The 54,069-nt window shown below is 55.9% G+C and carries 63 protein-coding genes and 2 riboswitches (2 of these 65 only partly in view); of the genes, 44 read left to right on the forward strand and 19 right to left on the reverse strand.

The features are described from left to right. A protein-coding gene (cax, locus tag ACTHO6_RS02090) for a calcium/proton exchanger (protein WP_440238814.1) crosses the window boundary here: on the reverse strand, positions 1–819 show its 5' portion. Its footprint begins 225 nt before the window's first position; only the first 819 of its 1,044 coding nucleotides appear in the window; its start codon is at positions 817–819; its stop codon lies off the left edge, out of view. Between the two features lie 171 nt (positions 820–990). Here cax and ACTHO6_RS02095 point away from each other — a divergent pair, with 171 nt between their 5' ends. After that, positions 991–1,251 (forward strand): hypothetical protein, encoded by a 261-nt coding sequence (locus ACTHO6_RS02095; RefSeq protein ID WP_440238816.1) that lies wholly within the window; start codon positions 991–993, stop codon positions 1,249–1,251. A 59-nt stretch (positions 1,252–1,310) separates the two neighbouring features. On the opposite strand, the gene sleB is transcribed toward ACTHO6_RS02095, so the two are convergent. Continuing rightward, positions 1,311–2,075: a spore cortex-lytic enzyme gene (sleB, locus tag ACTHO6_RS02100; protein ID WP_440238818.1), complete on the reverse strand. Its 765-nt coding sequence runs from the start codon at positions 2,073–2,075 to the stop codon at positions 1,311–1,313. Positions 2,076–2,221: 146 nt separating this feature from the next. On the opposite strand from sleB, the gene ACTHO6_RS02105 reads away from it, so the two are divergent. Beyond that, the gene (locus tag ACTHO6_RS02105) at positions 2,222–3,850 is read left to right on the forward strand and encodes a thiamine pyrophosphate-binding protein (protein ID WP_440238820.1); all 1,629 of its coding nucleotides are present in this window, start codon (positions 2,222–2,224) and stop codon (positions 3,848–3,850) included. A gap of 71 nt (positions 3,851–3,921) precedes the next feature. Then, the gene (locus ACTHO6_RS02110) at positions 3,922–4,257 is read left to right on the forward strand and encodes an Asp23/Gls24 family envelope stress response protein (RefSeq protein WP_440238822.1); all 336 of its coding nucleotides are present in this window, start codon (positions 3,922–3,924) and stop codon (positions 4,255–4,257) included. Between the two features lie 56 nt (positions 4,258–4,313). Here ACTHO6_RS02110 and ftsW read toward each other — a convergent pair whose 3' ends face one another. Together ftsW and ACTHO6_RS02120 are read right to left on the reverse strand one after the other, a co-directional pair. Continuing rightward, positions 4,314–5,486, reverse strand: a complete 1,173-nt coding sequence (gene ftsW, locus ACTHO6_RS02115; protein ID WP_440238824.1) for a putative lipid II flippase FtsW — start codon at positions 5,484–5,486, stop codon at positions 4,314–4,316. A gap of 70 nt (positions 5,487–5,556) precedes the next feature. Then, a complete protein-coding gene (locus ACTHO6_RS02120; protein ID WP_440238826.1) occupies positions 5,557–5,901 on the reverse strand; it encodes a YugN family protein in 345 nt (114 codons plus the stop codon). A gap of 177 nt (positions 5,902–6,078) precedes the next feature. On the opposite strand from ACTHO6_RS02120, the gene ACTHO6_RS02125 reads away from it, so the two are divergent. The 7 genes from ACTHO6_RS02125 to ACTHO6_RS02155 all read left to right on the forward strand — a co-directional run bounded on the left by ACTHO6_RS02125 (position 6,079) and on the right by ACTHO6_RS02155 (position 10,600). Then, positions 6,079–6,519 (forward strand): CBS domain-containing protein, encoded by a 441-nt coding sequence (locus ACTHO6_RS02125; protein WP_440238828.1) that lies wholly within the window; start codon positions 6,079–6,081, stop codon positions 6,517–6,519. A gap of 151 nt (positions 6,520–6,670) precedes the next feature. After that, on the forward strand, positions 6,671–7,720 hold the full coding sequence (locus ACTHO6_RS02130; protein WP_440238830.1) for a MerR family transcriptional regulator: 1,050 nt from the start codon (positions 6,671–6,673) through the stop codon (positions 7,718–7,720). Positions 7,721–8,046: 326 nt separating this feature from the next. Further along, complete coding sequence (locus ACTHO6_RS02135; protein ID WP_440238832.1) at positions 8,047–8,769, forward strand: thermonuclease family protein; 723 nt, start codon at positions 8,047–8,049, stop codon at positions 8,767–8,769. A gap of 169 nt (positions 8,770–8,938) precedes the next feature. Further along, entirely contained in the window at positions 8,939–9,175 is a 237-nt protein-coding gene (locus ACTHO6_RS02140; protein ID WP_440238834.1) for a spore coat associated protein CotJA, read from the forward strand. After that, positions 9,165–9,434: a spore coat protein CotJB gene (locus ACTHO6_RS02145; RefSeq protein ID WP_440238836.1), complete on the forward strand. Its 270-nt coding sequence runs from the start codon at positions 9,165–9,167 to the stop codon at positions 9,432–9,434. Before ACTHO6_RS02140 ends, ACTHO6_RS02145 begins: the two co-directional genes overlap by 11 nt. 20 nt (positions 9,435–9,454) lie before the next feature. Continuing rightward, complete coding sequence (locus tag ACTHO6_RS02150) at positions 9,455–10,024, forward strand: manganese catalase family protein (protein ID WP_440238838.1); 570 nt, start codon at positions 9,455–9,457, stop codon at positions 10,022–10,024. 156 nt (positions 10,025–10,180) lie between these two features. Next, positions 10,181–10,600, forward strand: coding sequence for a hypothetical protein (locus ACTHO6_RS02155; RefSeq protein ID WP_440238840.1), 420 nt, complete (start codon positions 10,181–10,183; stop codon positions 10,598–10,600). Positions 10,601–10,692: 92 nt separating this feature from the next. Here the strand turns inward: ACTHO6_RS02155 and ACTHO6_RS02160 are convergent, their stop codons facing one another. Beyond that, positions 10,693–11,139 (reverse strand): protease complex subunit PrcB family protein, encoded by a 447-nt coding sequence (locus ACTHO6_RS02160; RefSeq protein WP_440238842.1) that lies wholly within the window; start codon positions 11,137–11,139, stop codon positions 10,693–10,695. Positions 11,140–11,179: 40 nt separating this feature from the next. Here ACTHO6_RS02160 and ACTHO6_RS02165 point away from each other — a divergent pair, with 40 nt between their 5' ends. Both ACTHO6_RS02165 and ACTHO6_RS02170 read left to right on the forward strand, forming a co-directional pair. Beyond that, positions 11,180–13,123: a hypothetical protein gene (locus ACTHO6_RS02165; RefSeq protein ID WP_440238844.1), complete on the forward strand. Its 1,944-nt coding sequence runs from the start codon at positions 11,180–11,182 to the stop codon at positions 13,121–13,123. A 57-nt stretch (positions 13,124–13,180) separates the two neighbouring features. Further along, the gene (locus ACTHO6_RS02170; RefSeq protein WP_440238846.1) at positions 13,181–13,636 is read left to right on the forward strand and encodes a YlbF family regulator; all 456 of its coding nucleotides are present in this window, start codon (positions 13,181–13,183) and stop codon (positions 13,634–13,636) included. 11 nt (positions 13,637–13,647) lie between these two features. Here ACTHO6_RS02170 and ACTHO6_RS02175 read toward each other — a convergent pair whose 3' ends face one another. After that, entirely contained in the window at positions 13,648–13,980 is a 333-nt protein-coding gene (locus ACTHO6_RS02175; protein ID WP_440238848.1) for a hypothetical protein, read from the reverse strand. 73 nt (positions 13,981–14,053) lie between these two features. Between ACTHO6_RS02175 and ACTHO6_RS02180 the strand changes: the two genes are divergently transcribed. Both ACTHO6_RS02180 and ACTHO6_RS02185 read left to right on the forward strand, forming a co-directional pair. Further along, positions 14,054–14,398, forward strand: a complete 345-nt coding sequence (locus ACTHO6_RS02180) for a YlbG family protein (protein WP_440238850.1) — start codon at positions 14,054–14,056, stop codon at positions 14,396–14,398. A gap of 157 nt (positions 14,399–14,555) precedes the next feature. Then, on the forward strand, positions 14,556–15,320 hold the full coding sequence (locus ACTHO6_RS02185) for a LamB/YcsF family protein (protein WP_440238852.1): 765 nt from the start codon (positions 14,556–14,558) through the stop codon (positions 15,318–15,320). A gap of 63 nt (positions 15,321–15,383) precedes the next feature. Here the strand turns inward: ACTHO6_RS02185 and ACTHO6_RS02190 are convergent, their stop codons facing one another. Genes ACTHO6_RS02190 through modA form a run of 3 tightly spaced genes read right to left on the reverse strand, consistent with a single transcriptional unit; the run spans position 15,384 to position 17,559 of the window. Beyond that, on the reverse strand, positions 15,384–16,046 hold the full coding sequence (locus ACTHO6_RS02190; RefSeq protein WP_440238854.1) for an ATP-binding cassette domain-containing protein: 663 nt from the start codon (positions 16,044–16,046) through the stop codon (positions 15,384–15,386). 15 nt (positions 16,047–16,061) lie between these two features. Then, entirely contained in the window at positions 16,062–16,745 is a 684-nt protein-coding gene (gene modB, locus ACTHO6_RS02195; protein WP_440238856.1) for a molybdate ABC transporter permease subunit, read from the reverse strand. 22 nt (positions 16,746–16,767) lie between these two features. Continuing rightward, positions 16,768–17,559 (reverse strand): molybdate ABC transporter substrate-binding protein, encoded by a 792-nt coding sequence (gene modA / locus ACTHO6_RS02200; RefSeq protein WP_440238858.1) that lies wholly within the window; start codon positions 17,557–17,559, stop codon positions 16,768–16,770. A gap of 145 nt (positions 17,560–17,704) precedes the next feature. Between modA and ACTHO6_RS02205 the strand changes: the two genes are divergently transcribed. The 5 genes from ACTHO6_RS02205 to ACTHO6_RS02225 all read left to right on the forward strand — a co-directional run bounded on the left by ACTHO6_RS02205 (position 17,705) and on the right by ACTHO6_RS02225 (position 21,738). Further along, positions 17,705–18,679 carry a substrate-binding domain-containing protein gene (locus tag ACTHO6_RS02205; protein WP_440238860.1) on the forward strand — a complete coding sequence of 325 codons (975 nt, stop codon included), beginning with the start codon at positions 17,705–17,707 and terminating at the stop codon, positions 18,677–18,679. Between the two features lie 155 nt (positions 18,680–18,834). Beyond that, positions 18,835–20,703 (forward strand): stalk domain-containing protein, encoded by a 1,869-nt coding sequence (locus ACTHO6_RS02210; protein WP_440238862.1) that lies wholly within the window; start codon positions 18,835–18,837, stop codon positions 20,701–20,703. Beyond that, positions 20,700–21,221, forward strand: a complete 522-nt coding sequence (locus tag ACTHO6_RS02215; protein WP_440238864.1) for a shikimate kinase — start codon at positions 20,700–20,702, stop codon at positions 21,219–21,221. The genes ACTHO6_RS02210 and ACTHO6_RS02215 overlap by 4 nt, the downstream gene beginning before the upstream one ends. A 64-nt stretch (positions 21,222–21,285) precedes the next feature. After that, positions 21,286–21,447: a YqzE family protein gene (locus ACTHO6_RS02220; RefSeq protein ID WP_440238866.1), complete on the forward strand. Its 162-nt coding sequence runs from the start codon at positions 21,286–21,288 to the stop codon at positions 21,445–21,447. 36 nt (positions 21,448–21,483) lie between these two features. After that, positions 21,484–21,738 carry a YkuS family protein gene (locus ACTHO6_RS02225; protein WP_440238868.1) on the forward strand — a complete coding sequence of 85 codons (255 nt, stop codon included), beginning with the start codon at positions 21,484–21,486 and terminating at the stop codon, positions 21,736–21,738. A 112-nt stretch (positions 21,739–21,850) separates the two neighbouring features. On the opposite strand, the gene ACTHO6_RS02230 is transcribed toward ACTHO6_RS02225, so the two are convergent. From ACTHO6_RS02230 to ACTHO6_RS02240, 3 genes are all read right to left on the reverse strand, one after another. After that, the gene (locus tag ACTHO6_RS02230; protein WP_440238870.1) at positions 21,851–22,699 is read right to left on the reverse strand and encodes a hypothetical protein; all 849 of its coding nucleotides are present in this window, start codon (positions 22,697–22,699) and stop codon (positions 21,851–21,853) included. 110 nt (positions 22,700–22,809) lie between these two features. Next, the gene (locus ACTHO6_RS02235) at positions 22,810–23,931 is read right to left on the reverse strand and encodes a YqhG family protein (RefSeq protein ID WP_440238872.1); all 1,122 of its coding nucleotides are present in this window, start codon (positions 23,929–23,931) and stop codon (positions 22,810–22,812) included. 31 nt (positions 23,932–23,962) lie between these two features. Then, the gene (locus tag ACTHO6_RS02240; protein ID WP_440238874.1) at positions 23,963–25,663 is read right to left on the reverse strand and encodes a DEAD/DEAH box helicase; all 1,701 of its coding nucleotides are present in this window, start codon (positions 25,661–25,663) and stop codon (positions 23,963–23,965) included. Positions 25,664–25,883: 220 nt separating this feature from the next. Then, positions 25,884–25,980: riboswitch (glycine riboswitch) on the forward strand. Further along, a riboswitch (glycine riboswitch) is annotated at positions 25,981–26,097 on the forward strand. It abuts the riboswitch before it with no gap. Positions 26,098–26,188: 91 nt separating this feature from the next. On the opposite strand from ACTHO6_RS02240, the gene gcvT reads away from it, so the two are divergent. From gcvT to ACTHO6_RS02260, 4 genes are all read left to right on the forward strand, one after another. Then, a complete protein-coding gene (gene gcvT / locus ACTHO6_RS02245; protein ID WP_440238876.1) occupies positions 26,189–27,292 on the forward strand; it encodes a glycine cleavage system aminomethyltransferase GcvT in 1,104 nt (367 codons plus the stop codon). A gap of 43 nt (positions 27,293–27,335) precedes the next feature. Continuing rightward, entirely contained in the window at positions 27,336–28,688 is a 1,353-nt protein-coding gene (gene gcvPA / locus ACTHO6_RS02250; RefSeq protein WP_440238878.1) for an aminomethyl-transferring glycine dehydrogenase subunit GcvPA, read from the forward strand. Further along, on the forward strand, positions 28,681–30,153 hold the full coding sequence (gene gcvPB / locus ACTHO6_RS02255) for an aminomethyl-transferring glycine dehydrogenase subunit GcvPB (protein WP_440238880.1): 1,473 nt from the start codon (positions 28,681–28,683) through the stop codon (positions 30,151–30,153). The genes gcvPA and gcvPB overlap by 8 nt, the downstream gene beginning before the upstream one ends. Positions 30,154–30,362: 209 nt before the next feature. After that, the gene (locus tag ACTHO6_RS02260) at positions 30,363–31,193 is read left to right on the forward strand and encodes a lipoate--protein ligase family protein (RefSeq protein ID WP_440238882.1); all 831 of its coding nucleotides are present in this window, start codon (positions 30,363–30,365) and stop codon (positions 31,191–31,193) included. An 87-nt stretch (positions 31,194–31,280) separates the two neighbouring features. Here the strand turns inward: ACTHO6_RS02260 and dat are convergent, their stop codons facing one another. After that, positions 31,281–32,132 (reverse strand): D-amino-acid transaminase, encoded by an 852-nt coding sequence (gene dat, locus ACTHO6_RS02265; RefSeq protein WP_440238884.1) that lies wholly within the window; start codon positions 32,130–32,132, stop codon positions 31,281–31,283. A gap of 360 nt (positions 32,133–32,492) precedes the next feature. Between dat and ACTHO6_RS02270 the strand changes: the two genes are divergently transcribed. After that, complete coding sequence (locus ACTHO6_RS02270) at positions 32,493–33,833, forward strand: M28 family peptidase (RefSeq protein ID WP_440238886.1); 1,341 nt, start codon at positions 32,493–32,495, stop codon at positions 33,831–33,833. Between the two features lie 269 nt (positions 33,834–34,102). Continuing rightward, entirely contained in the window at positions 34,103–35,791 is a 1,689-nt protein-coding gene (locus ACTHO6_RS02275) for a PAS domain-containing sensor histidine kinase (RefSeq protein ID WP_440238888.1), read from the forward strand. On the opposite strand, the gene ACTHO6_RS02280 is transcribed toward ACTHO6_RS02275, so the two are convergent. Next, positions 35,782–36,792 carry a hypothetical protein gene (locus ACTHO6_RS02280; RefSeq protein ID WP_440238890.1) on the reverse strand — a complete coding sequence of 337 codons (1,011 nt, stop codon included), beginning with the start codon at positions 36,790–36,792 and terminating at the stop codon, positions 35,782–35,784. The genes ACTHO6_RS02275 and ACTHO6_RS02280 overlap by 10 nt on opposite strands. Positions 36,793–36,951: 159 nt before the next feature. Here ACTHO6_RS02280 and ACTHO6_RS02285 point away from each other — a divergent pair, with 159 nt between their 5' ends. From ACTHO6_RS02285 to ACTHO6_RS02295, 3 genes are all read left to right on the forward strand, one after another. Continuing rightward, positions 36,952–37,515 (forward strand): NADPH-dependent FMN reductase, encoded by a 564-nt coding sequence (locus tag ACTHO6_RS02285; protein ID WP_440238892.1) that lies wholly within the window; start codon positions 36,952–36,954, stop codon positions 37,513–37,515. Between the two features lie 96 nt (positions 37,516–37,611). Further along, positions 37,612–38,040, forward strand: a complete 429-nt coding sequence (gene mntR, locus ACTHO6_RS02290; RefSeq protein WP_440238894.1) for a transcriptional regulator MntR — start codon at positions 37,612–37,614, stop codon at positions 38,038–38,040. A 144-nt stretch (positions 38,041–38,184) separates the two neighbouring features. Then, entirely contained in the window at positions 38,185–39,114 is a 930-nt protein-coding gene (locus tag ACTHO6_RS02295) for a patatin-like phospholipase family protein (RefSeq protein WP_440238896.1), read from the forward strand. 51 nt (positions 39,115–39,165) lie between these two features. Here ACTHO6_RS02295 and ACTHO6_RS02300 read toward each other — a convergent pair whose 3' ends face one another. Both ACTHO6_RS02300 and ACTHO6_RS02305 read right to left on the reverse strand, forming a co-directional pair. Beyond that, complete coding sequence (locus tag ACTHO6_RS02300; protein WP_440238898.1) at positions 39,166–39,519, reverse strand: hypothetical protein; 354 nt, start codon at positions 39,517–39,519, stop codon at positions 39,166–39,168. 35 nt (positions 39,520–39,554) lie between these two features. Continuing rightward, complete coding sequence (locus tag ACTHO6_RS02305) at positions 39,555–40,490, reverse strand: DUF1385 domain-containing protein (protein WP_440239406.1); 936 nt, start codon at positions 40,488–40,490, stop codon at positions 39,555–39,557. Positions 40,491–40,626: 136 nt separating this feature from the next. Here ACTHO6_RS02305 and ACTHO6_RS02310 point away from each other — a divergent pair, with 136 nt between their 5' ends. The 4 genes from ACTHO6_RS02310 (at position 40,627) to efp (ending at position 43,432) form a co-directional block, all read left to right on the forward strand. After that, positions 40,627–41,136 carry a YqhR family membrane protein gene (locus tag ACTHO6_RS02310; protein ID WP_440238900.1) on the forward strand — a complete coding sequence of 170 codons (510 nt, stop codon included), beginning with the start codon at positions 40,627–40,629 and terminating at the stop codon, positions 41,134–41,136. 150 nt (positions 41,137–41,286) lie between these two features. Then, positions 41,287–41,727: a type II 3-dehydroquinate dehydratase gene (aroQ, locus tag ACTHO6_RS02315; protein ID WP_440238902.1), complete on the forward strand. Its 441-nt coding sequence runs from the start codon at positions 41,287–41,289 to the stop codon at positions 41,725–41,727. A gap of 34 nt (positions 41,728–41,761) precedes the next feature. Further along, a complete protein-coding gene (locus ACTHO6_RS02320; protein WP_440238904.1) occupies positions 41,762–42,832 on the forward strand; it encodes a M24 family metallopeptidase in 1,071 nt (356 codons plus the stop codon). Between the two features lie 42 nt (positions 42,833–42,874). Continuing rightward, entirely contained in the window at positions 42,875–43,432 is a 558-nt protein-coding gene (efp, locus tag ACTHO6_RS02325) for an elongation factor P (RefSeq protein WP_440238906.1), read from the forward strand. 105 nt (positions 43,433–43,537) lie between these two features. Here the strand turns inward: efp and ACTHO6_RS02330 are convergent, their stop codons facing one another. Genes ACTHO6_RS02330 through ACTHO6_RS02340 form a run of 3 tightly spaced genes read right to left on the reverse strand, consistent with a single transcriptional unit; the run spans position 43,538 to position 45,575 of the window. Then, positions 43,538–44,008, reverse strand: a complete 471-nt coding sequence (locus ACTHO6_RS02330) for a DUF441 domain-containing protein (RefSeq protein WP_440239408.1) — start codon at positions 44,006–44,008, stop codon at positions 43,538–43,540. A gap of 39 nt (positions 44,009–44,047) precedes the next feature. Beyond that, positions 44,048–44,764, reverse strand: a complete 717-nt coding sequence (locus ACTHO6_RS02335; protein WP_440238908.1) for a 2-phosphosulfolactate phosphatase — start codon at positions 44,762–44,764, stop codon at positions 44,048–44,050. Next, positions 44,721–45,575: a phosphosulfolactate synthase gene (locus ACTHO6_RS02340; RefSeq protein WP_440238910.1), complete on the reverse strand. Its 855-nt coding sequence runs from the start codon at positions 45,573–45,575 to the stop codon at positions 44,721–44,723. The genes ACTHO6_RS02335 and ACTHO6_RS02340 overlap by 44 nt, the downstream gene beginning before the upstream one ends. A 151-nt stretch (positions 45,576–45,726) precedes the next feature. Between ACTHO6_RS02340 and ACTHO6_RS02345 the strand changes: the two genes are divergently transcribed. The 12 genes from ACTHO6_RS02345 to accC all read left to right on the forward strand — a co-directional run. Beyond that, entirely contained in the window at positions 45,727–45,990 is a 264-nt protein-coding gene (locus tag ACTHO6_RS02345; protein WP_440238912.1) for a YqhV family protein, read from the forward strand. 76 nt (positions 45,991–46,066) lie between these two features. Next, positions 46,067–46,555, forward strand: a complete 489-nt coding sequence (locus ACTHO6_RS02350) for a CD1247 N-terminal domain-containing protein (protein ID WP_440238914.1) — start codon at positions 46,067–46,069, stop codon at positions 46,553–46,555. 138 nt (positions 46,556–46,693) lie between these two features. Continuing rightward, positions 46,694–47,656: a stage III sporulation protein AA gene (gene spoIIIAA, locus ACTHO6_RS02355; protein ID WP_440238916.1), complete on the forward strand. Its 963-nt coding sequence runs from the start codon at positions 46,694–46,696 to the stop codon at positions 47,654–47,656. After that, on the forward strand, positions 47,644–48,162 hold the full coding sequence (gene spoIIIAB, locus ACTHO6_RS02360) for a stage III sporulation protein SpoIIIAB (RefSeq protein WP_440238918.1): 519 nt from the start codon (positions 47,644–47,646) through the stop codon (positions 48,160–48,162). The genes spoIIIAA and spoIIIAB overlap by 13 nt, the downstream gene beginning before the upstream one ends. A 16-nt stretch (positions 48,163–48,178) precedes the next feature. After that, the gene (gene spoIIIAC, locus ACTHO6_RS02365; protein WP_005827263.1) at positions 48,179–48,382 is read left to right on the forward strand and encodes a stage III sporulation protein AC; all 204 of its coding nucleotides are present in this window, start codon (positions 48,179–48,181) and stop codon (positions 48,380–48,382) included. Between the two features lie 13 nt (positions 48,383–48,395). Beyond that, positions 48,396–48,785, forward strand: a complete 390-nt coding sequence (spoIIIAD, locus tag ACTHO6_RS02370; protein ID WP_005827266.1) for a stage III sporulation protein AD — start codon at positions 48,396–48,398, stop codon at positions 48,783–48,785. Positions 48,786–48,801: 16 nt separating this feature from the next. Beyond that, complete coding sequence (gene spoIIIAE / locus ACTHO6_RS02375; protein ID WP_440239410.1) at positions 48,802–49,989, forward strand: stage III sporulation protein AE; 1,188 nt, start codon at positions 48,802–48,804, stop codon at positions 49,987–49,989. A gap of 8 nt (positions 49,990–49,997) precedes the next feature. After that, positions 49,998–50,675, forward strand: a complete 678-nt coding sequence (gene spoIIIAF, locus ACTHO6_RS02380; RefSeq protein ID WP_440238922.1) for a stage III sporulation protein AF — start codon at positions 49,998–50,000, stop codon at positions 50,673–50,675. Between the two features lie 31 nt (positions 50,676–50,706). Continuing rightward, complete coding sequence (gene spoIIIAG / locus ACTHO6_RS02385) at positions 50,707–51,345, forward strand: stage III sporulation protein AG (protein WP_440238924.1); 639 nt, start codon at positions 50,707–50,709, stop codon at positions 51,343–51,345. A gap of 13 nt (positions 51,346–51,358) precedes the next feature. Next, positions 51,359–52,021: a SpoIIIAH-like family protein gene (locus tag ACTHO6_RS02390; RefSeq protein WP_440238927.1), complete on the forward strand. Its 663-nt coding sequence runs from the start codon at positions 51,359–51,361 to the stop codon at positions 52,019–52,021. A 211-nt stretch (positions 52,022–52,232) separates the two neighbouring features. After that, positions 52,233–52,745: an acetyl-CoA carboxylase biotin carboxyl carrier protein gene (gene accB, locus ACTHO6_RS02395; RefSeq protein ID WP_440238929.1), complete on the forward strand. Its 513-nt coding sequence runs from the start codon at positions 52,233–52,235 to the stop codon at positions 52,743–52,745. 16 nt (positions 52,746–52,761) lie between these two features. Beyond that, on the forward strand, positions 52,762–54,069 hold the 5' portion of the coding sequence (gene accC, locus ACTHO6_RS02400; RefSeq protein WP_440238931.1) for an acetyl-CoA carboxylase biotin carboxylase subunit. The gene runs 48 nt beyond the window's last position; only the first 1,308 of its 1,356 coding nucleotides appear in the window; it begins with the start codon at positions 52,762–52,764; its stop codon lies beyond the right edge, outside the window.

Genomic DNA, 54,069 nt, shown 5'->3' on the forward strand with positions numbered 1-54,069 from the left:
TCCGATGGCGATTTCGACGGCGGCCCCGATGCGTCCTTTCATGGCGAGCAGAAGGGCTGCGCTGTGTTCGGCGGCATTCCCGATGATGGCGATCACGAATGCACCGACGAACAGCTCCGACCAGCCGAGCGAGTGCGACACGTGCTGGACGCCGTGAACGAGCCATTCCGAGACAATCGCCACAAACACGGTGGAGACGGCGAGCATCAGGATCGAGACGCCCTTGGACCAGGCCGCTTCGCTTTCGTGCGGCTCGATGTCGGACAAAAAGTCGCTGTGCGTAATCATGGAGAAAATCAGCCAGAGAATGTAGGCGACGATCAGCAAAATCGCAATGACAATGCTGAGCGTCTCAATTTTCACCGGCGGCAGCTCCCGAATGAAGACAGCCGGAATAAACAGGGCGACGATGGCGAGTGTCATCAGCGAGGCATTGTGGCCAGCCAGTCGGCTGTTGAAGGTTTGCTCCTTGTACTTCAGGCCGCCCAAGAGCACGCTTAGCCCGAGCACAAGGAGCATATTGCCGATAATCGCCCCGGTGATCGACGCTTTGACCATGTCGAACAAGCCTTCCTTGACAAGAAAAAACGCGATAATCAGCTCGGCGGCGTTGCCGAAGGTGGCATTTAAAAAGCCGCCGATCCGGTCGCCCGCATAGTGCGCCACGCTTTCTGTCGATTTGCCGAGCCAGGCTGCAAGAAAGATGATGGCCAGCGCAGAGGTGGCAAATTGGAAAAATTGGTTATCTGTCAAGTAGTGCGCAAAAGCCGCCAGGAGCAAGGAACCCCCGACGAGAGAAAAAAAGATTCGTGTGTTCATGCGATCACCTCAGCCGTAAATCTCTCATTACTTACCTACCTATTGAATCATACCAGTAATGCTTTCCTTTTTGTACCAAAAAGTTGACGTTCTTCGAGAAAACCGGAGGACAGGTATAGAGTTCCTCATCTGGAAGAAACTAAACGATGAAAAAGACAGGGAGGTGCTACGATGACCAAGCCTTTGTTGTGTCCTACATGCAAGTCCAACCGGATGCGTTTTACCCTCATCGAACAAGTTCCGCGCTATATCCGGCTTGATCCGCAAACGGGAGAAGTTGTCCAGCAACTGCAAAGCGAAGAGCTGGATTTGTTTCACAAGCCGTACAAGGGCGAGTCCTACATGATTCAATGCGGGGTGTGCGGCACGACCGAATCGGAAGAGCGATTCGTCAAGATGGCGCAGCACATGCAGGCCCAGCGCTCCACCTGACGGGAAAACGTAAACAGGCACGCAGTCCGTTTTGACTGTTGTGCCTGTTCTTTTGTAGGCTATCGGCAAAAGATATGCCGGCCGATCTTTTTGATTTGCGGACGGCTCCAAATCCAGCCGGATGTAGCCGTATCCGGGTTGAAGTAGTAGATCGCCCCTCCAGACGGGTCCCAGCCTTTCAAGGCATCGTTGACCGCCCGTTTGGCCTGTTCGTTTGGCGTCAGCCAGATTTGTCCGTCTGCTACAGCCGTGAAAGCGCGCGGCTCGAAGATGACCCCGGCAGGTGTGTTGGGAAAAGCGGGGTTTTTCGTTCGGTTCAAAATGACCGCCGCAACCGCTACCTGTCCGATGTACGGCTCCCCACGCGCTTCGCCGTATACGGCGTTCGCCATTAGTCTCAAATCGTTCGCCGAGATGTTGGCGGCGCGGTACGTCTCTTTTTTGGGATTGCTCGGTGCCGGGGCGCTGGACTTTGCAGGCGCGACGCCGAGATCGGCGGCGGTCGGCTTGTAGTTTTTCGTAGCATTGTACAGCTTCACTTTGGTTTTCGCTCCCAGAACGCCGTCAACAGGCAGCCCGAACTCGTACTGGAAGTTGCGCAGCGCCCAGTACGAGCGCCAGCCGAACACGCCGTCTACCGTTCCGGTATAAAAGCCAAGGTGCTTTAAGCGATACTGCATTTCGCGGACGTCGCTCCCCTCTGCGCCCACCTTGACGATCTGCTGGCTGAATGCATCGGAGCGCATAGGGGAAATCATGATCGCGGTAGTGACAACGAGCGCTATGGCTGTCAGTGCTATCAGCCATTTCACAGGCTGCTTCATTTTTGCTCCTCCTTTGGGAATGTGCTAATCAGCTGATGATAATTGTTAGGTTCTCCAACTTTCTACACAACGCCCTAGTAAAATATTGGAGAATGCGTACACTACCAATGACTTTTTCATGCCGATGGATGAATGGAGGCGTACAGATGAATGTAGCGCAATACGTGACGAAGCAACTGGCAGCGTGGGGAGTCAAACGCGTCTATGGCGTGGCGGGGGATGGGATTTTCGCCTGGCTGGATGCGCTGGGGAAACAGACGGAGGTTCAGTACATTTCGTGCAGGCACGAGTCTGCGGCGGCCATGATGGCGAGCGCCGAGGCGAAGCTGACGGGCGAGCCGACCGTGTGCGCAGCGACGATGGGTCCGGGCTTTGTCAACCTGCTGAACGGGCTGGCGGATGCGCATACAGACCGCGCTCCCGTCATCGCAATCACCGGACAGGTCGAGACGTACAAGCTGGGCGGCGGCTACAAGCAGTTTATCGCCCAGGAGGACATGATCCGTCCGATCAGCGTCTACCAGACGACCGTAAGCCACCCGGATGCCGTGGGTGAAGCGTTGCATCGCGCTTTTGTGTCGGTTGCGGAGCAAAAAGGCGTGGCGCACCTGGCCATTTGCAAGGATGTGTTTGCGCAAAAAACAAAAGCGGTCGTGCTTCCGCCGCTGCCGCACATCCCGCGCGTTCTCGGCGACCGGGTGGAGATCGAATCCGCCGCAGAGCGGCTCATGCGTGCAAAAGCTCCGCTTCTCCTGCTCGGTGCGGGAGCGCGTCCGGCGGCAGGGTTGTGTGTGCAGCTCGCGGAGCAGCTGGGCGCGGGCATGCTGCTGTCGCTCGGGGCAAAAGGAGCCATCGACGAGTCGCATCGGCTGGTACTCGGCGGCTTGGGCGAAGGCGGCAGCGAGGCGGCTCTGCATGCGCTGAACAAGGCCGATTTGCTCGTTATTTTAGGCGCGAGCTGGTTCCCGAAGGCGTTTATTCCGAAACAACTCTCGATCATCCAGGTCGATCATGCGGCACGGTCGATGCACGCCCATGCGCAGCTTTTGCCTGTCACGGCCGATCTGTTGGACGTCTTGCCGATGTGGTGTCGCCGTTTAAAAACGCGCCCGGCAGGCGATGCTTGGGAGAAGAGGATAGAGAACTGGCATGCGCAGTTTTGGGCAGAAAACGGGGAGGGCAGCCAGGCGCAGCCGCCCGATGAAGCCGTGAGGCCGGAAGGAGTGATGCACGCATTGGCCCAGGTGGTGGCAGACGATGCGATCATGGCGCTCGATACAGGCGAGCATACGGTCTGGTTCAATCGCGCCTTTCGCGCAAGCAGACAGCTGCCGCTCTTTTCCGGGAAGTGGCGCACGATGGGCTTCGGCTTGCCAGCCGCGATTGCGGCCAAGCTCGCCTTTCCCGAGCGACAGGTTGTCTGCATCACCGGAGACGGCGGCCTGCAAATGAGTCTGGCGGAATTGATGACGGCAGCCGAACAGCAGGTTGCGATCACGGTAGTGGTCATGAACAACCGGACGCTCGGCTTGGAAGAGCTGAAAATGAAGCAGGAAGGATTTCGCCCGTTTGGCGTACAGCTATCCAATCCGGATTTTGGTCTGTGGGCCAGGGCGTGCGGGGTGGACTCCCAGACGGTGCGCACGGGTTCGGCTTTGGAGCCTGCTTTGCGGCAAGCCATTGCAGATCAGCGATTGACAGTGCTGGATGTCCATTGCACAGCTCCGACGCTGCCCGCGAGAAAAAAACAAATTCCCTTCCAGGCCCAAGCATGAGTTATATATAATGAAAGAAAACTCAGACAATGTAGGGGGACCTATCATTTGGTCGAAGAGGAGGTATCCTGATGGCGGAGAGGCTTGGCGAAATTAAAGTGGCCGATCAAGTAATCGCGATCATTGCTGCCGTAGCGGTCGAGGAAGTGCTGGAGGCGACGGTGCGGTCGGGCGGGCTGTATCAGGACTTGGCGAAAAAGTTGAATGGCGGAGCAAAAGGAATCGCCGTCGCGGTCACGGAAGACAAAGTCATCATCGACATGCGTGTGTCCGTCCGGTATGGAGCGCCCATTCATCAGGTGTGCCACACGCTGCAAAAAAAGGTGAAAGAAGCCGTGGAGAGCCTGACCGGGTTGTTTGTAGAGGCAGTCAATGTGCGTGTGGAAACCATCGATCTCAGCAAATGAAAACGACCTGCGCATCGGCAGGCCGTTTTTCTTTTTTCGCGTGCAAAGACGAAACCCTACATGGAATACCCCTGCTGCTTTTTGAGCTGCTCCTCCAGCTTTTGGCGGCTGACCTCGCGCGATACGCTCAGCAAAAAGCCTGTCGAGATCAGACAAACCAGCAGGGAAGACCCCCCGTAGCTGATGAAGGGCAGCGGGACGCCGGTCAACGGAATCAGTCCCGTTACGCCGCCGATGTTCAGGATCGCTTGCAGGGCAATCATGCTGACGACGCCGATGCCGGCCAGGCTGGCAAAGGTGTCTTTGACGCGCAGGCATATATGGATGCCGCGCAACAGGAACAGCAGGTAGACCAACAGGAACAGGGAGGCACCGATGAATCCCAACTCCTCCGTAATAATGGAGAAAATAAAGTCGGTATGCATCTCGGGCAGGTACAGGTACTTTTGGATGCTCTTCCCAAAGCCCGTACCGGACAGCCCTCCGTGAGCGATCGCAATCCACGACTGAATGATGTTGTACCCGGTTCCGCTCGGATCGTTCCACGGATTGAAGTAGGAGTTCATGCGATCCAGGGCATGCGGCTTCAACGCGATATAACCAAGGAAAGCCACGGTCACCACCGGACCGCCGAGGCCAATCAGGTGACGGAGTCTGGCTCCGCCGCAAATCATCACGATCAAGGCGCTCCCCAAAAGAATGGCGGCCGACCCGAGATCGGGCTGTACGACAATCAGGAGAAAGAACAAACCGGTAACCATGAGCGGGGGAAGCAAGCCTGACTGGAGCTTCCGTACCCCCTCGCCTTTTTTCGCGAGAATCGCCGCCAAATACAAGATCAGCCCAAGCTTGGCAAACTCCGCCGGTTGCAGACTGGACGAACCGATCCTGAACCACGAACGCGCTCCTTTCACGCTCTCGCCGATACCCGGAATCAACACGAGCACCAGCATAAAAAAGCTTGCGAGGGCAATCAGCAGGAAATTGCGTTTGTAAAAGGAAAAGGGAATGTTCATGGCGATCAGCATGCCGACGATCCCGATCAGCAGAAAGCGGATTTGCCGCTTCACGAAATACAGCTCGTCCCCGTTGCAATAAGAGCAACCATTGCTGGTGAAGCTGGTCAGGGCGAAAATGGAGCTGGCACTGAGCACCATGGTGATACCAAACCCGACAATCAGGGCGGTTAAAAACAGGAGCAGGAAGTCAGGTACGCCCCTCGTCTTCACGGGAATCCCCCCCTTTACGTGAAACAGAGAGGGGATACCTCTCTGTACCGCCGTGCATTTTCATGTGGTTTTAGTGAGAGGAAAGCTTTTCACCCAGCATTTGCAGCTTGAGCTTTGCCGTTTTGACAACCGATTCCGGGATCGGATAGTCGTAATCCAGTCCGTGCGGGAAAAGGTGTTTGCCCATGTACGGATCTTCCAGCTTCAGGACAGCATGGGTATCTTCGAGCTTGCCTTCGATCACGTTTGCCTCGATGCGCAGGTAGAAAACATTTCCTTTATCTTGGATTTTATAATCGTATGTAGCATGCTTGTAATCCCAGGCGCCGCGAACGAAGCCGAGATCGCTCATGTAATGCTCCAGATCGGCGAAAAAGACCTCTTTCGTGCTAAGCCCAGTGTCCTTGATAACCATTCTTTTTCCTCCTACAAATGGTGAGATTTTCACTTATTAATGATAGTCTGTTTTTGGAAGAAGCGCAATGCATAACTCCCATTTCGGCCGCGATCCTAGTATGCCCTGCCTCGCGCATGAAAGGAGGGCGGAGCGGACACACTACAACCGTTCATTAGCAAAAAGGAGGAGAAGAAAATGGCCAAAGTGGAAAATCGTACCCTGCGTGAAATCATGACCAAAGATGTCGCAACGGTGACGCTTAAGGATAATGTGTACGAAGTCGCATGCAAAATGCGTGACTGGAACGTAGGCGTTATTCCTGTTGTCGATGAAAAGAACGATGTCATCGGCATCATCACCGACCGCGATATTGTCATTCGCGGACTCGCGGAAAAGCACGAGGGCTCGACTGCGACAGAGGTGGTCATGACCAAGGACATCATTCTCGGTAAGCCGGACATGACAGTGGATGAAGCGGCGAAGATCATGGCTCAGCACCAAATCCGCCGCCTGCCTGTCGTGGACAATGGCAAGCTCGTAGGAATTGTCGCCCTCGCAGACATGGCGGTGCGGCAAGTGCACCACGACGAGGCGAGCGATGCGCTTCAAGGGATTTCCGAGCCGGCAGGTCACTAAATTCCCGGACTGTCTGCGTGAATCGAATATCGAATATGGAAAAGCTGCCAGAAAGCATCGTCGGGCAGCTTTTTTGTTTTTTTCGCTGGACATGGACGCAACGGAAAGGTATATGATACCGATGAAGAAGCGTACAGGGAGAGACATGTATATGCTGATGAAGGAGATCGCCAGACGGCTGCAAATCACGCCGAGAGCCATTCGCTATTATGAAGAAAAAGGGCTGATCCAGCCGAAGAAGGCAGACGAGTCCGGGTATCGCCATTTTACGGAAGAAGACGTCTGGCGGTTGCAGACAATCGTTACGTTGCGCGAGGTCGGCATGCCGATTGACGATATTCGCGAATTGCTGGCGCACATGAAGGAAAGCGCAGGAACGCTGCGGCATTACTTGGAGCTACAGCGCTCCTTCATGTACACGAGATGGGTGGAGCTGGCCAAAGTCATCCAGACGACGGAGGCAATGATCGAGCGCATCGGCAACAGCCAGACGATCGACCCGGGCGAGCTGTACGAGCTGGCAGAGGCGAACAAGCGGCTGCGGCAAACGCGCGACAACTGGGTGGACCGCTGGAATTTCAACCAGATGGCGGAAGGCTACGACGAGTGGGTGCAGCAAGAGTCGCAAAGCGCCAACGCCCATCAGTCGTATGAGTGGGTGCTGGATGAGGTCGTGGCCGCACTCGGCCCCGTGAAAGGCGAGAATGGGCTTGACGCCGGCACGGGTACGGGCAACCTTGCGGCTCGTCTCGTCCGCCAGGGAGCTAGTATGAGCGGTTTCGACCAGTCGCCGCAGATGCTGAAACGCTGCCGAACCAAGCTGCCTGCGATGGAGACGAAGCTGGGCACGTTTTTCGCTTTTCCGTTTTTGGAGGAGCGCTTTGACTTCGTGGCGACCAGCTATGCGCTGCACCATCTCGACGACGACCAGAAGCGGCTCGCCCTGGCCGAATGTCGCCGGGTGTTGAAGCCGGGTGGACGTCTGGTGATCGCGGATTTGATGTTTGCGGATGAAGCGGCCAGACAGGCGCATCTCGCCGAACTGGACCGGGAAGGCAAAGAAGCGGCAATTCGGCACATTCACGACCGTTTTTATGCCGATCGCGCCCGGCTGCTTCGGGAGTTGGATGCGCTCGGGTTCGCGGCTGTAGCCAGACAGCTCACCACGTATACGCATCTGATTGCCGCCAGGCTGAAATAAGAACATACCCTTGATTTTTGGGCTCTTCCCATCGTGGACCTGTGCCTGGCTTTCTGCATAGGCTGTAGCGAGAAGGAAAGGAGGACTCCACTATGGGTCTGTTCGATGGTTTTTTTGATCGCGATAACGAGGAGTTTCTGTGGATTATCATCGTCGTGGTCGTTCTGCTGTTCTTGTTTAGTGCCGATCGTGACTAAGTCTGGACGTATAGACAAAACGACCTTGTGGAAGGTCGTTTTTTTCGGTGTCCTCCCTGCCGGATATTGACTTGCCCTGGTTCTTTTCCTAATCTGAAAGTCGATGCAACAAAGAAGAGGAGAACAACCATGAAACGAATCGTACTAGCCTTGTTCGCTCTGGCGCTTCTCCTGGCCGCCTGCTCTGCTTCGGGACAGCCCCAGCCCAACGGGGAGATGACCGCTACCGTCAAACGGGTGGTGGACGGCGATACGTTTGAGCTTGCGAGCGGCGAAAAGGTGAGGATGATCGGCGTCGATACGCCGGAGACGGTCAAGCCTAACCATCCGGTTGAGCCATACGGCAAGGAAGCCAGCAACTACACCAAACAGCTTTTGACAGGCAAAAAAGTGACGCTCAAGTTTGACGTGGAGCCGTATGACAAATATCAGCGGCTGCTCGCGTATGTGTACATGGAAGACGGGACGTTTGTCAACGAAAAGCTGGTGCGCGACGGCTACGCGCGCATCATGACGATCCCGCCGAATGTCGCCAAGGCCGATCTGTTTCTGGCAGCGGAGCGCGAGGCCCGCGAAGCCAATCGCGGGCTGTGGGGCTTGGAACCAGACGGCAAGGGCGCGGGCAAAAAGCCGGCAGACAACGAAGCGGGCAAGTCCGCAACGAAGCCTGTCAAACCAGCAGACAGCGATACGCCGCCGGAAGGCAAAGCGATCAAAGGCAACATCAACGCCAAGGGCGAAAAAATTTATCACGTCCCCGGCTCTGCCAGCTATGAGCGGACAAAGGCAGAGATGTGGTTTGCGACGGAGGAAGAAGCGCAAGCGGCCGGGTTTCGCGCTCCGAAGCGATAGGCGGCTTCGGCGTGCGAGACTGTCGGCTTGACAGAAAGCCTCTTTTCATCGACGGAAGGATGAAGAGAGGCTTTCTTTTTTTCATCCGGGACGTTTATCACCCCTGCCGGGCGGGCGGCATATGGTATCCATGACGAACGAGAAATATGCGCATGGAGGAGGCATCTGTTTGAACTCGCAAACACGCACCTGGTTTCCTTATGTCAGTCCATACGATCCTTGCCCGCCCATTCGGGTAAAAGCATACGTGGTCCCTCCGCAGTTGTTTATCGCGTTCCAGCCACCCGATTTGCCCCAGTATTCTCCGGCGGAAGCATTGCGGGCAGGCGTGTTGTGGCCGTCCCTGTACAGTCCGTACAACCCGCGGCAGGATGTCGTAGGAAGAGAGGGTTCCCATGGCACATGAACAACAGCGAGGCAAAGAATACTACGCTCTGCTAAAAAAACTCCAGGAGATCGATTTTGTCCTGGTCGAGCTTAATCTGTACCTGGATACGCACCCCACCGATGGAAACGCGATTGAACAATTTAACGACCTGACAGAGAAGCGTTGGGCGTTGGCGAATGAATACGAGAAGCTGTACGGCCCCTTGCAAAATTTCGGGCGGAGCTATTCCGGATACCCGTGGCAGTGGAACGACGATCCTTGGCCATGGCAAGTGTAGAAATGAGGGAGACGTAGACGATGTGGATTTATGAGAAAAAGCTTCAATACCCGGTTCGGGTCGGCAAGTGCGATGTGAAAATGGCCAAATACTTGACGGAGCAATACGGCGGTGCCGATGGCGAGCTGGCAGCGGCTCTGCGCTACATGAACCAGCGCTATACGATTCCGAACAAAGTCATTGGGCTGTTGACCGACATTGCGACCGAAGAGTTTGCCCATTTGGAAATGATCGCGACGATGGTCTACAAGCTGACCAAGGACGCGACGGTCGAACAGCTGGAGGAAGCCGGACTTGGGGCGCATTACGCCAACCATGACCGGGCGCTGTTTTACAACAATGCCGATGGTGTCCCTTGGACGGCTGCCTATATCGCGGCCAAAGGCGATCCGATTGCGGACCTGTACGAGGATATCGCCGCGGAGGAAAAAGCGCGGGCGACGTACCAATGGCTGATCGACATGACCGACGACGTGGATTTGCAGGATAGCTTGAAGTTTTTGCGGGAACGGGAAATCGTCCACTCGCTTCGCTTCCGGGAAGCCGTAGAAATTTTAAAAGAAGAGCAGGGACGCAAAACGATTTTTTGATCGCGACAAAACCCCCAAAGAGAGCCTCGGCGCTCTCTTTTTGCATGCCTTCCTCTGAAAGGCGTGAAAGGCGGCCTGCGCAAACGGTATCGTGAATGAGAAGAGGAGCAATCGGGCACAATGTGGGATGACTGAATCTGGAAAGGAGTCGTCCCGGTGAAAACCAAACGATTGATATTCCGTTTGTTTCTTTTGATCGCCATTGCGGCGGTTGTGGAGTGGTTCGTCTACGCCAAGGACGAGACGCCAACGAATGGGGTTGTCGAACAGTCAGAGGCGCAGCAGCCAATGCCTACGCTGGCAGTCACGCACTCGCTTGAACAGGATGACCTGCAGCTCAAGCTGGCCGTCACGAACTTTCAGTTTTCCCTGGAAAATATGGGAAAAGAAAACAAGCACGGCGAAGGGCACGTCCATCTGTATCTGGATGGGAAAAAGATCGCGAAAGTGTTTGAACCAAGCTATGTCTTGAAGGACATTCCCAGCGGAAAGCACGAGATTACGGTCGAACTGGCCCACAACAACCATGAATCATATGGGGTATCCGAGCGCTTCAGCATCGAGGTCAAGTCTTGACGCTAGCCTAGTCGATTGGATTCCATAGAAAGAAGCCGACAGGGAAGCGCCATTGGCACTCGCATTGTCGGCTTTTATCGTGAAAAAAATCGCTAGCGCATATGCACGCTGACTTGTGCCTGCTGGTCCGGCAAGGCAATGACGAGCGTCGGATACGAAATCGCTTGGGTTTTCAAGGCACCCGGAGCCGGTGGCTGCACGTGGACGCGAATGGTAAAACCGTGCGGGCCTGTACGCGTGACCTGCTCGGGGACGAGACGATAGCCGCCGGTTGGCTTCTGGCCGGCGCCAATGACCACATATGCGGTGCCGTTTGCGCGTACGACGGTATGTCCGCCGGTTTTCCGCACTTTTTTCAAGGCTTCGGTTACAGCAGGCGGATACGGAGCGGCAACGGCTTCATAGGGGGCAGCCTCCACAGCGGATGGCACAGCCTCTTTTCCTGTGAGCGCAGATGCGGTAGGATGTGGAAGAGACAGGGACGCAGCGCCCGTGACACAGAGTGAAGCGGCGAGCAAGAAGCCAGGAAATCTTTTCATAATCAATCGCCCTCCCTTTGGAAAAAGTAATGGGGATGAGATGAGAAAAGCCGAGGTGACAGGAGTGCGTGTGAAGGATTCGCTGGAATACCTGTCCGATGCAACGAGACAAGCGATTCTGAACGAACAAGACAAACGGTTTGGCATGGATCAAACAGAACGGGACTTGGCGGCAAGGCTGACGGATTCCCGGTTTTTGCAGCAGGTGTGGGAACAGGCCGACGAGCTGGAACGAACGGTTATCAAGCTGTTCATCACCAAGGCGGCGAGAGGATTTTTCAGCAAACGTACCTGGGAACGCGAAACGGCAAACGAGCACAAACACGTGTCCGTCGGTCTGACCAGGCTGCGCCGTTTGGGACTGATTTTGACTGTACGCAAAATGTGGAGCGAAATAGGCTATGTGATGCCGCAGGAAATTCGCGAGCAGTTGACGCTGCACCTGCTTCCCGATTCAGCGGCTGCGTATGTTTCCTTGTCCAAAACACTCCCTTATTATATAGCAGGCGGCAGGGGGATACATCTGGATCTTTTTGGGCTTCTTCTATACATCCGTGACAATCAGGTGCCTGTGACGCAAAAAGGAAGCATTCACCGCAGAGTGATGCAAAAGCTGGTGCCCTTGCTGTCGTTTGCGGACGAGCACGTGCAGGGCATTGATCTTCCGCCGCTGGACAAAGCGCAGAGAGAAGGTCTCGCGCTGACGATCATGCTCGATCTGGCGTTTCGGCTGGGGCTTGTGGTGCGCGAGGAAAAGCGCATGGGCATCGATTCGTTCCAGATCAGGCGCTGGCTGAACAAAACGGCGCCGGAGCGCTGGGAAGAGCTGTATCAGCTCGTTTGGGAGCAGCTTTTGCCCCACGGCGAATGGTGGGATGCGTTTGCCCAGATGATGAGACAGGTTCCGCTGGATCAGTGGTGTTGCATCGAGACCCAATTGCGCATGCTAGAGACAGCGGGGGTTGCCTTGCCTGACGAGGCAGACAGGCTGATTGTGGAGCAGTGGCTGCACGTGCTGCTCGGGCTGGGCTGGGTGCAGTTGGGATCAGATGAGCAGGGGCGGCTTTTCTGGCGGTGGAGCAGCTTGCCGCACCTGACCGCCGAAGAGGGGTGGTTCGTCGATCCGACGGGAGCGCTGACGATTCCGCCGCTCGTGCCGTTGCGGGAGGTGTGGGAAATCAGCGAGTTTTGCCAGCTTCACTTTGACGGTCAGCTGATTCGCGGAGAGCTGCACGCGAAGCTTTTGCAAACGTACCTGGCCTCCGGCGGCAGCGAAGAGCTGGTGGTGGAAAAACTGCGTGTCGCATGCGCCCACCCTCTGCCGGAGGGCCTCGTGGACGTCATCGGGCAGTGGGCGAAGACGGCTACGCAAATTCAGTTGGAGCCGTTTTTTCGCGTCAGGACCGCCCATGCCGGGTTCGTGGAGGAATGGCGGAACATCCCCGACTTTGCCCCTTTTTTGCAGCAGGTGCTCTCGCCGACGGAGTTTTTCATTCCGTTTGCGCAAAAAAAGCAGCTGGTCGAGCTGCTCAGGCACTACGGCTACGAGCCGCATGTCCTGTTACACACGGAGTCTCCGGAAGCAGAAGAAACGCGGGAGGGTGGGCCATCGTCCGACAGGGGGCTGCTTGTCATCGAGCGTCCGTGGGATGGTTATGCCGTCGAAAATACGTTTCCCGCACAGAGCGAAGCGATGCCGCAATTGTCGACGCTTCCGAAAATGTGGACGCAGCACTTCCAGTCGTATCACCCGCAGTCGCTGCGCGATTTGTTGAAGCGCGCAACCGAACTGCAACTGGAAGTGGAAGTCCAGCTGACGAGCGAGGAGCGGCTGCGCGGGCTGCCCGTGGAGGTCAAGCTGGAAATGGGCTATTGGCTCGTCACCCTCAGCGGACCGCACGGAAAACGCCCGTACAGGCTTGAGGAGATCAGTCGCGTGCGCATTGTGGTGCCTGATTATCTGTACGAAGGGTGTGGATCGTGATACAATCAGAAGGGACGAAAAGCGTAATGCTTTTCGTGGGAAAGGGGGGCTCGCTCTATGGAAGCAGTAGAGACTGTGGATATGGCACAGCTGATTATGGAGTCGCACGAGCTGTCCACCATGATTAATCAATCGCGCGAGGTCCTGGAATATTTGGAGGCAAAGCGCCGGATGGAGGCAGATGAGGAAGTGCAGCGCCTCCTGTCGCTGTTCGAGAAGAAAAAGGAGCAGTACGAGGATGTCCAACGGTTCGGGAAGTACCACCCCGATTACAACCATATAGCAAAAGAGGTCCGCGAGCTGAAGCGGACGATCGAGCTGCGGGATTCCGTTCAGGCTTTCAAGCGGGCGGAGGACGCGCTGGATGAACTGCTCTACCAGGTAAGCAGGACGATTGCCCACTCTGTCTCGGACACGATCAAGGTGCCGAGCAACAATCCGTTTCTCGAAGCGCAAGGAAGCGGCTGCGGCACGGGCGGAAGCTGCGGGTGCAGCGTAAAAAAATCTTCCTGATTCGCCTGGCTTCAGCTTTGCGGCGGCGTTTTTTCCCGCAGCAGAATACAGTCCTCGCACAGGTTGCCGCAACAAAACTGCTTTTCGTTGGGAACGAGAAAGCGAAAGGGGTACACATGCTGGTCGTCGCTTGAGCGCACGTACAGGCACTCGGGCTTTAACGTGGTGGGGGCGGTCAGCCGCTCCCCAGTTTCCAGCAGACGTTCCGTCAGGCGGGAAGCGGGGAGCGCGCTGCTTACATACAAGAAGAGTTGACCGGCATGAGTACGCCAATCGCACTTTGTCGCGATGCCTTCCTGGTGCAGGGCTTCCTCGAAGCGCCGGTAAAACGCAGCCAGCATCATAGACCACCGTTCCTTTCTGTAACGGGCGTTTACAGGTGATTATACCACGATGGGAAGGAGACCAACGGCTTACATGAGAGAACGACGTCTGGGTGTTGCCGTGTGGGTAAAAAACACGCGTGCGGCCAAAAATTTACGCAAATTTGGCACCATTCATTACATCTCCAAGCGGCTCAATTACGTTTCCATGTACGTGAATGCGAATATGCTGGATGAAACCATCCGCATCATGGAGAAGCTGCATTTCGTCACCAAAGTCGAACGCTCCCATCGTCACGAGATTCCGGTGGAGTACAACAACGCAAGACCGGACAAGGCGAAGGAATACGACTACAAGCAGGAAAAAAATCAGGTGATGGCGCTGGCAGAAACACTGATGGCAGAAGAGAGCAGCCCAGCGACTGTAGGTTCGACATAAGTTGTTCACAGGCTGCCAGTTTTCGGCAGCTTTTTTGCTTTTGCTCCGTCACCGTCCATGGTATGCTAGAGAAATAGGAAAACACCAGAAGTCATTCCAATGAATGCGCTTTCAGCATGTACATAGATCATGAGAGGAAGGGTGGGGGCGTACATACATGATTCATCTGGACATTAACTGCGATATGGCCGAGGGCTTCAGCAGAGGACGACAAGCAGAGGATTTGGGAATTATGAAATGGATCACCTCCGTCAATATCGCTTGCGGGCTGCACGCAGGTGATCCGCATCTCATATGCAGAACGATTGAGGCTGCACTCAAACACGACGTTAAAATCGGTGCGCACCCGGGATATGCGGATGTGCAAGGCTTCGGTCGGCGCTCGATGAATTTGTCTGTCAAGGAAGTGTATGAGCTGGTGCTGTATCAGGTGGCGGCGCTGTCTGGCATGACACGGGCGCTTGGCGGCGAGCTGCACCATGTCAAACTGCACGGAGCGCTGTACAACGAGGCGGCGGAGCGGCCGGAGCTTGCCGAGGCGGTCGTTCAGGCGGTAGCCGACATCGACGAGGAGCTGATCCTGTATGCCCTGTCCGGCAGCAAGCTGGTCGAGGCGGCGCTGGAGCACGGGCTGCAAGTCGCCGAAGAAGTATTTGCCGATCGGGCCTACTTGCCGAATGGGCGGTTGGCTCCGCGGGAGCTAGAGGGCAGCGTGCTCATCAGCAAGGAAGAGCGAATGGAGCAGGCGCGCCAGCTCGTCTTGAAGCAACGGGTCAAGACCGTGAACGGCCAGCACATCGATCTGGCCGCGGATACGCTTTGTGTTCATCACGAGAGTCACGACGTTTTGCCGTTTTTGGGCGAATTGCACAAATGGGCGAAGCAGAACGACGTGAAGATCGAGCCGATCAGCGCTCGCTAGGTTCGCCAGCGAGCGAGGCAAATCGGCACAAAAACAGCCATACGCAACGCCCAATCCGGTTTGTCAGGAGGAGGACGTCGCGGTATGGCGTTTTTGTTTGATGTGCTCGACGATGCGCCCGTTTTCCAGCAGCAGGATGGTATCGCCCAGCTTTTCCGCTTCTTCCCGATCATGGGTGACGAGCAAAAACGGAATGCGCCACATGGCATGAAGCCGGAGCAGCTCATCCTGACACTGCCTGCGCGTGTCCGCATCCAGCGCGGAGAGCGGCTCGTCCAAGAGCAAAAGCTCCGGCTCGGTAGCCAAAGCGCGGACAAGGGCAACCCGCTGCTTTTGCCCGCCGGAGAGCTGGTGGGGGTACTTTTCCAGCAAGTGAGCGATCCCGACCGTAGACAAGAGCGGCTCCAGGTGGAGATCATGGCCTGGTTTCAAGCCATAGCGGATGTTTTGGGCGACCGTCATGTGCGGGAACAGCGCGTAGTCCTGAAACAGATAGCCGACTTTGCGCTTCTGCACGGAAAGCGGCTTTTGCCCCTGCTTGTAAAAAGTTCGCCCGTTCAGCACGATTTCGCCCCCGTCGGGATGCACCAGTCCGGCGATGCTGTTCAGGATCGTCGTCTTGCCCGAGCCGGATGGCCCGAAGAGGACGACAATCTCCTGCCCGGCGGAGAAGGAGACCGCAAGCAAAAAATCAGGCAAACGCTTTTGAATCGTGACGGAAAGCATGTCAGTTCCCCTGCCTTACTTTTGATTGGCATACCGCTGCACGTTGCGGCGGCTCCACCAGTTGAGCCAGAGCGTGGTGCCCATGCCGAGCGATACGATGATGACCACCCAAAACAGCGCCTTGTCCATTTGCCCCGCTTCTACAGCGAAGTAGATGGCCACCGGGATCGTATCCGTTTTTCCTGGTATGTAGCCAGCGAGCATCAGCGTGGCGCCAAACTCGCCCAAACCGCGGGCAAACGACAGGACCAGCCCGGCCAACAGTCCCGGCCAGGCAAGCGGGAAAGCGACCGTCCAGAACACCCGCCATTCCGATGCTCCCATCGTCCGCGCGGCATTTTCCAGGCGGCGATCCACGCCGGTGAATGCCGCGACGGCACTTTGATACATCAGCGGAAACGAGACGACGACAGAAGCGATCACGGCTCCGGTCAGCGTGAAGACGACCTGGATGTCAAACCAGCGGGCGAGCAGCTGGCCGAAAAATCCGTTTTTTCCGAACAAGAGCAGCAAGCCGAAGCCGACGACCGTCGGCGGCAGGACGAGCGGGAGCAGCAAAAAGGACTCCAGCACGTGTTTGCCCCAGAACTCCTTTTGTGTCATCCAGCGCGCGCTGAGCATGCCGAGTACAAACACAAAGGAGGTGGATACCGCAGCTACTTGCAAGGAGAGCATCAACGGTGTCAGATTCGTTTCCATAACGCTCGCTACCTGCCTTTTCTTATTGGAATCCGTACTTCTGTAAGATCGCTTTTCCTTTGTCGCTTGTCAAGTAGGCCAGGAATGCTTTCGCCGCATCCGGATGCTTGGACGTGCTGATGACCGCTCCTGGATAAACGATTGGCTTGTGCCATTCCGGTTTGGCTGTCGCGAGCACCTTCACGTTTTGGGAGACCGCAGCGTCGCTGGAATAGACGATGCCGACCTCGGCATTGCCGGACTCGACGAAAGTCAGCACCTGGCGCACGTCACTGCCGAATACCAGGCGGCCGGACAGGGCGTTCCACAAGTTCAGCGTTTCGAGCGATTCTTTTGCGTAGCGGCCTGCCGGCACGGTTTCCGGTTCGCCGACTGCGATGTGCGTGATTTCCGGCTGGTTCAAGTCTTCAAACGAATCGATGGGGAGCGTGCTGTCCTTGCCTGCGATCAGGACGAGCGCGTTGCCTGCAAAGTCCTGGCGCGTATCTTTGGCGATCAGCTGTTTTTCTTCCAGCCCGTCCATGTCCTTTTGGCTGGCAGACAGAAAGACGTCAGAGGGAGCGCCCTGCGCAATCTGGGTCGCCAGCTTTCCCGAGCTGCCGAAGGTAAAGGCGAGGGTGGTGCCAGGGTTTTCCGCCTCAAAAGAGGTTTTGAGCTCGTTCAAGGCATCCGTCAAGCTTGCCGCTGCGGAAACCATCAGTTCCGCCTGTTGGGTCGGGGCAGGTTCCGCTGCCTGCGGAGCCGTTTGGGAAGTCGAGCATGCGCCGAGCATCAGGGTGAATGCCGTGCATAAAGCCAGCCATTGCTTTTTCATCAAAAGAACCTCCAGATTGTTATATTTCGTTATAACAAATGATAACGAGATATAAATGAATTATAGTAGCTTATGGGAAATAATCAATTGCGATTTGCCGAGAATGGAAAGAAAATGAAAGGAAAGAACCGAGCGGAGGGCAGACATGACTCACGAAAATTCCTATACAACGGAAGAAATTGCGAAGCTTTTGCGCATCTCAAAGCTGACTGTGTACGACCTGATTAAAAAAGGCGAGCTGCCCGCATACCGTGTCGGCAGGCAGATGCGTGTCGATCAAAGCGATTTGGAGGCGTACAAGGCGCGGGCAAAAGGCGGATACCGCCAGGCACAGGCGACTCATTCCGCCCCGCTGCATGGGCAAATGCATGGACAAGCTCCGCAGGCGACGGACAAGACGCAGCCGTCCGCGATGCGCCCTGTCATTATCAGCGGGCAGGACGTCAGCCTCGATCTGCTTGCCAACCATCTGGACAAGCGCGAGCTGCCGCTTCGGCCGCTTCGCTCCTACGCCGGCTCGCTGAACAGCCTGATTGCCATGTACACGGGCAAAGCCGATATCGTCAGCACCCACCTGTTCGACGGAGAGACGGGCGAGTACAACGTGCCATACGTTCGCCGCATCCTGACCGGGCATCGCTTTCTCGTCGTCAACATGCTGGCGCGCTGGGCCGGCTTTTACGTGCAGGCAGGCAACCCCAAGCAAATTTTGTCCTGGACCGACCTGACCAAGCCAGGCGTTTGGATGGTCAATCGCGAAAAAGGCTCGGGCGCGCGGACGCTGATCGAGGAGCAGTTTCGGCTGGCGAAAATAGCAGGGGGTGACGTGAACGGCTACGAGCACGAAGAGACGAGCCATCTGGCAGTGGCCGGAGTTGTTGCGCGCAAGGAAGCGGACGTAGGTGTCGGGATTGAAAAGGCAGCGCAGCTGGTCGGGGTAGAGTTCGTGCCGATGGTGAAGGAGAGATACGATCTCGTCCTACTCAAAACGAAGGAAAACGAGGCGTTCATTGCTGCCGTCCTGGACATCCTGCGTTCCTCGCTGTTTCAAAAGGAGCTTCTGGCAGTCGGCGGCTATGATCTGGAGCAGACAGGAAAAATCATGTACGAGACCTGGTAGGGAATTTGCCGCTTGCCCATGCTGCGGACAGGGGGGGCGGCTTTTTCATTTTTGTGGCAAAATCTCCTGAATTTCTACTCACCCTCTTTTTTATTTGCTACAATGAAACAAATAATGAACGCTTGCAGCCGAGCGATTTTTTTCTGGGGGCTGTCATGAAGACTTTGCAGAAAACGAGTTTACTGGTCTGTCTCACCATTCTGGTCATGTTTGGCTCCATCGGCATCATTGCCTACTGGCCAGAGATTGCCAAACGCTGGGAGGCAAGCCAAACGACAATGACGGAACTAACCGGAGCCGATCCGTTTTCATACGATCCGCCGCTGCCTTCCTACGTGAAGGATTTGCACCCCGTCTACAAGATTCAAGCCGAATTACATACGTCTGAGGCCAAAATTACGGGGAAAATGACGGTCGAATTCGACAATCCGCAGACGGCGGATTTGCGTCTGTACGTCTACGATTACTTGTGGAACAAAATGACGGTCAAGTCGATCCGCTACAAAGACAAGCCGCTTGCCTTTGAACGCGGCCTGTCCACGGTCAAGCTGGCCAATCCGCTGGGAGCGGAAATGCGCGGGACGCTCGCGATCGAGTTTGAAAATCCGGTGCCGAGAAGAGGGACGCGCTTTGGCGTCAAGGACGACATCTGGACGCTGACGACGTGGTACCCGATGCTGGGCGCGCAAAACCAGCAAGGAAAATGGTACGATCCGCCGCAGCGTGTCGATTTCGGCGATCCGTTTGTCTACCATTACGCCGACTACGACGTCACCTTTGTCTCTCCGAAAGGCTACAACTGGGTCAGTTCGTGGGGACGAGGCAGCGCAAAGGCGATGGAGGGCAGCAAGCAGCAAATCCACTATCAGGGCAAAAAGCTGCTCAATTTCGCTCTGGTCGGCAGCCCGCTGTACCATGTGGAAACGATCCGGATGGGGCCGAACCTGTCCGTCGATATCGCCTCGGTGGACAAAGGCAACATCCAGCGGATCAAAACGATTGCCGAGTCGGTGTTTCCGACGTACAGCGACTGGTACGGGCCGCTTCCGTATCCGCACGTCGCCATTGCCGAGACGAGCACAGGCACGACGTATGCGATGGAGTACGCCAATCTCGCCATTTTCAAGCGCGACATGTACCAGCGCAATCTGATCGACCACTGGCTGCCGCATGAAATCGCCCATTTGTGGTGGTACAACAGCGTCGCGACGCTGGAAGCGTCTCACGGCTGGCTGGACGAAGGGCTTGTAGAGTTGAGCGTGTACCATTACTTGCAAAACCGGTACGGGGCGCAGTCGGCCTCCACGCTGCTCGATGAGTACAACCGCGACGCCCGCCGCTTGCAGGAGCGCTACCCGAACGGCAGCCTGGACAAGCCGTTGCAGAAGTTTGCGACCGAAGAAGAATTCCACTGGACGTGGTATTCCAAAGGAGCCTTGTTGTTCGATCATTTGCGCAAGCAGATCGGGGATGAGGCGTACAAGCGTTTTCTCCACCGCGTGCAGCAAAACTACCACGGCAGCGTGATCGGAGCCGAGCATCTGGATCAGGCGCTGGGGCAAACGCTGCAAGGCGAAGCGAAATACTTCGTGTACGCGACGAAAAAGCCGAATCGCGAAGGCTTGGGCACTGTGCAACTGGAGCCGTATATCACGACGATCATCAACAACAGGAGCTTTTATCCGTCCATTCCGGCGAGAGCAACCGGCGGCACGGTGTATGTGCCGCTGCGCGAGCTGGGGGAAAAAATGGGGCTTGCCATCGACTGGGATCAGGAAAAGCAGATGATTCGCGTCAAAGGCCATGGCCGAGAAGTTTTCGTCAAGGAGCGGGAGCGCTTCGCCATTCGCGATGGGCAAAAACTCGACCTCGGACATCCGCTGACGGAAATCAAGGAGCGAACCATGGTGCCGCTGTCGTTTTTCGCTGACGTATTCGAATGGGAAACGGACTACAATCCAGCTGAAAAAACAGTAAAAATGTATACGCGAAAAGCGAGTGGAAAGGGGGCGGAAACAAAATGAATAACCTGATTCTCGTCGGATTTATGGGAACCGGGAAGACAACCGTCGGGAGCGCGCTGGCTGCCTCCCTGGGCATGCCGCACCGTGACCTGGATGCCGCGATTATCGAGCAGGAAGGCTGCTCGATCCCGGAGCTGTTCACCCGGCACGGAGAGACGTATTTTCGCGACGTGGAGTCGAGACTGCTGGCACAGCTTCTGGACAACGGCCCGCAGGTGCTGACGACAGGCGGTGGGGCCGTCCTGCGCAAGCAAAATGTCGCGGTCATGCTGGCAAAAGGAACGGTGATCGCGCTCAACGCCAGCGAGGAAGAAATAATCAGGCGGCTGGAAAACGATACCTCGCGCCCGCTGCTTGCCGGCGGGGTGGCAGAACGTGTAAAAACGCTCATGGCGGAACGTGCTGGTGCGTATGATTTTGCCCCGATTCAGGTGGATACGACCGGAAAAAGCCTGGAGGCGCTCGTGGACGAAATTACGGCCCAGGTGGTTGAAAGCGCGGAAGGCGGGAAACAATAAAAGGGACAGCGCTATTGCCGGATAAGACGGCGTGTATCTGCGAGTATGAAGGAGGTCACGTGCGATGTCCTTTCAAGATTATTTGAAGTACCTGACGAAATTGTTTGTCCAGTACATGGATACGCCAAAAGATGAACGGCGTCAGCGCAAGGCTCCGCGTGAGCCTTGGTCGGCACGCTGGTTCGGGGCGATCCCTATGTCGATCCGGCTGTTGTGGCGCAAATAATCCTACCATGGTAAGCGGACGGAGGGTGCGGTGCGTATGGCGAGAGTAGCGGTAGAAAAGTCCCTGTCCCAGATTCGCAAAATGCTGGGCGATAACGGCTATGAGGTTGTCGATTTGGGAAACTGGCAACAGGTGGTCGATGCGATCGTGATTACGGGTCAGGATCAAAGCGTTTTGGGTGATCCGAACATGACGGTGACGGGAGCATCCATCATCAATGCGGAGGGAATGACGGCCGATGAAGTGTTTCATGCCGTACACGAACGTCTTTCCCCGATCGATCACCATTAATCTGTAGAAGCATGGCTGCGTTCTCGCACGACAAGCGTGCCAGCCAATGAAAAAACAAGCTCTCCTGCCTGCGGAAGGCGGAGAGCTTGTTTTTTTGCGAAAAAGCGACGGTTCAGCTGTGCGGCTTCGCCGCTGCGTAAAATGTTCCGACCTTGTCAGCGTAAGGGTAGGGGACAAAACGCAGACCCTCATCCCACACCCCTACGTATGCGTACTGATCGTTCCACAAATGGAGCGAGCCGACGACGAACGGAGCGAGCACCTGGGAATGATGCAAGGAAACGGTCAGCGTCACGGGAGCCTCGCTGTTTTGCTGCCACAGCTGGGGCCACGTGATCGCGCTGTCCCCGTTTAGCTGGCTGACCCAGCCGATCTGGTCAAACGGATCTTTTGGCGTCCCTTGCAGAATGCGGGTCTTCGTCAACCGCTGTCCGGTCTGTACCAGATTTTGCGTGGACAGGCTGCCAAAGACCGGCTCGTTGGCGGAAAAGGAAGCAGGATAGGCTTCGCCTGTTTTGGCGTTCACCAGTTGCGGCGAAGACTGGCGGGCGACCAGCCAGTGGGAAGCGAAGCCGTCGTAGACCGGCTCGGCGGCAATTTCCCGCGGGGCAAAAGCATCGTCGAACAGAATGTATTCCCCGACCCCGTATTCCAACAGCACGAATGTTGTCCGGGCAGGCGCATCGACTGCCTCTCCTACGACCAGGTACCCGACCTGTCTGTCTGCTTGCTTGACGCTGACCAGCCACTGGCGTTGATTGGCGCCGAGTGTCTGCACTTCTGTATCGGCTTTTTGCCACTCCTTGAATTGCGGATCGCGGTTGGCAAGTTCATTCAGCCACGTCTGGATTTGGGCGTGAAACTCTTTGTCCCAGTTCGTCTGTTCCTCGGCCTGGACAGGACAGACGAGTAACGCGAAAGACAAGAACACCCCGAGAAAGGGAAGGAAACGTCTGATCACCAACATGCACCACCTTTTGCACTGGCTAAACTTATTCCTATTGTAACCAGCGATGACAAAAAGATTTGTTGCAACTTGTCACTTCCCTCACACTTCTTCTCGCTGATCTTTTACACGATTCGCCCGGATGCGGGGAGTTGGGGCACCGTTTTTGCGGGCCGCGTTTTGGCGACGGGCGGAGTAGAGTGCAAATAAAACAGTCCGCCGTTAATAAAATGGACCTCGATGCGCGGCTCGTACTGCCACCGCAGCTCGTCCATCCGGCGCTGTTTTTCTTCCTCCGGCGTGCTTTTTTTCCATTCCTCCTGATTGATTTCCTCGCGCGGCGTGACCTGTACGCCATTGGCACGTAAAAAGTCGAGGATTCGCCCGCCGGAAGAGCGGTATTCGTCAAGCGTCTGCTCCGCTTCGACAACAGGCTCCCGGGCGGGGACTGTCTCACGCGCTGGCTGCGGGACGGGGGCTGTCTGCCCGGGAGCTTCATCTCCCTCTGCCTCTGCCGCTTCCGTCTCGCTCTGCTCGCCGGGAGGCTCTCGCCGGGCAAGCTCTTCGTAGTAGGCGGCCAGGATGTCCAGCTCCTCCGTCAGGCGTGCCCGCGCCTCAAGCGCCCACGTGTGGTCTTCCTGGGCGATGACGGCGTCGACCTCCTGTTTGGCAAGCTCCAGCGCGTCTTCCACGGACAGCTTCCGGTCGAGCGTGTAAAAGTAATCCGGAATGGCCGGGGTGAGCGGCAGCTGGAACAAAAACGAGGAAAAGTCATGCACGAGGCGGGGCTGGTGCAGATTGATCCCGAGGTAGAGCATGATGTCGCGCCGCTTGTCGCAGAGAAGCGATACTTTCAGGTTAAGTCCGAGCCAGGGAACGAGCGGAGTGGAGCGGCGCTTGCCTGTGAGCGGCAGGGAAGCGGGACTTTGCTCGTACATGCATAAAAAGCGCCCGTGTTTTTTGGCCGAGGCAAAAATTTGCTGCATGCGCACGGCGCCCAGATGCAGATACTCGGCTCGCAGCCCGTCCGGTATCCGGTCCGGGTGAAACGCAAAGGTAAGCACGAGCGGCTGATAGGCCAGGTTCATTTTGTCGACCCAGCTCCAGTAAAACGGGCGGTTGCCGATATCCTTGTCGACCTCGACCGGAAGCTTGACCGTCAAGTAATCCGGATGGGCTTCGACGATGTGCGCGGAAAAAGTCGCGAGGTAGCGCTCTACAAATTGCCGGACCTGGTTGGCTTGCATCGGGAGAACCTCCTTTCTCGTTCGTGTTTGGCTATTGCTCCGCCGCTTCCGACAGGGCCGGGGTGGCGTGCTGCTGTCTGCTCGCGCGGATGGCATGGCCCATGTTGTCGAGCTTGAGGGCCATTTCGCGAGTCGATTGGGAATCCATGATGATCTGCGTCAAATTTTCTTCCAGCGACGAGTGGAGATTGAGCCGTTCCACGATGTCATCCAGCTCGCCGATGACCATTTCAAACAGGTCGATTTTTTCGTACAGCAGCTTCAAGATGTGCTCCTCGATCGTCCCGACGGTGGACAAGTTGTAAATGTGCACGTCACGCTTCTGGCCGAGACGGTGGACGCGCCCGATCCGCTGCTCGACGCGCATCGGGTTCCAGGGCATGTCGTAGTTGATGACCTGGTTGCAGAATTGCAGGTTGATGCCTTCGCCGCCCGCTTCCGTGGCGATCAGCACCTGGGCGCGGTTTTGGAACAAATCGGTCATCCAGTCTTTTTTGCTGCGCTTGAAGCCGCCGCGAAACGGCACGGAGGTAATACCGTGGTCATGCAAATATTTTTGCAGGTAGTTTTGCGTCGCCCGATATTCGGTGAAAATAATCACCTTGTCGTTGATCTGTTGAATCAGCTCGACGGCTTTGGCTGCCTTGGAGTGTGTCTCGATCCGTTTAATCATCTCGACCAGCTCCAGAATTTGCCCGCGCAGAGGAGAGTCCTCGCTGATGCGCTGGTGCATGTTGTACAGCGTCAGAAAAGAGGCTTCCTTGCTGGAGCAAACCTCGCGCTGCAACGTAATCAAGGCAAGCGAGTTGAACAGTCCGGTCCCCGCCTGGTATTGGTCGCGCACAAAGCGGGTGACCCCCTCGTACAGCTCCATTTCCTCCTGCGTCAGCTCGATGGGAATCGACTGGACGCGGCGACTGGTGAACTGGATGCCGCCGTCGCTTCGCTTGTTGCGAATCATCACCTTTTCGATTTCTTCGCGCAATTTGTCGCTGTTTTTGGACTGGCGCTTTCCTTCGACGTAATTGGAGGAAAACGACGCGGAGTGGCCGAGGTGCCCCGGCTTCAATAAGGTAATCAGGTTGTACAGTTCGTCCATCTCGTTCTGGATGGGCGTAGCCGTGAGCAGCAAGCAATATTTTTTGCGAATTTCCTTCACGAATTGGTAGTTGCGCGTCCGTTTGTTTTTGAGCTTGTGCGCCTCGTCGATAATCAGGATGTCGTAGTCGATGTCGAGCACGTGGCGGCGATGCGGATCTCGTTTCGCCGTGTCGATGGAAGCGACGACGACGTCATGCTGTCGCCACATGTACTCCTTTTTTTGCGCCACGGCGGGAATGCCGAATTTTTGCTGCAGCTCCTTCGTCCACTGGATGACGAGAGAGGCGGGAACGAGTACGAGAATTTTTTTCGCCAGGCCCCTGACCATGTACTCCTTCATAATCAGCCCGGCTTCGATCGTCTTGCCCAGTCCGACCTCATCGGCGAGAATGGCGCGTCCGCGCATGTCGTTGAGCACCCGTTCCGCCGTCTGCAATTGGTGGGGAAACGGGGAGAGAAGCGGCAAGTATTTCAGGCATTGCAACTGATCGAACTCGCGAACGGCCATAGCCTCTTCCGCTTCCAGCGTGAGCTTGAACAACTCCCATTTGTCCCAGGGGCCGTCTTCGTGCAGTCGCTCCGTCAGCGGGGATATCCAGCTCGTGTCAAATGAAACAGGAATATTCGGCATATACGTTACTCCTTTACAAAGCTCTGCCATAACTTTCATGCGCTATATCAAAAACCTTAACATTTATGATCGTGTTCATCATTTTGTTAAGTATTTCTTGATCTGACTGTTAATTTGCATATTTTCAACAGCGGACTCTCATGGTAGGATAGAGAGGAAGTTCATTCACTAGTATGGAAATCATAGCAAAAACTTATGTATGACCATCTACCCAACGCGAATGATAGTAGCAGGGAGAGACTGCGCGAACCACTGCAGCGCCGAAGGAGCAAGCCGGGAACGGTGAATCTCTCAGGCAAAAGAACCTCTACTGGACGCAACTCTGGAGAGAGCTCGAAATCGGAGCCACCAAAGGGGAAACTTGCAGGCACGGCGTTCCCCGCCGCGCTTGATTGGCAAGGTAACTCTCAGGTACCAAGGACAGAGGAGGAGAAATGGGCACCGTTCTTTTGGTGTACCCGTTTTTTCGCCTCTGTTTTTTCATGGGGAGATCGGCCGACTAACAGTCTTTAGGAGGTGCCACACATGTCCACTCTGAAAAGAACGCCATTGTTTGATTCCTACGCAAAATACGGCGCCAAGACAATCGACTTCGGCGGTTGGGAGCTGCCGGTACAGTTTTCCAGCATTGGCCAGGAGCACGAAGCCGTCCGGACGAAAGCGGGTCTGTTTGATGTATCCCACATGGGAGAGGTCGACGTCAAAGGCGAGAATGCGCTCGCATACTTGCAGCGCGTCACCACCAACGACGTGTCCAAGCTGGCCGTCGGGCAAGCGCAGTACAGCGTGCTTTGCTACCCGGACGGCGGTACGGTCGACGATCTGCTCGTGTACAAGTTGGCGGACGACCATTACCTGCTTGTCATTAACGCAGGAAACATTGACAAAGACTATGCATGGCTAGAAGAGCACCTGATTCCGGGCGTCACGATTGAAAACATCTCGGCGCAAACGGCGCAGCTCGCCATTCAGGGACCTTTGGCCGAGTCGATTTTGCAAAAGCTGACCAAGACAGACCTGTCGAAAATCGGCTCCTTCCGTTTCGAGCGCGACGTAGAGGTCGGCGGCATTCCGGCACTGGTATCGCGCACGGGCTATACAGGCGAGGACGGCTTTGAGATTTATCTGGCAGCAGACCGTGCCGCCGAACTGTGGGACGCGTTGCTTGCGGCGGGAAAGGATGACGGACTTCTGCCGTGCGGGCTGGGCGCGCGCGACACGTTGCGCTTCGAAGCCAAGCTGCCGCTGTACGGCCAGGAATTGAGCAAGGACATCACGCCGATCGAAGCGGGCATCGGCTTCGCGGTGAAGGTGGACAAAGAAGTGCCGTTCATCGGCCAGGAAGTGCTCAAGGCGCAAAAAGAAAACGGCGCTCCTCGCAAGCTGGTCGGCATCGAGATGATAGACCGCGGCATTCCGCGCACGCACTATCCGGTCTATGTCGGAGAAGAGCTGGTGGGCGAAGTGACCACGGGCACACAGTCTCCCACCTTGAAGAAAAACGTCGGATTGGCGCTCGTGAAAAGCGAGCATGCGTCGCTCGGCACCCAGCTGGAAGTGGAAATCCGCGGAAAGCGCCTCAAAGCCGAGGTTGTCGCCACTCCCTTTTATAAACGTCCGAAAAACTAAGCAATCGCCCACTATACATCCTATTTTGAGGAGGACAACGTTCGTGAAATACCGCTACCTGCCCCAAACCGATCAGGACAAGCGCGAAATGCTGGAAACTCTCGGCATTTCCCGCATAGAAGAACTGTTTGCCGACATTCCGGAAGAAGTGCGCTTCAAAGGGGCGCTGAACATTCCGGAAGCGCTGTCCGAGCCTGATCTGGTGAAATACTTCACGCGTCTGGCCAATCAAAATGTGAACTTCAGCACGCATGTCAACTTTTTGGGTGCTGGCGTTTACCAGCATTACACGCCGAGCACAGTGAACCATATGCTGCTGCGCGGAGAATTTTTTACAGCGTACACGCCGTATCAGCCTGAGATCAGCCAGGGCGAGCTGCAAGCGATTTTTGAATTCCAGACGATGGTGTGTGAACTGACCGGAATGGAAGTGGCGAACTCCTCCATGTACGATGGGGCGACTTCGCTGGCGGAAGCGGCGATGATGGCGGCTGGCCACACCGGCAAAAAACGCGTGGTCGTCTCCCGTGCCGTTCATCCGGAATCGCGCGGCGTGCTGAAAACATACGCCTACGGGCAAAGTGTGGACCTGGTCGAAGTCGGCGTGAACAGCGACGGAGTGACTGACCTCGCAGCGCTGGAAGCGGCCGTGGACGAAAATACCGCGGCTGTGATCGTCCAATACCCGAACTTCTTCGGAAACGTGGAAGACCTGGCGGCGATCGAGCCGATTGCCCATGGCAAAGGCGCCCTGTTTATCACCTCCGCAAACCCGCTCGCACTCGGCATCCTCGAAGCGCCGGGCAAGCTGGGCGCTGACATCGTGGTCGGCGACATGCAGCCGTTCGGCATTCCGGCGTCGTTTGGCGGACCGCACTGCGGCTACTTCGCGACGACGACCAAGCTGATGCGCAAAATGCCGGGCCGGATCGTCGGACAAACGAAGGACGAAAACGGCAAGCGCGGCTTCGTGCTCACCCTGCAAGCGCGCGAGCAGCACATTCGCCGCGAAAAAGCGACGTCCAACATCTGCTCCAACCAAGCGCTGCTGGCCCTGGCTGCTGCGATCACCATGACGGCCCTCGGCAAACAGGGCGTGCAGGAAATGGCGATGATGAACCTGCAAAAAGCGCATTACGCCAAGCAAGCGCTGCAAGCAAAAGGACTGGAAGTCGTCTTTGCCGCTCCTTTCTTCAACGAATTTGTCGTCAAGCTGTCCAAACCGGTAGCGGAAGTCAACAAAAAGCTGCTGGATGCAGGCATCATCGGCGGCTACGATCTGGGACTGGACTACCCGGAATACGCGGGCCATACGCTGCTTGCGGTAACCGAACTGCGGACCAAGGAAGAAATCGACACATTGGCGGCTGAATTGGAGGCGATCACACGTGCGTAACGACCAGGAGAAAGCATTGATTTTTGAAATGAGCAAACCGGGCCGTGTGGGCTACAATCTGCCGGCATTGGACGTACCAGAGGCAGAGGTGACCAGCCTGTTGCCGAAGCACCTCATCCGCGAAACCCCTGCTGAATTGCCGGAAGTATCCGAGCTGCAGCTGGTGCGTCACTACACCGAGTTGTCCCGTCGCAACCACGGGGTAGACAACGGCTTCTACCCGCTCGGTTCTTGCACGATGAAATACAACCCGAAAATCAACGAGGACGTTGCCCGCTACCCAGGCTTCGCCCAAACCCACCCGTACCAGCCGGAAGAAACCGTGCAGGGCGCTTTGGAGCTTTTGTACAACCTGCAACAAGAGCTGGCGGAGATTACCGGAATGGACGCTGTGACCTTGCAGCCCGCTGCTGGCGCGGCTGGCGAGTGGACTGGCCTCATGATGATCCGCGCGTACCACGAGAGCCGCGGCGAAGGCCACCGCACCAAAGTCATCGTGCCCAACTCCGCGCACGGAACGAACCCGGCTTCTGCGGCGGTAGCCGGACTGGACACCGTCACGATTGCTTCTGACGAGCGCGGCCTGGTCGATATTCAGGCGCTGCGCGATGCCGTAGGCCCAGATACAGCGGCGCTCATGCTGACCAACCCGAACACGCTCGGCCTGTTCGAGGAAGACATCGTGGAAATGGCGAAAATCGTCCACGAAGCAGGCGGCCTCTTGTATTACGACGGCGCGAACGCGAATGCGATCCTCGGCATTGCCCGCCCAGGCGACATGGGCTTCGATGTGGTTCACCTCAACCTGCACAAAACGTTTACAGGCCCGCACGGCGGCGGCGGCCCGGGCGCTGGCCCTGTTGGCGTGAAAAAGATTCTCGAACCGTTTTTGCCAACGCCGATCGTGGCGAAAAAAGCAGACGGCAGCTTCTACTGGGACAGCAACCGTCCGGCTTCCATCGGCCGTGTAAAAGGCTACAACGGAAACTTCGGCATTCTCGTACGCGCGCACAGCTACATCCGCACCATGGGTCCGGAGGGCTTGCTGCAAGTGTCGCAAAATGCGGTGCTCAGCGCGAACTACATGATGCGCCGTCTGGCTACGGCTTACCATCTGCCGTATGACCGCGTCTGCAAGCATGAATTTGTTTTGTCTGGCGTCCGTCAGAAAAAGCTGGGCGTACGCACGCTCGACATCGCCAAGCGCCTGCTCGACTTCGGCTATCATCCGCCAACCATCTACTTCCCGCTGATTGTCGATGAGTGCCTGATGATTGAGCCGACCGAAACCGAAACGAAAGAAACGCTCGACGAGTTCATCGACGTCATGCTGCAAATTGCCCGCGAGTGCGAAGAAACGCCTGAGCTTGTACAGGAAGCGCCGCATACGACCGTGGTCAAACGTCTGGACGAAGCGACAGCGGCGCGCAAGCCGATTCTGCGCTATCAACCGCAAGCACAATAGCTTTTTGGGGGAAAAGCCGCCTTGCTACAGGGCGGTTTTTCTTTCAAGCATAGCCGCTCTTGCATGGGGAGAGGAATCCTCGCAGGTGACGATCCTTACAGCCGTGGCGATCATCGAGGAGACGGCTCGCTGATGCAGCCCATCTAAGCCTTGCCGCTCTTCGAGGAGAAGCGTAAAATGAAGGTGTTGTGAGTAGGGAGGTACATACGATGGAACAGTGGCGCTATATCGTGACGGAAGCGATGTCTCCGGCGATGAATATGGCTGTGGACGAGGCGATTTTGCAGTTGCACAGCGAGGGCAAGGTGCCCCCGACCGTTCGGTTTTACACATGGGATCCGGCTACTTTGTCGATTGGCTATTTTCAAAAGGCGATCAAGGAAATCAATCTGGAAGAAGTGAAACGGCGAGGGCTGGGCTTTGTCCGCCGCGCGACAGGAGGACGGGCCGTTCTGCACGATCAGGAGCTGACCTACAGCGTCATCGTGTCGGAGGAGCATCCGCGGATGCCGTCCGGCGTCACCGAAGCGTACAAAATCATCAGCCTGGGCCTGTTGCACGGCTTTCAAAACCTCGGACTGGCAGCGGAGATGGTCTCGCTCGCCAGCGAGGAGGAAAAAGAAAAGTACAGCTCTCCGGGCTCGTCCGCTTGCTTCGACTCGCCATCGTGGTATGAGTTGGTCGTGGAAGGGAAAAAGGTAGCAGGCAGCGCACAGACGCGCCAAAAAGGCGTCATCCTCCAGCACGGGTCCATTTTGCTCGACATGGACGTCGAACTGCTGTTTTCGCTGCTGCACTTCCCATCGGATCGCGTCAAGCAGCGGATGATGGAAAGCTTCCGCCAAAAAGCGGTGACGATCAACGAGGTGAGCCCGCGGCCTGTAAGCTTGCAGGAAGCAATCGAAGCATTCTCCAAAGGCTTCGCTACCGGGCTGGAAGTGGAACTGGTCCCGTCTGTGCTGACAGACGAGGAGCGGGCATTGGCGGAAGAACTGGCAAAAACGCGCTATGCGACGGACGAGTGGAACTTGCGCCGCTAGGCTGGTACTTGGCAGCTATCGCCATACAAGAAAAGCTCTCCTGGTCGCATGGTCAGCCAGGAGAGCTTTTTGTGTGGAAGCGACCGCCTAGACGAGCACGCTGTCGTAAATGTGTTGCTCGAACAAAGCTTGCAGCCTGGTTGTGACAGGACCGGGCCGACCATTGCCAACCGCCTCGCCATCTACCGAAACAAGCGGCATGACTTCCGCCGTCGTGCTGGTCAGGAACAGCTCGTCGGCTTGCTTCAGGAAGGCAATGTCAAACGCTTTCTCGTGCACGACGATGCCGTTTGCCTTCGCCAGGTCGATCACGACCTGACGGGTAATGCCGTGCAGGATCAAATGGGTAGCGGGATGCGTATGTAGCTCGCCGTTTTTCACCGCAAACAGATTGGAGGAGCTGCACTCTGTAATGATGCCGTTGCGGTGCAAGATCGAATCCTGGGCTCCTGCGTCCTTCGCGTACTGTTTGACCAGGACGGCCCCCAGAAGGTTCAACGTCTTGATGTCACAGCGCAGCCAGCGGATATCCTCGATAAGCTGGGCTGTCCAGCCCTTTTTCAGATCCTCGACGGGTCGAGCCTTGGGACGGACAAATGCCATGATGACAGGCTTGATGCCGTTCGGGATATCGTGAACGCGCGGAGCTGCGCCGCGCGAAATTTGTAGATAGAGAACCGAATCGTCTTGTTCGGTGAGGTTGTTTTTGACAAGCAGTTCTGTGGCCAAACGCGTCAGATCGTCAGCGCTCCACGGCAGCGAAAGCCTGATCTCCCGGGCGCTGCGAAACAGACGCGTCAGATGGGCGTCCCATTGATACAGGCGCCCGTTGTAGATGCGTACCACTTCGTAGATGCCGTCTCCGAAGTTGTAACCGCGATCTTCCGGGTGAACGGTCGCTTGCCCTGCTTCCACCCATTTGCCGTCGATATAGAACATGGTGAGTCCTCCTCCAGTGATTCCAGCCGCATGTTTCCCGCGGCTGCTATTGTGATTCAACAGTAGCAAATCGTCCCTTGCAGGGTCAATTTGAAAACCGAAAATCCACGATCAATCATTTAGGGGCGAGACGCGCTCTTCTATTACATTTTCTTATAGGGGCGTCGTCTCGACAAATCGACGCGTTCTGTAGGGCGCATGAGCGTACAAGCAGATTTGGGCAGAAGGACAACGAAAGCTGTCCGCCGCTGACGGCGCGTGCTGGTATATGCTGGTATTTGACTAACTATTCTGGCTGGACGGTGTTTGGCAGGGTGGCCCATAATAAAGGCAAGAGCATCGGGAAGAAGGGAGAATGCCATGCGATCCGTCGGTCATTACGCGCTAGGAGCACTGCTTGTTTGGGGAAGCTTGCTGCCGCTGTCTGACTCGCTGCCGCAGGCATATGCGAATCAGACCCGTGCAGGGGTGGATGCCGAGCTGTTGTACAGCCATGTGGAGAATCTGGCAAAAACGGCGAGGCCGGCTGCAACCGAGACGGAATTCGCAGCAGGGGTATATGTGGAGAACGCCTTGCGCTCGTACGGCTATGAGACTGTCTTGCAGCCTTTTTCCTACGATACGTACCAGCCGCCCGCGCGCTTGTCTCTTGCCATCGAAGGCTGGGAGCGAAGCTGGGCTGTCCAACCGCTGACATTTGGACCAAACGGCGTACAGACCGCAGAGCTTGTCGATGCAGGCTATGGCCGGGCCGCTGATTTTGCCGGCGGAGTGGCGAGAGGGAAGATTGCCTTGGTCAAACGAGGGGAAATTCCGTTTGGAGAAAAGGTCAGACAGGCGGCAGCCGCAGGAGCCGTGGCGGTCATCATCTGGGACGATCGCGAGGGGGAATGGCGGGCGTCGCTGGGCGCACCGCTGGACATGTCTGTTCCGGTGATCGGCTTGTCGCGGGAGGAAGGACAGCTGCTCCAGCAGCGGGCGCTGAGAGAGCCGCTGAAAGCCACCGTGAAGGTGGAAGGCAGCGTGACAAGCCGCCATACCTCCTACAATATCACGGCGCTGAAAAGACCGACAGAATCAGGAGCAGCGCGGCGCGTGCTCATCCTCGCCCACCACGATTCCGCCGCTTCGTCGCCAGGGGCAAATGACGATGCCTCCGGGGTGGCTGTCCTCTTGGAGGTCGCCCGCCAGTTGGCAGACAGTCGGCTGGATACCGAGGTACAGCTGGTCAGCCTCGGCGCCGTGACGGCGGGCCAACGAGGACAGCGGGCCTTCAGCGAATCGCTGAGCGAAACAGACAGGCAAAAAATCGTTGCCGCCTATTACGTCGATGAAGTGGGACGGAGTGGACGCCTGACAGTCTTCACTGAAGGCGGGGAAGCGGCTCTCGCAGCTGACCTGCTGGTCGAAGCGGGAGCTCAGCCGTCGGCGTGGAAAAACGCGCGGCCGGAGCAGCGCAGGGAGTTGGAGCCATTGACAGAGGCAGGCATTCCCGCTCTGCTCGTCACACGCCAATCAGCGGAGGAAGGAAACGACAGAACGAAGGATGTGCTTGTCTCGATCGAAAAAGAGCAGCTGGCCCAAGCCGCGGACCTGATTGCTTCCGTGGTCGGTCAAATAGCGGATACGGCAACTCCGGCCTACCCGCCCCCGTCAGGCCGCACGAACGGACAACACGAGTCCGAAGAAGATGTTGAGTAGCGCGGTTCAGGAGGCATGGAGCAAGCGAACGAATGCGAAGGTGTGGGGCGTCCTCGGGAGGGCGCTTTTTGCTTGGGGGTTGTCGCAATATGTCGATTGACAAGGAATAGCCACACATTGGAAAAAAGTTTATAATTTTTAAGAATCCTAAAAAAGTTTGTTCAGTCTATATTGTATGATTTCCAAATTTTTGAAAATGATAGTCAATCCAATCCATGCTAGTTACGACAATCCCTACTACTCATCAGCTAGGAACAGCGGAGGTTGTGATGATACCAATAGGCTCAAGTAGTTTCTTGCTTTCCGTAACACTCATCATCGGCTGGATTCCAGTCAGCGTATTTTTGCTGCGCTATTATCCCGAGAACATTGATTTGTGGTCGTTCTTTTCCATGAATGTCCTGTATGCGCTGCTGCTGACGATCCCGTTCTACCGCATGTACAAGCAGGCGAGAGAAGGAGGACCGCGTACACGGGAGCAGGAAGAATTGGCGCGATTGCGAAGAGAGCTGGAGGAGGCGAAGGAGCTGCTGGATGCCTTGTTGCAGCAGACTCCGGATGCCATCTCGATTGTGGATAGACACGGAAAATTTACGCATGTGAACCAGGCCTCTGTGGAGCAGTTCGGCTACAGCATGTCTGAATTGCTGGGCAAGACCATTCCGTGCGTGCCAGACGAGCAGCGCGTGGAGATGGAGCGGTATCATGCGGAAGTTTTGCAGGGAAAGGCGATTGTCGGCTATGAAACCGTCCGCCGGCACCGGAACGGCTCGCTCCTGCACGTATCGCTGTCGTACGCGCCTGTTTTGGACAAGCAGGGAAACGTAAAAGGAATCATCTGTTGTTCCCGCGATATTACCCGACAAAAACAGATGGAGCAGAAGCTGAAGGAGAGCCAGGAACATTTTCGCTTGATTACGGAAAACATGAGCGAAATGATCTACCTGGTAAAGCTGGACGGCAGCCTTGCCTACGTGTCCAATGCGCATGCGACGTTTTTGGGATATTCGAGCGAGCTCATGACCCGAATGGGCCCTGCCGTCATACATATGCTTATTCATCCGGAAGATCTGAAGCAGGTTACCGAGATTTTCAGACAGTGCTGGCGCAAGGAGGAGGAAGCGACGACTTTCTATCGGCTGAAGCACAGCGAGGGGCATTGGGTCCATGTGGAGTCCCGGTTCAAGCCTGTGCGCAACCATGACGGGGTGGTCGACAGCATGCTGGTCGTCTCGCGCGACGTGTCGGAAATCACGAAGACAAAGGAACTGCTGCGCCAATCGGACAAGCTGTCGGCGATCGGCCAGCTGGCAGCCGGCATTGCGCATGAGATACGGAACCCGCTGACATCGCTGCGCGGATTTATCCAGCTGCTGGATGCTTCTGTAGAAGGCACGCACCGCAACTACTGCCAGATTATGCTTTCGGAGCTGGACCGGATCAATCTGATTGTCAGCGAGCTTTTGGTGCTGGCGAAGCCGCAAGCGGTGCGGTTTCAGCGCAAGGATTTGTCCGATTTGATCGGCAATGTTCTCTCGCTGTTGGAAAGTCAGGCCAATTTAAAAAACATCCAGATTCACGCTTCGATTGACCCGCAATTGCCGCTCATTTCTTGTGAGGAAAATCAGATCAAGCAAGTCCTGCTCAATATTTGCAAAAATGCGATGGAAGCGCTCCCCGAGGGCGGAGAGATTCACGTCAGGGGTCAGCTGGTGAGCGCGGAGCACATCCAGATCAGCATTACGGACAATGGATGCGGAATCGATCCCGAGCGAATTCCGCGGCTGGGCGAGCCTTTTTACACGACGAAGGAAAACGGAACGGGCCTCGGTCTCATGGTCAGCCAGCGAATTTTGGAGGATCATGGCGGAAGCTTGCAGATTGAAAGCGAGCGGCAACAGGGAACGACCGTCCGTATTTTGCTGCCTGTAAGCGTGCAGCGTGCCACTCACGTCTGACGCTTCCAGACAAAGCATGCGAGCAGCAGCAATCCGCAGTAGGTAGCCCCGCTTGCCACGACAGAAACGCTCCACGGCAGCGCCATCGCCAGGAAGGCGAACAGGCCGACTACCAGCAGCATGACCAGCAAGAGCGGTGCCATTTGCAACTGGTGGCGCTGGGTGACGGGGTGCGCGAGCGAATAGAGGAGCAAGGCCGACAAGACCCCGCCCTGGAGGAGCCCCAGGAGCGCGAAAACCAGGCCGCCAGCTGGCAGCAGTTGAACGGAAATCAGCTTCACCGGCCAGAGCGATGCGTGAATATCATGCCAGTGGGAGAGCAGAACAGCTTGACCGAGGAGCCAAAAGAGAGAGACGACAGCCGTGCCGACGCCAAGCCCGAGCCGAAGCGAGAGAGGCTGGCTTGCTCGTCCGGCGATGGGCAAAAGCACGGCGAGCGTGAGCAAAAAGTGCAGAGCCAGGAAAAAAATGGCGTGCAAAAGCCAGTTTCCATTCATTTGATACCCGAAATCGGGAATGGGGACATGCGGCTGGCGCAAAAAAAGCAAGCCGAAAAACAACAGACCTGCTGCCAGGCAAGCCCCTGTCCCCGTGACGATCCATTTCCAGCGCTTGAACAGGAAAAAGATCGCGACGAGGAGAGACAATAAGAGAACCCAGACGGGAGACAGTCCTTCGATGAGAGGAGCGGACTGCTGTCCGAGCATGACGCCCACATACCCCAGCAAGAACAGATGCGTGAGTGCCGACAGGCTGGAAGCGAACGCTTCGCCGAACAGACGCAGGGAAAGCTCATAGAGCGAGCTGATTTGGTGGCGGTGACAAAAGCCCAACAGTTGAAAGCTGAGCCATCCGAGCCCAACACCAGCGAGTACGATGCCGATTGTGCCCCAGGAGCCAAAATAGGTAAAGAAACGGAGCCACTCATAACCGCCCAGATAGTGTCCTCCGAGTGCGGACCCCGCAAACAGAATGGCGATTTGCCAAGCGACTTTGTCCATAGGCATCATCCTTATTCCGAACTTGCTACATGTGTATGTCCCGGAAAGGCTTGTTCAGAACCGGGAATAGTAAATATACTTTTACATTTACAAAGTATGGCAAGCGGAATATAATGAAGGACGTACTAGGAAAAGCGACCACATGAGGTGACTCGAGAAATGAAAATTGTCGGAATCGCAGGAAGCATGAGCAAGAGCTCCACAACGAAACAGGCGGTAGCGATTGTACTCGACGCGGCGAAGGCCGCAGGTGCTGATATTGAAATGATCCATCTGGCAGATTGGAATCTGCCGATGTACGACGCCCGGGAAGACGCGTCGACTTATCCGGAAGTGGTGCATCGCTTTGTGCAAAAAATTTCCGAAGCGGATGGCCTTGTCATTGGCTCGCCCGAGTATCACGGGACACTGACCGGGGCATTGAAAAATGCGCTCGACTTTTTGGAGGCCCGCCATCTGCGCGACAAACAGGTCGCACTGGTTGGCGTCGCCGGAGGAAGCATGGGCGCTACCAACACCGTCAATACGCTACAGCTGATTATGCGCAATCTGCACGCTTGGCCGCTGCCAGCCAGTCCCAGTGTCCCGAGCGCGTACAACGCCTTCACGCCGGAAGGCAAGCTGAAAGATGAACGCTTGCAGGCCCGGATGGAGACGCTCGGCCAGCAATTGGTCCAATTTGTCCAATTGATGAACCGACAAGCAGAAAAGCAACCACAATAGACAGGTTTCTCTTGCTAATCGTTCTCATGTAAAGGTATTATATTTCTACGTGCCTTTTTTGGGCGGAAGAAATATGGTTTGAAATGAGGGGTTCACATGCCGACGCCGAGTATGGAAGACTATTTGGAACGAATTTACAGCTTAATTGAAGAAAAGGGCTATGCTCGTGTCTCCGATATTGCTGAAGCGTTGGAAGTACATCCCTCTTCGGTCACGAAAATGGTTCAAAAGCTGGATAAAGACAAATATCTTGTGTACGAAAAATACCGTGGCCTCGTGTTGACGCCCAAAGGGAAAAAGATCGGAAAGCGTCTGGTGGATCGTCACAGCCTGCTGGAAGAGTTTATGCGGGTCATTGGCGTTGATGAAGAGCATATTTACCAGGATGTCGAAGGAATCGAGCACCACTTGAGCTGGGAGTCGATTACTTGTCTGGAATATCTCGTTCAATACTTCCAGGCAGACCCGAACCGGATGGAGGAGCTCCGACGGATTCGGCTGGAAGATGAACAAAAAGAAGAATAGGCATTTACGGTGCGCAAGCGAATCAGGCTTGCGCTTTTCTTTTGCCGCGAAAAAAACGCAGCGAAGTTCCGTTTTCTACTCCTAACGGATGAGCTGTCGCCCTATATTTGGTAGTAGAGCGGTTTTGGGAAGGGGGCGGCAGGGGTGAAAGCGGATGCGGTTTTTGAAGGCGGGGGCGTAAAAGGGATCGCTTTTATCGGCGCCCTGCGCGTCATGGAGGAAAACGGCTATACGTGGGAAAAGCTGGCCGGCACGTCGGCAGGCTCGATTGTAGCCGCTCTGCTCAGCGCAGGCTACACCAGCCAGGAGTTGAAACCGATTTTTGACGAGCTGGATTACCTTCACTTTCTGCATCGGGCGGGGATCGGCAGACTTCCGCTCATCGGACCGTTGCACGAGCTGCTGGTGCGGGAAGGGATTTTTCGTGCCGACCGGATCGAGCTGTTCATCGAAGATTTGCTGCGGCGAAAAGGAGTGCGGACCTTCGGCGATTTGCCGCCCGGCAAGCTGAAGATCGTCGCTTCCGATATCACGGCAGGCCAAATGGTCGTGCTGCCAGACGATCTTTCGCGCTATGGCATGGACCCGGATCGTTTCTCCATTGCCCGAGCGGTCCGCATGTCTTCCTCGATTCCGTTTTTCTTTCAGCCGGCCCAGCTGAAAAGCGGCAACGATACCCACTATATCGTCGATGGAGCGTTGCTCAGCAATTATCCGGTTTGGCTGTTTGACGTGCCGGGGGTCCCGCAGTGGCCGACAATCGGGTTTCGGCTCTCGGACGATCAGGACAAACGGGAGCATAAGAAAATCACGGGCCTGTTTTCCTTCTCCCGCAGCCTGCTGGCCACGATGCTCGATGCCCACGACAGGCTGTATGTCGACAAGGCACAGGCGGTCCGGACGGTCTTCATTCATACGCTTGGCGTGAGGACCACGCAATTTCAGCTGTCGAAGGACATGCGCGAGCGGCTGTACGCATCGGGAGAAGCGGCAGCCCGGCAGTTTTTGCAGCGCTGGGATTTCGACGAATACGTCAAAGTCTTTCGAAATACAGCTCCTAAATATTTGGTGTAGCCATCGGGCACAAAAAAACAGGTCGCCGCTAGTGGCTACCTGTTTTTGCTGTCAGGGAGAAATGTTGTTCTGCGATTTTTCCTCCTGCTTTTCTTTCGCTTTTCCTTTTTGACCGTCGATTACGCGGAACGGATGATCTTTTCTTGAGGCCGTCGATTGCTTTTTGGGCGCTTGTCGCATCACCGGAGGTTTTGGTTTTGCCTTTTGTTGCTTCGGCTTTCCGGGTTCTGTCCGATTTTGAAAAAAGGAGCCCGTGCGCAAATAGTTGCGTACGATCAAAAACAGAGTCGCTGACAAACCGAGAATGATCAGCGTATTGATCGGATCGCGGATGAAGGTCAACAAAAATCCGTAAATGGCGAGCAGCACAATAATCAAAATCACGGGTGGAATGCGACGTAACATTGGCCTCACCTCAATGGGAATAAGAATGCCTCACGTTATCCGGTCGTAGCCATTTTCCTCTGAACCTGTTGAAGGTCCAGCTCCCGCATCTTCTGGAAAGAGGCGATGGCTACTTCGACCTGACTGTCGTCTGGCTCGCGCGTCGTGATTTTTTGCAGCCAGAGACCCGGATAGCCAAGGTAGCGCAAAACAGGGGTGTCACGGAGCTTGTTTGTCCACTGCAAGACCTCGTAGGAGACTCCGATGACCAGCGGCAAGAGGACGATGCGCTGCACGACCCGCTCTGTCAGGGAGTCGTAGCTGAACAGGGAATAGATCACGACACCGACGAACACGGTAAAAATGAGAAAACTGCTCCCGCACCGATAATGCAGGGTGGAAAATTTTTGCACATTGGCTACTGTTAATTCTACCCCGGCTTCGAAGGCGTTAATCACCTTATGCTCCGCGCCGTGGTATTGAAAGAGCCGCTTGATCAGCGGGGCTTGCGCAATGGCGGTGATGTAGCCGAGCAGCAGAAGGATTTTGAAGCCGCCTTCTGCCAAGGTTTGGGGGACGCCATCCGGGACCCATTTTCCCAACAGAAAATCGGCCAGGAAAACGGGAACGAGCGTGAAGACGAATTTACCGAACAAGAAGGAGAGTACACCGACAAGGGCGACCCCCAGAATCATCGTCAGTTTCGAAGGGCCCTCGCTCACTTCTTCTCCGGCGTCCATGCTGTAGCGTTCAGAAGCGAAGTTCAGATGTTTGGCCCCGTTGGCGCTGGCTTCAATCAGTCCGACCAGGCCGCGGATAAACGGAATTTTTTTCAGGGGAGTAATCCATTTATATTCCGTGCGCGGGGCCTCGAAATACTCAATCTCGTGATTTTTTTTGCGAACAGCTGTTACAGTCACTGTTTTGCCGCCGAACATAACCCCTTCGATGACGGCTTGACCGCCATAGCTGGGTACCTTTTGCTGAGCCAACACAATCACCTTCCTTATTCTCCATTTTACCGGAAAGCGGGGCTTGAAGCTACAAGGAGTTCAGGCTTCGCCCAGAAATGGAAACAGGTAGTGAAAAACAGGGGAACCGCACATACTACGTGTGAGGTGATAGAACATGGTAGCAGGCAAAGCTGCACGAGGGCACAAGGAGCTGGGGGGCAAGCCGAAAGAGCGGAGCGCCGAGGGGCGAAAACCGACGTCGGCGGCCAAAATTGTCGAGCTTGCTTTTTGGGGAACGATTCTGTGGGGGATCGTTCGCGTGCTCGCTCACTTTCTGAATCTGACACCGTACGGGCTGGGAGCGTTTGCCCGGCCGCTGCTTACCGGGTATGAGGAGGACAGTCTGACAGGCGTAGCGCTCGGGGCGATTGTGCTGTTTGTGGAAACCGTCCTGGCCAGCTTCTTGTTTTCCCTCTTGTTCGGGCACATGCGCGTGTGGTGGTCCGGGCTTCTCTACGGCGCGATCTTGCTTGCGATGGCAGGATTCTTTTTTCGCATAGGGAATTGGGAGATGGGAACCTTGAGCACGGAGGGAGCCTGGTACTTGTCGTACGGGTTGTTCATCGGCATGACCCTCGTCCTGGAGCAGTCGCACGAGGAACAGTGGGACGGAGCAAAGCACTAGGGGATCGGCTCGTCCCCGCTCTTTGTTCCGTTTGGAAGATTCGCAATGTTGGCCGATTTTTGCATCCTACTGTTGTGCAGGGAATGGCTTGTGGTAAAATATTTTATTAGGGAAAAAACGTTTTGCGAAAACAAAGGGGGAGGGATGACGATGACTTCCGTTCTGCTGTTGAACGGCCCCAATCTGAATTTGCTGGGAACGCGGGAGCCAGACGTCTACGGAAGAGAAACGCTGGAGGATCTGGTGGCAAAGCTGTCTTCCGTCATGGACGAGCTGGGCGGCAAGCTTGCGCATTGCCAGTCCAATCACGAAGGGGTCCTGATTGATGCGATTCACCAGGCCAGGGGCGTTCACGACGGGATTTTGATTAACCCCGGAGCATTCACGCATTACAGCTACGCCATCCGCGATGCGCTCGCAGGTGTGGCGCTCCCGACAATCGAAGTACATATCTCCAACATTCACGCGCGCGAGGAATTCCGCCACCGTTCCGTCATCGCGCCTGTCACCATCGGGCAGGTAGTCGGGTTGGGCATGGACGGATATGAATGGGCGCTGCGGGCGCTCGTCCGCAAGATCGAACAAAAATAACGGCTTCGCAAAGACGAAAGGGGAACGGGTTTTTATGAAACAACGTTTGGACAAATTGCGTGAAGCGCTTGCACAGGTCGAGGCGAATGCGTTCATTACAGAAAAGTCCGAAAACCGTTTTTATCTGAGCGGCTTTACCGGCTCTACCGGCTGGGCGATTGTCACCGAAACAGAAGCTTTCCTGGTGACCGACTTCCGCTATGTGGAACAAGCGAAGGAGCAGGCGCCAGATTTTACGGTCGTCAACAACGAGCGCAAAGCGGTCGAAGCGATTGCCAAGCTGCTGCGGGAAAAAGGCGTCAAGCGTCTGGCGTTCGAAAGCAGCATTTCCTTCGGCACGTACCAGGAGTGGAGCAAAGGCTTTGACGGCGTAGAGCTTGTCCCAACCAGCGGTCTTTTGGAAAAAATCCGCATGTTCAAGGACGAGTCGGAAATGGTCATCATCCGCGAAGCGGTGAGAATTGCCGAAGCGGCTTTTGCGCATATTCAGGGCTATATCCGCCCAGGCGTGCGCGAGGTGGACGTTGCGCTGGAATTGGAATATTTCATGCGCAAGCAAGGCGCGACAGGCTCTGCCTTCGACATGATCGTGGCGTCCGGCGTGCGCGGTGCGCTGCCGCACGGACGGGCCAGCGAAAAAGTGATCGAAGCAGGCGAAATGGTGACGCTCGATTTCGGCGCTGCCTACAAAGGATACAACTCCGATATCACCCGCACACTCGCTGTCGGGGAGCCGAGCGCGAAAATGAAGGAGATTTACGACATCGTGTTGCGTGCGCAGCTGGCAGGTCTGGAAGCGTTGAAGCCAGGGGTGACGGCGCAAGCAGCGGATGCGGCAACAAGAGAGATCATCACGGCGGCTGGCTACGGCGAAGCGTACGGCCACAGCGCGGGCCACGGCCTCGGGATCGAGGTGCATGAGCTGCCGGGCTTGTCTTCCGCAAGCACATACGTTCTGGAGCCAGGCATGCTCGTGACAATGGAGCCGGGCATTTACATTGCCGGGCTCGGCGGAGTACGCATCGAGGACGACGTGCTGATTACAGCAGACGGACACGAAAACCTCAACAAGTCTACGAAAGAGTTGCTCATTTTGCCCGTGTAATTTATACTATTCTACGTTATTGATTCATTTGGGAGGACAATGATGATCTCTGTAAACGATTTTCGGACCGGTTTGACGATCGAAGTGGACGGCAACATCTACACCGTGCTTGAATTCCAGCACGTAAAGCCAGGAAAAGGCGCGGCGTTCGTGCGCTCCAAACTGCGCAACCTGCGCAATGGCAACGTCACAGAAATGACTTTCCGCGGCGGTGAAAAAGTAAACCCTGCCCGCATCGAATCCAGCACCATGCAGTATCTGTATGCGAGCGGTGACGAGTACACGTTCATGAACACCGAAACGTACGAGCAACTGACGTTCACGCGCAGCCAAATCGAGCGCGAACTGCGTTTCCTCAAGGAAAACATGAATGTGCAAATCATGCAGTACAACGGCGAAACCATCGGAATCCAGCTGCCAAATACAGTCGAGCTGGTTGTCACCGAATGTGAGCCAGGCGTCAAAGGCGATACCGCTTCCAACGTGACCAAAAAAGCCACGCTGGAAACCGGCTTCGTCGTCAACGTTCCCCTCTTCGTAGAAGAAGGCGATCGTCTGATTATCGACACGCGTACAGAGGCATACGTTTCTCGCGCGTAAGGCCAACCATCGAATGGACGAAAAAAGCTGTGCCCGATCGGGTGCGGCTTTTTTGTTTCCAGCAAAAATCCTCCGTTCCAGGCGGAAGGAGGAGGCTGCTTTCTTTTATTGCGGCCAACGCCCGCCGAACCAGTCCCACAGCTTCAGGACGAAGGCGGTAATGCCGGCCGCCATCAAGGGACCGACTGGAATGCCGCGAAAAAACACAATGCCAATAATCGACCCGATGACGAGACCGATAATCATGTGCGGCTCGGTTCGCAAGAGGTCGAGCCCCTTGCCGTTCATCCAGGTGGCAATCGCCCCCCCGGCAAGTGCGGTTAAGCCCACAACCGTCGTAAACAGCGGTGTGACATCTTTCCACGATATTTTCTCGCTGGCGAAGGGCACCAGTACGGAAATCGTCAAAAACAATAGGCCCAGCTCCAGGCCGCGACGTTCGACCGTGGGGAAAAAGCGCTCCAGAGCCGTCAGCTTCAGCACCAACAGCACGCTCGCCGCAGTCGCGATAATCGGCGAACGGCCTAGTAACCCTATGACGATCAGGATGACCAGCATCACTTCTCCAGACATCATCATTGGCATCAAAACCCCTGTCCCTGTTCTCCTTTCACTCTATGAGACAAGGTGGGGGAGTATGCGTTTGTCCTTGACGTAGGGGACGAGCTGGAAATGGTCGACCTGCGAGCAAAAGCGGAGGTCATCGGCAAAATGATGCGAGGCGAGGCGTTTTCCCGTCGTGGTTTGCAGCAATTGCTCGCTCAATTTGTCCGCGTAATACAAATAGCTCGCTTTCAAAGCTTCTCCCAGGTCGCACGTCTGGATGTTCGCCAGCGCTTTTTGCGCCTGTACGATCATCAGCCCTGCGGCAAGCCCATCCTCCAGCGCGAATTCGGAGCGCGTGCCCGCGCAGTACAGCGTAATATCGAGATGATAGGTAAGCGCGTGCCTGATGCAGGCCGTCGCGTTCAAAAAGCAGCCGATCAAGAGCTTAGAGGCGCGCTCCGCCTTTTGGATGGCGCGCGTTCCGTTCGTCGTCGTGAGCACGAGTCGCTTGCCTGGCTTTCTGGTCGCATAGATTTCCGTCGGGGAGTTGTTGCAGTCGAAGTCGGGAATTTTGCGGCAATGCCGCTCCCCGGCCAGCAGGCAATCGGCAGCGCGCAACGAGTTGGCCTGGCCGATCGTCTCGACCGGAATGACGCATACGAAGCCGTTTCCCAGTGCGGTGACGATGGTGCTGGAGGCGCGCAGAACGTCGATGACGATGACGACGTGGTTGCTGATCTGGTCAAAGCGAATTTCCTCCACCGTCGGCACGACTTCTATTCGCACAAAGAGACCTCCCCTCCTCCATAATCAGGGCCGTATCCCCGCGCAGGCCCCGCCGCAGCGTCTCGACGGACAGGACGTCCGTGCAGGCGATGTTGCCCAAATGGACATCGCTGCCCAGCGCCTGGATCAACCCCACCTGCTGCTCTTTTTGCGGCGCTTCCCAGATGAGTCGCTCCGCGTTGGTCTGTGCTGCACAGACAATGTCCTGGAGAAACGCGTGATCGACCTTGCCGTTTCCGTCGAAAACGCCGACCGTCCCGCTCTCCCTCGCTTCGACGATGACGTAGCTGGCGCCAGCCGCGACGTCGAAGTCGAGCGTTTCGAGCAGCTCCTCGCGTTCGGCGCGGTAGCCGGCAGCCTTTTTGCCTACCTCTGTATAGACGACAAGCCCGGCGTCCACCCCCAGCCCGATCGCCTCCTTGCGCTTTTCAAGCGGAAGCGGAAAAGTGCCATCGGAAATTTCCACAGCCGTAAATCCCAGCGAGCGAATTTTCTGCACGTACTCCTTGATGCTACTGTGCCGAATGGCAACCTCGAAAAAGGTTCCGCCAGGCATGATGTGCAGCCCGTGAACCTTCGCCGCGTCCAGCTTTTGTTGCAGCACGTGTGGCGGATAGAGCGCGGTCGTTCCGAAGCCGAGTTTGTATATATCGATATAAGGAGAAGCCAGTTCCAGTAAATCGAAGTAAGCCGTCAGTCCCAGACCTTTGTCAATGACCATGGTCTGCCCCTTGTGGCGGGGCTTTTCGCGCATGCGCCCGGACGGATTCACCCAGCTTTCGGGCAAAAACGAATGCTCACAGTCTTCCATTGCGTTTTCCTCATTTCTTCTAGGCGTATGGTTCAGTGTATGCCTGTCGAAGAAGAGGAGTGAAGGAGAAAGACGGTAGGCGATCGCCCGGCCCAAGTGCTGAAAGGAGCCGGTACAGGCATAGAGTGAACGGAGAGGAGGACGAGACGGTATGTGGGAAAAAGCGATTATGGGCATGGCTGCCCTGCGGATGTTGTCCGGCAGCATCGAGATTTTGGCGGCCTTGTTCATTTTGAAGGTCAACCAGGTGGAAAAAGCGCTGCTTATCAATTCCGGGCTGGCGATTGTCGGGCCTGTCATTTTGATTTCGACGACGACGATCGGTCTGCTCGGCATGTCGGATCGGGTCAGCTTTGCCAAAATTGCCTGGATCCTGCTGGGCATCTCCTGCATCCTGATCGGGGTTCGCAAGTAGCGATCCAGCTCCTTCCAATGGTAAGGGAGGGTGATCGAGGGAATGCTACTGGCAAAGACCACGGGGAGGGAATGGCATGCTCGAAACGATGGCGAATCGAATCGCGTATTTGCGCGGGCTGGCGGACGGTCTGGATGTGAGCGAACAGGGGGCGGAAGGCAAAATCTTGACAGAGATGATCGAGATGATGGACGAGGTGTACGCCCAGTTTCGCGAGCTGCACGCCCGGGTAGAAGAGGCGGAGGATTATGTGGAAGCGCTGGATGAAGACCTCGAAGATGTGGAGCGCTATCTTTTCAAGGACGACGACGCCTTGTACGAAACGATAGAAGACGACGACCATGGCATCGAGTACGCCACCGGCTACGATCTCGACGACGACGAGGACGCTTCCTTCTATGAAACAAGGGACGATGCCCACCTCGCAGACGGCTACGAATTTTCCTGCCCGCACTGCCAGAAAGAGATTCACTTGCGAGAAGGCCGCGATGCGGAAGGCTATCGGCACTACGTCATCCAACAGCCTGCCGGCGAGCGCGAATACCAACCGATCAACCCGACGTAAACAAGCTTGCCCCTGCGTGCGAAAAAAGCGCCGGGGCAAGCTTGTTTGTTTAGCATAAATCTCGTCCATCCGCGCATAGGATGGAGGTAAGTCAATGTGGACAAACGAGAGTTGGCCACAAAAAGGAGGGTATTAGATGTGAGAGAGATTGTGGCGATCTTGCCGGAAGCCATACGCTCGATTTTGACTGCTCTTCCCTCCGCGGTCAAAGAGCATTTGGAAGAGATTCGGCTTCGGCAAAATCAGCCGTTGGAAGTGCGCTTTGGCCAGCAATCCAGCTACGTGACGCCGACAGGCCAGCTTACCTCCACCGCGAGCAAAGGATGGATGTTTTCCGCAGAGCACGCAGTCAAGCTGTTGAATCAGGTAAGCCAGCATTCTTTGTACGCGCTGGAGGAAGAGCTGAAGCGGGGCTACATTACAGTCGTCGGGGGCCATCGCATCGGCATCGCGGGCAAGGTGGTGCTGGACAAAGGGGATGTCAAAGGCATCAGGGATATCACCAGCTTCAATATCCGGATTGCCCGGGAAAAAAAAGGGGCGGCGCAGAAAGTATTGCCCTATTTGTTTGAAGGCGGGAACGTGTTGAGTACGCTGGTGATCTCTCCGCCCCAATGCGGGAAGACGACCCTTTTGCGCGATATCGCTCGCTCCCTCAGCTACGGGAGTGAATGGTCGTCCAGCCGCAAGGTCGGGATCGTGGACGAGCGTTCCGAACTGGCGGGTTGTCTCCAGGGAGTCCCGCAGCGAGATGTCGGTCCCCGGACAGATGTGCTGGACGCTTGTCCGAAGGCTGCCGGGATGATGATGCTGATTCGCTCCATGTCTCCTGATGTGCTGGTTGTGGACGAGGTGGGGCGAGCGGAGGACGGGGATGCCATTTGGGAAGCGATTCATGCGGGAGTCGCGGTCATCTGCTCCGCCCATGGCGCTGACATCCAGGAGGTGGCCCGGCGTCCGATGCTTGGCAACCTGGTGCGACACGGCGTATTTGCCCGCTACATCGTGCTTAGCCGGGCGAAAGGCGTGGGCACGATCCAGGGGATCTACGACCAAAGCATGAAGCCGCTTGGACAGGAGAAGATCGCATGGTCAAGCTGATCGGTGCCGTACTCGTCCTGTTCTCCGCTTCTCTGGTCGGCTGGCAAATCGGCAAGTATTACGCCTATCGTCCGGTTCAGCTGCGCGCTCTCCTGGTTGCCCTGCAAATGCTGGAGACGGAAATCGTCTACGGCATGACCCCGCTGCACCGGGCGTTTGTCAAGGTAGGTCGCCGCGTCTCCGAGGATGTGGGCAAGGTGTTCCTGCACGCCGCAGAGCTTTTGGTCAGCGAAAAGGCGCATTCGGCGGAAGAGTCCTTGCAGCAGGCGATGAACAAGCAGTGGACGCAAACAGCCCTGCGAAGCCAAGAGCGGGAAGTGCTCGCGAGTCTCGGACAGGTTCTCGGTTCCTCCGACAGGGAAGACCAGCAAAAGCATCTGCGCCTTGCGGTTACCCACCTGCGGGGGCTGGAGGAAGAAGCGCGGGCCGAGCAGGCAAAATACGAACGCATGTACAAAAGTCTTGGCTTCCTCGGCGGGCTCTTGGTCGTCATCCTGATGTTCTAAAGGCGAGGTGTTCACAGTGGATTTTGATTTGACACCTGTTTTTCAGATCGGAGCGGTAGGGTTCATCACAGCGATCTTGCACACGGTCCTCAAACAGGCGGGAAAGGAAGATATCGCGCACTGGGCGACACTGGTCGGATTCATCATCGTCCTGTACATGGTGTCCCACTACCTCGGCGACCTGTTTTCGGAGGTAAAACGCGTCTTCCTGTTCAACTGAGGAGGGGCTCTCGATGGAAATCGTACAAATCGTTGGACTTGGACTGGTCGCAACCATACTTGCCCTGGTGATTAAAGAACAAAAGCCGATGTTCGCCTTTCTTTTGGCGATTGCGAGCGGCGTCATCATTTTCTACTTCCTGGTAGGAAAAATCGCCGAAGTCATTCGCATTCTGGAAAGACTGGCAGTCCAGGCAGATTTGAACCTCGTGTTTCTGGAAACCATTTTAAAAATTATCGGAATTGCCTACATCGCGGAATTCGGGGCGCAAATGACCCGGGATGCCGGACAAGGCGCGATTGCCTCCAAAATCGAGCTGGCCGGAAAAGTGCTGATCCTGGTCATGGCCGTGCCGATTATCCAAATCATCATCGAGACAGTGATCGACTTGCTGCCGGCGTAAGGGAGGTGGGATGTCTGTGGCGCATACGGCCAAATTGATCCTGTTATGGTTCGCACTCGTCGTCTTTCTGCCGCCGGGGACGGTTCACGCAGCCGGGGCATCCGCAGCCAACCCGATCAACCAAATTGTCGAGGAGCAAGTGGATCACCTGCAGCTGGAGCGAGTCGAACAGTATTGGCAACAGCTTCAGCGCGAGTACAAAGGCTACTTGCCAGACCTGAAATCCCAGGGCTTTATCCAGATTTTGATGCAGCAGGAGGAACTGACGATCTCTGGCGTCCTGCAAGGGATGGGCAAATTCATCTTCCACGAAATCTTGATGAACGGCAAACTGCTCAGCTCGATTATTATCATCACGGTGTTTGCCATGATCCTGGAGACGATGCAAAATGCATTCGAACGAAACGCCGTTTCTACCGTGGCCTATTCCATCGCTTATCTCGTTTTGATGGTGTTGGCCATCAACAGCTTTCACCTCGCCATCACTTACGCCAAGGACGCGATCAGCAGCATGACGGATTTCATGCTCGCCATGATCCCGCTTGTCATCGCCCTCCTGGCTTCGGTGGGCAACCTCGCGACAGCGACCATGTTTCACCCGCTGATTATTTTCATGATCAACATCAGCGGCATGATGATTACGTACGTGGTGTTCCCGCTCTTGTTTTTGTCGGCAATGCTCTCGATCGTCAGCCTGTTTTCCGAACGCTACAAGGTTACCCAACTGGCCACTCTGCTCAGAAACATCGCAATGGGCGTACTCGGGTCCTTCCTGACGATTTTTCTCGCCGTCATCTCGATTCAGGGCGCCACCTCGGCTGTCGCAGACGGGGTCACCCTGCGGACGGCCAAATACCTTACCGGCAACTTCATTCCGCTCGTCGGGCGAATGTTCTCCGACGCAGCCGATACGGTTTTGAACGCATCGCTTCTGGTCAAAAATGCAGTCGGTCTGGCCGGAGTGGTCATCCTCATTTTCTTGTGCGCGTTCCCGGCTCTCAAGATACTGGTGCTCTCTCTGATCTACAACCTGTCATCCGCTGTGTTGCAGCCGCTCGGGAACAGTCCGATCATCAGTGCGCTCGGCACGATCGGAAAAAGTCTCCTGTTCGTCTTCGCCGCGCTGGCGACGGTGGGATTGATGTTCTTTCTGGCGATTACCATCATCATTGCGGCAGGTAATATCTCCATGATGGTTCGGTAGGTGATGACATGACATGGTTAACGCTTTGGCTGAAAAAAATCATCCTGCTCGTCCTCCTGGCAGCCTTTCTCGATCTGATCCTGCCCAACACGACCTTGCAGCGCTACGTGAAAATGGTCATGGGGCTGATCCTTTTGTTGACGATCATCTCTCCGGTGTTCAGCCTGTTCAGTCTGTCGCAGGATGATCTCGCTCTCCGACTGGATCGCTACCAGCAAGAGCTGAACAAGCCAGCCTCCGCTGAATGGAAAAAAATGACTGACAAGCTTCTGGGACAGCAAAACGAGCAGATGACCGCTTACGTACAGACGCAAGTAGCAGCGGCCGTGAAGGCGAGAATCAAAGCGGATTACGGCATGGAGGTGGCTGACGTGAAAGTGGTGATCGAGCAGAAGGAGCCGGGAGAGCCGACCTTGTCGCGCATGGAGCTTTTGATCGGCGAAGCAGACAGTCAACCGAACCAGAGCGAATCGCAGCAGGTCGAACCGATCAAGCCGATTACGCCCATCGCCCCGGTAGAGGTCACGGTTGGCGAGCCGCAGGAGAAAAAACAGGAGGTCGAGGTGGCAGCGCGCGAGGAGAATCCGCTGTTGAGCCGGATGGCAAGTGATTTGGCCGAACAATGGGGACTGGCCAAAGAGCAGGTCATCATTCAAGACGAGTCCAGGGAAAGCGAAAAACAGTAATGGCGCTGTCGACACAAGCGAGGTGAGATACATGCTGGAAAAGCTGAAAAAACTGTGGGAAGGAAACGGCAGCAGCAAAAAGCTCAAGCCGATGCACTACTTGGTCGTCGTGCTGGGAATCGGGATCGCAGTCATGATCTTGACGGATTTTCTGAACGTCGAGCAAGATCAGCCGCTCGGATTTGCGATAAACGCCGACGAACCTGCGCAAAAGCCCTCTGGCGACGCGACATCTGCGGTGCTCGGCGGATCGCCCGCCCCGGACATTATCGCGGAATACGAAAACATCTACGAATCCCAGCTGCGGGATATCCTTGCGAGTGTGGTCGGCGTGGGAGAAGTCGAAGTCATGGTCAATCTGGAATCGACACCGGAGCTGGTCGTCGAGAAAAACACGAACGTCCGCTCCTCGGTCAACCAGGAGATGGACAAGGAAAAGGCAACCCGGAATCAGAGTGACCAATCGCGCGATTCGCAGGTCGTGATTGTCCAGGGCGGCAAGCAGGACCAGCCCGTCATCGTCAAGACGTTGAAGCCGCGCGTCCGGGGAGTGCTGGTAGTGGCCAAAGGGGCCGACAACATCCAGGTAAAAGCGTGGATCACCGAGGCCGTGCAAAAGGTTTTGGATGTACCCGCTTACAAGATATCCATATTGCCCAAAAAAGGGTAGGAGGTAATGACAAATGATTCTGCGCAAGCAAACAGTGTGGTTGTTGACGATGCTGGCTGTCATGGTTGTACTCTCCGGTTACTATCTGGTGAAAGGGCCGCAAGAGCAGATTCCAACCTCGGGTCAAGAGCAGGCGGTCCAGAAGCAGGAGCAAATCTCCGGCGTGGAAGTCGAGACCAAGCAGGTCGAGCAGGCTCCGGGCGCTGCTGCGGTCGATGCCAAGAATGGCACGCAGGAAGCGACGACTCCTGTGGGGCAAACGCCGGCTCCGGAAGAAGCGAAGCAAACCGCAGGCAATGCTGTCGTTCCCGTAGCCGAGACGGCGGCGGAAGTGTTCCAGGGCTTCAAGCTGAACCGGGAAGCACAAGTCCGGCAGCAAAAGGATGAGCAGCTCGCGATTATCAACAATGCGGATGCGACTCCGCAGGCGGTAGCCGAGGCCAAGGCCAAGTACGACGAACTGTCCACGCTGGAGACGGCTACGATGAACGTGGAGGAAATGCTCAAGGCGAGCGGCTACCAGGATGCGGTCGTCCTCGTCCAGAACGACAAAGCCACGGTAATTGTGCAAAAAGACAAACTGAGCGCAAATGAAGTGGTGGAAATCATCGCGCAGGTCAAGCAGCATCTGAACATGCCGGCGACGAATATCAACGTCCAGTTCAAGGCTTCCTGACCGGAAGCACAAGCCGAGCTTCCCGTTATAAGGGGCGCCTGAAGTGGGCATGCTGGTAAGGATTTTCTCACTTCCTCCTGGCAGGAAGCGGGGAAATCCTTTCTTGACGTGGTATGGGCAACAGGCTACCATGGATTTATGGTTTGCCAAAAGGATGCAGATGGGACTCCCTGTTCCGCTATTGAAACAAACGAAGGAGTGCTTTTTCGTCATGAAAATTCATGAAATCCGAGAAATTATTAAGCTGATTGATCAATCTTCCATTAATGAATTCAAACTGGAGACCGAAGGGGCAAAAGTAACCCTGAAGAAATCCAGCGGTACAGAAACAGTCGTGGTGACGCAGCCAGTCGTACAAGCCCCGGCGGCGGCTCCTGTTGCAGCTGCGCCAGTAGCAGCGGCTCCGGCGCCCGTGCAGGCAGCTCCTGCTGCGGTGGAAGCGCCGAAAGCGGCTCCGAGCGCTCCTGCTCTTGACGACGCAAACCTGCACAAGATCGTCTCTCCGATGGTCGGAACCTTCTACCGTTCACCAGAGCCTGGCAAGCCTGCTTATGTACAAGTTGGCGACAAGGTCAATCCGAGCAAGGTCGTCTGCATCGTGGAAGCGATGAAGCTGTTCAACGAAATCGAAGCGGAAGTCAACGGCGAGATCGTCAAGGTACTGGTCGAAGACGGCCAACTGGTGGAGTACGGTCAAGCGCTGTTTTTGGTGAAGCCAGAATAAGGTGGGGGAGAGCGAGATGTTTCAAAAAGTATTGATTGCCAATCGCGGGGAGATTGCCGTACGGATTATCCGGGCATGCCGCGAACTGGGCATTCGTACGGTCGCTGTCTACTCCGAAGCGGATCGTGAAGCGCTTCATGTGAAAATGGCCGACGAAGCTTACTGTATTGGTCCAAAAGCATCCAAGGAAAGCTATCTGAACATAGCGAACATCATGAGCGTAGCGACCAAGGTGGGCGCAGACGCCATTCACCCTGGCTACGGATTTTTGGCTGAGAATGCAGACTTTGCCGAGATTTGCATGGCCTGCAATATCACCTTTATCGGTCCTGATCCGGAAGCGATCGTGAAGATGGGCGACAAGTCCACCGCCAAAGATACGATGAAAGCGGCCGGCGTGCCGACGGTGCCTGGGACAGAAGGGCTGATCGAGGATATCGAGAGCGCCATTCGCACAGCCAACGAAATCGGCTATCCGGTGATGGTGAAGGCCACTGCGGGCGGCGGCGGACGCGGCATGCGCGTAGCGGTCGACGACGAGGATCTGGAAAAGGCGATCCGTCAGGCGCAAAACGAGGCGAAAACCGCATTCGGCAACCCTGGCGTGTACCTGGAAAAATTCGTGGAAGGTCCGCGTCACGTGGAAATCCAGATCATGGCCGACAAGCATGGCAATGTGGTCTATTTGGGCGAACGCGACTGCTCCATCCAGCGCCGTCACCAAAAGCTCATTGAAGAAGCGCCGTCGCCAGCCTTGAGCGAAGAGACGCGCAAGCAAATGGGCGAAGCAGCTGTCGCCGCGGCCAAGGCGGTTTCCTATCACGGAGCCGGTACGGTCGAATTCTTGCTGGACAAGCACGGACAGTTTTACTTTATGGAAATGAACACGCGGATTCAGGTCGAGCATCCGGTGACCGAGCTGGTAACTGGCATTGACCTCATCAAGGAACAGCTGACGGTTGCAGCGGGAGAACCGCTGTCCTTTACGCAGGAAGACATCCAGCTCGACGGCTGGGCGATCGAATGCCGGATCAACGCGGAAAACCCTGCGAAAAACTTCATGCCGTCCCCTGGACGCATTGCGGAATATTTGCCGCCGGGCGGCTTTGGGGTCCGGGTAGACAGCGCTGCCTATTCGGGCTATGTGATTCCGCCTTACTACGATTCCATGATCGCCAAGCTGATCGTCTGGGGCAAGGACCGCAACGAGGCAATCGAACGGATGAAGCGTGCGCTTGGCGAATTTGTCATCGAAGGCATCCACACGACGATTCCGTTTCATCAGAAAGTATTGGAGCATGAAGTGTTCGTGAGCGGCCACTTT

The sequence above is a fragment of the Brevibacillus sp. SAFN-007a genome, from assembly GCF_051967035.1.
GTDB lineage: Bacteria > Bacillota > Bacilli > Brevibacillales > Brevibacillaceae > Brevibacillus.

Excerpts from the sequence above, each read along its gene's own strand:
- ACTHO6_RS02095 (WP_440238816.1), top strand. The coding sequence starts at position 991 with ATGACCAAGCCTTTGTTGTGTCCTACATGCAAGTCCAACCGGATGCGT.
- sleB (WP_440238818.1), bottom strand. The coding sequence starts at position 2,075 with ATGAAGCAGCCTGTGAAATGGCTGATAGCACTGACAGCCATAGCGCTC.
- ACTHO6_RS02105 (WP_440238820.1), top strand. The coding sequence starts at position 2,222 with ATGAATGTAGCGCAATACGTGACGAAGCAACTGGCAGCGTGGGGAGTC.
- ACTHO6_RS02110 (WP_440238822.1), top strand. The coding sequence starts at position 3,922 with ATGGCGGAGAGGCTTGGCGAAATTAAAGTGGCCGATCAAGTAATCGCG.
- ACTHO6_RS02120 (WP_440238826.1), bottom strand. The coding sequence starts at position 5,901 with ATGGTTATCAAGGACACTGGGCTTAGCACGAAAGAGGTCTTTTTCGCC.
- ACTHO6_RS02125 (WP_440238828.1), top strand. The coding sequence starts at position 6,079 with ATGGCCAAAGTGGAAAATCGTACCCTGCGTGAAATCATGACCAAAGAT.
- ACTHO6_RS02130 (WP_440238830.1), top strand. The coding sequence starts at position 6,671 with ATGCTGATGAAGGAGATCGCCAGACGGCTGCAAATCACGCCGAGAGCC.
- ACTHO6_RS02135 (WP_440238832.1), top strand. The coding sequence starts at position 8,047 with ATGAAACGAATCGTACTAGCCTTGTTCGCTCTGGCGCTTCTCCTGGCC.
- ACTHO6_RS02145 (WP_440238836.1), top strand. The coding sequence starts at position 9,165 with ATGGCACATGAACAACAGCGAGGCAAAGAATACTACGCTCTGCTAAAA.
- ACTHO6_RS02150 (WP_440238838.1), top strand. The coding sequence starts at position 9,455 with ATGTGGATTTATGAGAAAAAGCTTCAATACCCGGTTCGGGTCGGCAAG.
- ACTHO6_RS02160 (WP_440238842.1), bottom strand. The coding sequence starts at position 11,139 with ATGAAAAGATTTCCTGGCTTCTTGCTCGCCGCTTCACTCTGTGTCACG.
- ACTHO6_RS02165 (WP_440238844.1), top strand. The coding sequence starts at position 11,180 with ATGAGAAAAGCCGAGGTGACAGGAGTGCGTGTGAAGGATTCGCTGGAA.
- ACTHO6_RS02170 (WP_440238846.1), top strand. The coding sequence starts at position 13,181 with ATGGAAGCAGTAGAGACTGTGGATATGGCACAGCTGATTATGGAGTCG.
- ACTHO6_RS02175 (WP_440238848.1), bottom strand. The coding sequence starts at position 13,980 with ATGATGCTGGCTGCGTTTTACCGGCGCTTCGAGGAAGCCCTGCACCAG.
- ACTHO6_RS02180 (WP_440238850.1), top strand. The coding sequence starts at position 14,054 with ATGAGAGAACGACGTCTGGGTGTTGCCGTGTGGGTAAAAAACACGCGT.
- ACTHO6_RS02185 (WP_440238852.1), top strand. The coding sequence starts at position 14,556 with ATGATTCATCTGGACATTAACTGCGATATGGCCGAGGGCTTCAGCAGA.
- ACTHO6_RS02190 (WP_440238854.1), bottom strand. The coding sequence starts at position 16,046 with ATGCTTTCCGTCACGATTCAAAAGCGTTTGCCTGATTTTTTGCTTGCG.
- modB (WP_440238856.1), bottom strand. The coding sequence starts at position 16,745 with ATGGAAACGAATCTGACACCGTTGATGCTCTCCTTGCAAGTAGCTGCG.
- modA (WP_440238858.1), bottom strand. The coding sequence starts at position 17,559 with ATGAAAAAGCAATGGCTGGCTTTATGCACGGCATTCACCCTGATGCTC.
- ACTHO6_RS02205 (WP_440238860.1), top strand. The coding sequence starts at position 17,705 with ATGACTCACGAAAATTCCTATACAACGGAAGAAATTGCGAAGCTTTTG.
- ACTHO6_RS02210 (WP_440238862.1), top strand. The coding sequence starts at position 18,835 with ATGAAGACTTTGCAGAAAACGAGTTTACTGGTCTGTCTCACCATTCTG.
- ACTHO6_RS02215 (WP_440238864.1), top strand. The coding sequence starts at position 20,700 with ATGAATAACCTGATTCTCGTCGGATTTATGGGAACCGGGAAGACAACC.
- ACTHO6_RS02220 (WP_440238866.1), top strand. The coding sequence starts at position 21,286 with ATGTCCTTTCAAGATTATTTGAAGTACCTGACGAAATTGTTTGTCCAG.
- ACTHO6_RS02225 (WP_440238868.1), top strand. The coding sequence starts at position 21,484 with ATGGCGAGAGTAGCGGTAGAAAAGTCCCTGTCCCAGATTCGCAAAATG.
- ACTHO6_RS02235 (WP_440238872.1), bottom strand. The coding sequence starts at position 23,931 with ATGCAAGCCAACCAGGTCCGGCAATTTGTAGAGCGCTACCTCGCGACT.
- ACTHO6_RS02240 (WP_440238874.1), bottom strand. The coding sequence starts at position 25,663 with ATGCCGAATATTCCTGTTTCATTTGACACGAGCTGGATATCCCCGCTG.
- gcvT (WP_440238876.1), top strand. The coding sequence starts at position 26,189 with ATGTCCACTCTGAAAAGAACGCCATTGTTTGATTCCTACGCAAAATAC.
- ACTHO6_RS02260 (WP_440238882.1), top strand. The coding sequence starts at position 30,363 with ATGGAACAGTGGCGCTATATCGTGACGGAAGCGATGTCTCCGGCGATG.
- dat (WP_440238884.1), bottom strand. The coding sequence starts at position 32,132 with ATGTTCTATATCGACGGCAAATGGGTGGAAGCAGGGCAAGCGACCGTT.
- ACTHO6_RS02270 (WP_440238886.1), top strand. The coding sequence starts at position 32,493 with ATGCGATCCGTCGGTCATTACGCGCTAGGAGCACTGCTTGTTTGGGGA.
- ACTHO6_RS02275 (WP_440238888.1), top strand. The coding sequence starts at position 34,103 with ATGATACCAATAGGCTCAAGTAGTTTCTTGCTTTCCGTAACACTCATC.
- ACTHO6_RS02280 (WP_440238890.1), bottom strand. The coding sequence starts at position 36,792 with ATGGACAAAGTCGCTTGGCAAATCGCCATTCTGTTTGCGGGGTCCGCA.
- ACTHO6_RS02285 (WP_440238892.1), top strand. The coding sequence starts at position 36,952 with ATGAAAATTGTCGGAATCGCAGGAAGCATGAGCAAGAGCTCCACAACG.
- mntR (WP_440238894.1), top strand. The coding sequence starts at position 37,612 with ATGCCGACGCCGAGTATGGAAGACTATTTGGAACGAATTTACAGCTTA.
- ACTHO6_RS02300 (WP_440238898.1), bottom strand. The coding sequence starts at position 39,519 with ATGTTACGTCGCATTCCACCCGTGATTTTGATTATTGTGCTGCTCGCC.
- ACTHO6_RS02310 (WP_440238900.1), top strand. The coding sequence starts at position 40,627 with ATGGTAGCAGGCAAAGCTGCACGAGGGCACAAGGAGCTGGGGGGCAAG.
- aroQ (WP_440238902.1), top strand. The coding sequence starts at position 41,287 with ATGACTTCCGTTCTGCTGTTGAACGGCCCCAATCTGAATTTGCTGGGA.
- ACTHO6_RS02320 (WP_440238904.1), top strand. The coding sequence starts at position 41,762 with ATGAAACAACGTTTGGACAAATTGCGTGAAGCGCTTGCACAGGTCGAG.
- efp (WP_440238906.1), top strand. The coding sequence starts at position 42,875 with ATGATCTCTGTAAACGATTTTCGGACCGGTTTGACGATCGAAGTGGAC.
- ACTHO6_RS02330 (WP_440239408.1), bottom strand. The coding sequence starts at position 44,008 with ATGATGTCTGGAGAAGTGATGCTGGTCATCCTGATCGTCATAGGGTTA.
- ACTHO6_RS02340 (WP_440238910.1), bottom strand. The coding sequence starts at position 45,575 with ATGGAAGACTGTGAGCATTCGTTTTTGCCCGAAAGCTGGGTGAATCCG.
- ACTHO6_RS02345 (WP_440238912.1), top strand. The coding sequence starts at position 45,727 with ATGTGGGAAAAAGCGATTATGGGCATGGCTGCCCTGCGGATGTTGTCC.
- ACTHO6_RS02350 (WP_440238914.1), top strand. The coding sequence starts at position 46,067 with ATGCTCGAAACGATGGCGAATCGAATCGCGTATTTGCGCGGGCTGGCG.
- spoIIIAB (WP_440238918.1), top strand. The coding sequence starts at position 47,644 with ATGGTCAAGCTGATCGGTGCCGTACTCGTCCTGTTCTCCGCTTCTCTG.
- spoIIIAD (WP_005827266.1), top strand. The coding sequence starts at position 48,396 with ATGGAAATCGTACAAATCGTTGGACTTGGACTGGTCGCAACCATACTT.
- spoIIIAF (WP_440238922.1), top strand. The coding sequence starts at position 49,998 with ATGACATGGTTAACGCTTTGGCTGAAAAAAATCATCCTGCTCGTCCTC.
- spoIIIAG (WP_440238924.1), top strand. The coding sequence starts at position 50,707 with ATGCTGGAAAAGCTGAAAAAACTGTGGGAAGGAAACGGCAGCAGCAAA.
- ACTHO6_RS02390 (WP_440238927.1), top strand. The coding sequence starts at position 51,359 with ATGATTCTGCGCAAGCAAACAGTGTGGTTGTTGACGATGCTGGCTGTC.
- accB (WP_440238929.1), top strand. The coding sequence starts at position 52,233 with ATGAAAATTCATGAAATCCGAGAAATTATTAAGCTGATTGATCAATCT.